This is a genomic window from Flavobacterium sp., assembly GCF_031537875.1.
In the GTDB taxonomy this organism is placed as follows: Bacteria; Bacteroidota; Bacteroidia; order Flavobacteriales; family Flavobacteriaceae; genus Flavobacterium.
On sequence record NZ_JAVKNB010000009.1, the window covers coordinates 115,343 to 173,013 of the forward strand.

Below are 57,671 nucleotides of genomic sequence, written 5' to 3' on the forward strand. Positions count from 1 at the left end.
TGCTTCGGGAACGGTAGTTTTGATGATTTGGCGCACACGCTCTAAAGCGATTTGTTGTTCCATTGGTAAGTTTGCAATGTATTGGTTGACTCCTTCGATGTCGTTGGGTTTTGTTTTTGCCATAACAGAATTATTGAATATCAAAAATAATAAAAGTTTTGAGTTGGACTAAAACAAAGTTTGATTTTCGGTATTTCAATTTGTACTTTTGAATCCAATTCAATCAGCACAGTAAACCTCATTTATCATGAAAATAGTGATTTCCCCAGCTAAGTCGTTGAACTTTGACAAAGAATTGCCAACGGCTCAATTCACTCAGCCTGCTTTATTAAAAGAGTCCAAAAAAGTGCAAGTGGTTTTAAAACAGCAATCACCTGCTGAATTATCGCAATTAATGTCGATTTCGGATAAATTGGCCGACTTGAATTGGCAACGCAATAAAGCATGGAAAACGCCTTTTAATAGCTCTAATGCGCGCCCTGCGGTGTATGCTTTTGATGGTGATGTGTACACGGGTTTAGATGCCTATTCAATTCCGATGGAAAAGTTGGATGTATTGCAAGAGCGTTTGCGCATTTTATCAGGTTTGTATGGTGTTTTAAAACCTTTGGATTTGATGCAAGCCTACCGATTGGAAATGGGAACTAAATTGCCTATTGGCGAAAGCAAAAACCTCTATGATTTTTGGAAAACTACAGTAACCAATTCTTTAAACAAAGAACTAAAAAAAGGGGAGTTGTTTGTGAACTTGGCAAGCAATGAATATTTTTCGGCTGTCGATACTAAAGCGCTAAAAGTGCCTGTCATAACGCCCGACTTTAAAGACTACAAAGACGGCAAATTGAAGATGATAAGTTTCTTTGCTAAAAAGGCTAGGGGTATGATGGTGCGTTACATTATTGATACCAATGCTGAAACTATCGACGACCTAAAAGGTTTCAATTATGAAGGCTATCAGTTTGACGCTAATTTATCGAAAGGAAATAATCTGGTATTTACGAGATAAGTTCTAAGATTTATGAAGCAGAGTGACGACTTTTGATTTACTATCTAAAATCAAAAGTCGTCACTCTGAAATCAAAAATTTTAATGCATCGCTTCGGCAGGATCGATTTTATTTTTCCCTTTTTTGATTAATAAAATAATCGGGATGCAGCAAAGGAACAGGATTCCGAGATACATAAAAACATCCATATACGCCATAACGGTACTTTGTTTCATAACTGAATAGTCGAGTATTTGATAGGCTTTTTTCAAGGCTTCATTGCTACTATATCCTTTCGACATAAATCCTCTTTGAAGCATAGCAATACGTTGTTGCACATTAGTTTTTGTTGGGTCGATATTCGCCAATAAACTCACTCGGTGTTCTTGACTGAATCGGGTGATGTAAGTCGTAATAATCGCAATACCAAAAGATCCTCCCAACTGGCGCATCATCCCTGTAAATGCCGCTCCTTCGCCAATGCTTCTTCCTTTCAAAGTAGAAAGCGATAGGGTAGTAATGGGTACAAATAGTAATCCTAAACCAATTCCTCTCAAGATTAAAGGCCAGAACAAATGTTCTACTCCCGTATCAGGCGTCATGCGACTATACATCATGAAGGTGAAGAAAAAGAATATTAAGAAACCAACGCCTACCATATAGCCTTGTGGCACTCCTTTTTGAATCATTTTACCAATCATAGGCATCATAATTGCAGTGGTAATTGATCCAGGAATCAGAAGTAAACCGGCATCGGTAGCTGTCCAACCTAAAATGGCTTGGGTGTAAATAGGAATAATTAGGGTCGAACCGTACAAACCAAATCCGAGGATGAAACACATCACAACTCCTATTCGGAGATTTCCATCTTTCAAAACACTTAAGTTGACAATGGGGTGTTCGTAAGTGAGTTCTCGCCACACAAAGGATAACAATCCCACAACGGATACAATACTCAAAACTAAAATAGTAGTATCGTTAAACCAGTCGTCTTGTTGGCCGTGTTCCAAAACGTATTGTAGCGAACCAATGAAACTCATAAGGAATAAAATTCCCCACCAGTCCACTTGATGTGCTTTTAATTTTTCACCGTATTTTGGACTTCTCACGAAAGTGAAGGCTAAAATAGCAGCCACAATTCCAATGGGAATATTGATGTAAAAAATATAAGGCCAAGAAAAATTATCAACGATATAACCTCCTAATGGTGGTCCCAAGGTAGGGCCAACAATAACTCCCATTCCGTAGATGGCTTGTGCCATACCGCGTTTAGCAGCAGGATAACTTTCGGTAATAATCGTTTGAGCAGTTACCAATAGCGCACCACCTCCTAAACCTTGAATGAATCGGTAAATGATCAATTCCCATATATTACTTGCGTTCCCACATAAAAAAGAAGCAGTAGTAAAAATGACAATGGATACCACAAAATAATTTCGTCTTCCGAATTGTTGCGAAAGCCAACTCGTCATCGGAATCACAATTACATTCGCAATGGCATAAGCAGTAATTACCCAGGCTACATCATTTAAGGTAGCACCAAGACTTCCTCTCATGTTGGTCAGCGCCACATTGACAATAGTGGTATCTACAATTTCAAGCAAAGCACAAAGTACCGCTGTAATTGTGATAATTACTCGTCTATAACCGTATTCTACTAAATCGTCAGCTTGCACCATTTTATTTTAAATGTACGTCAACATCCGCATTCATTCCCGGACGTAATAATTTTATTTTTTTAGAATCATTAGTTTCGTCTAAACTAATTTTCACAGGCAAACGTTGGATGGTTTTTACAAAGTTTCCAGTCGCATTATCTGGAGGAAGCAATGAAAAACGCGCTCCTGTTGCAGGAGAAAAAGAAGTAATCGTTCCTTGAAATTCATAGTCAGGATATGCATCTACTTTGATAGTTACTTTTTGTCCTTCGACCATTTTGTTCAATTGTGTTTCTTTGAAATTAGCAATTACCCAGGCCGAAGCGTTATTGATAATTTGGAACAACGATTGTCCTGCTTGTACCAATTGCCCTGGTTGAATATCAACTTTAGAAACTTGTCCGTCAATAGCTGCAGTGATTACAGTATACGACAAATTTAATTTAGCTGCTTCAAGTTGTGCTTGCGCTCTTTTGATGTTAGCCGCAGCAACTTCAGTTTGTTTGTTAGATACTTTTGATTTGGCCTCAATCACTGATTTTTGGAAACTACTTGCTTTTTGTTGCTGTTGCAAGATACGTACTTGCGTTTCTGCTTCTTGTTTAGCAGCCAAAGCTTGTTCGTATTGTTGTTTAGTAATCGAATGATTTTTGTACAAATTGTTGTATCTATTGTAATCACTAGTTAGACGACCTAAACGAATTTTTGCCGCTTCGATATTGCCACTTGCTGATTGTACGTTAGCATCAGAAACTGCAATACTTGCTACTGCACCACTAATATCGGCTTTGGATACTTCAAAACTACCTTCGGCAGCTACTAAAGCAGCATTAGCTTCTTCAATTTTGATTTTAAAATCTCGTTGATCAATAGTAAATAGCGTATCTCCTTTTTTTACAAAGTCGTTGTCTTTTACATATACTTTATCCACATATCCAGAAACTCTTGGGATAATTGGATTCATTTTTTTCTCAATTTGCGCATCATCTGTTAGCTCGTGAGATTGTGCATGCATGTATTTGTATGTTCCGTAAGAACCACCTACAATGATTAATGCTAAAAATATAGTGATGAACTTTTTATTGGTATTTTTCTTTTCCATGTCAGGTGTCGATTATAGTTTTGAAATAGTGAAAGTATTGGTTAATTGGCCAGTTACGTTAAGTAAGGCATAGTATTTTTGGATGATATTGGCTTTAGCTAATGTTTTATTGATATTGGCGCTTAGTTGTTCCACATCGGCCTCTAATAAATCATTGGTATCGGCTAAGCCATTATCGTATTTATCTTTGATGATTCGGTAGTTTTCTGAAGATTGTGCCACAGCTTGTCCATACACTTCGTTTTGTTGGATCGCTAAGTGGTATTCTTCGATTGCTTTTTGAACTTCAATTTTGATGTAATCCGTTAGCATGGCTTCTGAGTTTTGAATTTCAGTGGCTTTACTTTCGGCCAATTTCACAGCAGTACCATTTTTAAAAATAGAACTCAAATCATAGGATACTCCCAAACCATAATTCATTGCATTTTGAACGGTCACTACATTTTTTAAATCCAATGCAATATATCCACCGATGAGGTTGATAGAAGGATAGTAGGCTGCTTTTGCCATTTTAATATTCGATTTGCTTGCTTTTCCTTGCAATTGAATGGCTTGTAAATCCTTTCTGTTTTCCAAAGCAGGTTGCTCATTGGTTGGAATATTATCCATTTTAAAATTAGCAAAATCACTTTCACGAATTTCTAGTTGGGTTCCCACAGGGAGTTTCAATAAAGTAATTAATTGAAAGTTGATGATGTTTTCATTATTGGTAGCTTCATCAATAGACAATTTGATTTTAGATACTTGCAATTGTGCTTTCAATAAATCATTTCGAGCTATGATTTCATTTTTTTCTAGTTCACCAAAATCATACGCGCGTTGTTCTGCTCGTTTTTGATTTTCTTTCAAAAGTGCAACCGTTTTTTGTGCTTTGTATAAACTAGCATAATAATTAATCACTTTCATAGCTACTTCTTCTTTGGTATGAGAGGCGGTAGCAGTTTCGGCTTCATACAGGTTTTCATGCATTTGAATATTATTTTGCATTTTAAAACCTGCAAAAACAGGAAGTGTTGCATTAGCTTGACCAATCATTAATTGATCTACTACTGGAAGAGCAGCAGCAGAAGAATTATTTTGATTTGATTTTAAATTGATAGAAGCATTAGCCAATCGTTGGTACTGCCCCGAAATTTTAAAATCAGGATATTGATTGTTCTTTACGGATTGTAACTCGTATTTTTTAGAGCTTACTTTGGCATTCGCCAATCCCACTTCATTGCTTTTGTCCCAAGCTAAATGAACGGCTTCGTCGAGTGTTAAACTTCTTTTTTCTTGTGCGTCTATTGCAGTTATCCCTAATACGGATAGTCCAAAGAGCAGGAATCGATTAATTTTCATATATGAGTAACGCTTTTATGGTTTGTTGAATGTGTTGTGTTAAATGTGTTTTAATGTAATTTTCATAGGCCTCCTCTGTGTTCAATTGTACTATTTCTTTAAAAAATGATTTATTCATTTGAAAATGAAAAAAAGTACCCAGAATGGTAGGAGTGAGCAAGGGAACAATTACGTCTTTTCTAAATATTCCTTTTTGCTGTCCTTCTTGAACAATAGTTTCCAGGGTTTTTAAATTTTCTTTTTTAAGTTCTGAAAAAGCGGCTAAACTTTTTTCTCTTTTTTCAGAAGAGAATTCAAAATGTAAAATGCGGTAAATCCCTTTGTTGTTATTAATTCTATTGATGTACAATTCAATTAACTTGTTGATTTTTTCAATTGGTTCCAATTCTTCGTGAATTAACTGGTCCAATTGCGATTTTAAATCCGAGGTGCTGTAAAGCAACAGCGATTCTAAAAGTCGTTCTTTGGAACCAAAATAGTACGAAATCATGGCAATGTTGATTTTGGCTACCTTCGAAATATCACGGATAGAGGTGCCATCAAAACCTTTTTCTGCAAATAAGGTTTCGGCAACTTTTAAAATCTGAATTTGTTTGTCGTTGAAATTGCTTTTCAAAGCCACTATTTTTTTACCGAAACAAAATTAAACAACTGTTTAATTAAACAACTGTTTAATTTGTATTTAACATCATTTTAACAAACGATTAAGTGTGTAAGTTTTTCAGCTTTTGGTGACTGGAAGATTAAAAAATGAATTATACGATTGTTTTGCCTAAACAAATACTAGTAGTCACATTTTCGTATTGATCGTAATTAGGGATAACGGAATAACCTGTCTTTTTGTATAATTGAATAGCATTGGGGTTGTTAGTTCCTGTTTCGAGAATACAATTGGTATATTGTAGTTCAGTTGCCCAACGTTCTAATTCGTTCAGTATTGCAGTTGCAATGCCTTGTCCTCGAAAATCAGGATGCACAAACATCCGTTTTATTTCAGCGGTAGTTGAATTGTAAGGCTTAAATGCGCCACAGCCAACAGCAAGATCACCATGGTAGCAAACGATACTATTTTTGATATGATCCAAAGTATCAAACTGGGCATAAAAAGCATGATCTTCACCATCTCTAATAGCTAAATCTTCGTCAAGTAAAGCTACTAAATGTATAAAATTACTATCGTCAGATGTCGTTCTTTGAAATGTCATTGGGTTATTTTATATTTTTTATTTTAAGTACACTTAAGTTTTTTATTTGTTTATCCTTATATGTTTTTAAAACGACATAATACCATTTTTCGGTAGGTACATTAACTTTAAAAATATCATTTTGATTATGATTTTTTATAGCTATTTCGAAATCAGGAACCATCATGCCTTCAGAAAACCATCCTAAATCTCCATCTTTACTGTTGTCCATTTTATATTTATTAGCTAATGTTACAAAAGGGACTCCTTTTCTATAATCTTGCAAAATTTTAGTTCTTATTTTTTCAATTTCTTTAATCGAAATTTTATTAGCATCAAGAAATATATAACTTACCCTAAAAGATTTAACTTTTGTTTCGAAAAGTATTTTATAAAAGTATTCGTTATCTGATAAAATGTCGCCAACTTTATATTCTGTAAAATTTCTAGCAAAAGAGGTTGAATCGATTTCAGGTTGTATTTCTATAAGCTCAGTTTCAAAATTAGGATTTTCTGTTGCAAATTTTTTAGCATCTTCTAACGTAATTATTTTAGATAACTGATCTGTTATTGTTTGTGTGTATGATTGGAATGATATAAGAACGATTATTAAGAATAATATATTTTTCATATTAAGAATATTTTTTAATGAATAAATATAAAAAAAAATCCTATTGAAATTCAATAGGATCTTTATAAAATTAATATGAATTTATTAGCGTATCGCTTTCACAAACTCTTCAATTTTTCCTGTGCCATTTTCCGTTAAATGTGTAATAAATGCACTACCGATAATGGCACCTTTGGCAAATTGAGTCGCTTGATTAAAAGTTTCGGCATTGTTGATTCCAAATCCAATGATTTGAGGGTTTTTCAAATTCATTTCGGCAATACGCTTGAAATAACTTTCTTGTGTGTTTCCAAAACCCGATTGTGATCCCGTTACACTAGCTGAACTTACCATGTAAATAAATCCATCAGATACGCTATCAATAAAACGGATGCGTTCGTCAGACGTTTGTGGTGTAATTAAAAACACGTTAATGAGTCCGTATTTTTCAAAAGTGGCTTTGTATTGCTCTGCATAGACATCTACAGGTAAGTCAGGAATAATTAAACCATCGATACCAATTTCGGCACATTTCTTACAGAATTCTTCCACACCATATTGTAACATTGGGTTAAAATATCCCATAATCACTAAAGGAATGGACACCGTTTTACGAATGTCTTTCAATTGGTCAAACAACACTTGAGTTGTCATTCCATTATGTAAGGCTTGTGTAGAACTCGCTTGAATGGTTGGACCGTCTGCCAAAGGATCGCTAAATGGCAAACCAATTTCGATCATATCCACACCACTTTTTTCTAAATCCTGAATGATTTGTACCGTATCATTCAAGCTAGGATATCCCGCTGAAAAATAAATCGATAGTATTTTTTTAGTTTCTTGTAATTTTTGATTGATTCTGTTCATTGTATTTACGATTTACGATATACGATTTACGATTGTTCGTATAGTATATTTTGTTATTTTGAATTATTAATTCTAGCTGTTTTTAATGATGATACAACGATAGCTGTAATTTCATTGGCTTCTTTTAAAAGGAATTCAATTTCCGAATTCAATCCAATTTGTTCTTTCATTGTAATATCTTGAATGAGTTCAAGAAAAAAATGACTTTCATCAGCTTCTTCTTCAACAATTTTTAATTTATTTATAAAATCTGGGGCAGATTTAGCTCTTTGTACTGCTCTATAATTGGCACCAACTGAACTTGAACAATGAATAAGTTGGTTTACGTAAGCATTGTATTCTCTAGTTTTAGGTAATTTACTACAAAGAATCCAACAATCAATAGCAAACTTTTTAGTTCGTCTTAGCATTATTACTTTCATAAGATTTGGGGGCTTTAAATGTCAAATTAAGGAGTTATATTTTATATCATATATTCAATATCGTACTTCGTATATCGTACCTCGTATATCGTAAATTCTTACAATTTAAAATAATCAATATAAGTATTCAAATCTTTGTCGCCACGTCCCGAAAGATTAATCACAACCACATCATTAGGTTTGAATTTCATTTCGTCTAAAACGGCAAAAGCATGCGCGCTTTCAATAGCAGGAATAATACCTTCTAATTTTGATAATTCCAATCCCCAATTCATAGCTTGCTCGTCAGTGATAGAAATGAATTGTGCTCTTCCTGATGCAAACAAATGCGCGTGCATTGGCCCCACACCCGGATAATCCAATCCTGCAGAAATAGAGTAGGGTTCAGTAATTTGCCCGTCAGGAGTTTGCATCAACAAGGTTTTGCTTCCGTGAATTACGCCAATTTTCCCTAAAGCAGAGGTAGCAGCACTTTCACCTGAATGCACTCCTAAACCAGCCGCTTCCACAGCGATAATATTCACGTTTTTTTCGTCTAAAAAGTGGTAATAGGCTCCAGCAGCATTACTTCCACCGCCTACGCAGGCAATTACATAATCTGGATTTTCTTTACCTTCTTTTTCTAATAATTGGCTTTTAATTTCTTTCGAAATTACCGACTGGAAACGCGCTACCATATCAGGATAAGGATGGGGTCCTACCACAGATCCAATGATGTAATACGTATCAACTGGATTGTTAATCCAATCGCGAATCGCTTCGTTGGTAGCATCTTTTAGTGTTCTTGAGCCTGACAATGCAGGACGCACTTCGGCTCCCAACATTTTCATACGAGCTACATTTGGTGCCTGACGTTTGATGTCAATTTCGCCCATGTAGACAATACATTCCAGTCCCATTAAAGCACAAACAGTTGCTGTGGCTACTCCGTGTTGACCGGCACCTGTTTCGGCAATGATTCTCTTTTTACCCAATCGTTTGGCTAATAAAATTTGCCCAATAGTATTATTGACTTTGTGTGCTCCAGTATGGCATAAATCTTCTCTTTTGAGGTAGATTTTAGTATTGTATTTTTCAGACAAACGAGCCGCAAAGTAAAGAGGTGTTGGTCGTCCTACATAATCCCGCAACAAAGCGTCAAACTCAGCTTGAAACTCCGGTTCAGCTGTTATTTTTAAATAATTTTGGCGCAATTCTTCTACATTAGGGTATAACATTTCCGGAATGTATGCTCCTCCGAATTCTCCGTAATAGCCTTTTTCGTTGACGTTGTAGCTCATTGTATGTACTTTTTAAAAGTTTATTTTTTGTTTAAAACTACTAAGTAGTTTTGTGTTTTTTAATCCAGGTTCGATTTCAAATTTACTATTTAGATCAACAGCAAATAGGGGTAAATCGGTTTTTAGTATTTCGTTGACCAAATCGATTTCGTCTACTCCAATGCCTCCACTCAAAAAGAAGGGCTTTTTTGACGAATAGTTTTCGAGTACTTTCCAATCGAAAGTTGTTCCGTTGCCTCCTGGCAATTTCCCTTTGGTGTCAAAAAGGAAATAATCACAAACCGTTTCAAAAGGTTTTAGTTGGTCAAAATCAAATGCTGAATCTACTGAAAATACTTTGATGATTTCAATTGCATTTCCGAAATATTCTTTTAACTCTTTGCAAAAAGCCACCGATTCTTGTCCGTGTAATTGAACTGCTTGTAAATCGTATTGGGTTACTTTTGATCCAATTTCTTCTTGACTTGCGTTGACAAATACCCCAGTTTTTTTGATGCTTTGAGGTAAAGTAGGCATTGTTCCGTCAAAATAGCGCGCCGACTTTTTCCAGAATATAAAGCCCATATAATCGGGTAGGAGTGATCCTACTTCGAGTATATTGTCAGGGTATTTCATGCCGCAGATTTTTAGCCTCACCCCAGCCCTCTCCAAAGGAGAGGGAGTTGATAATGAATTTGTATTTGAGGTGTTCTGTAACATTTTTGATTTTATAGCATTATTAAATTAAAAAATCTATGTAATCTGTGTTCATTTATTTTAATTGAGATATAAATTCTTTAGCCGCTTGCCCGGCATTATTCGTTTTCATAAAGTTTTCTCCAATTAAAAACCCTTGGTAACCAAAAGGTTTTAATTCGGTTATCGCTTCAATAGACGAAATACCGCTTTCGGATACTTTTACAAATTCGTTCGGAATTTGAGCAGCCAATTCTTTACTGAAATCCAAACTCACTTCAAAGGTTTTTAAATTTCGGTTATTCACTCCTATCATATCCAAACTTGGCATAATCGATTTTTCTAATTCTTCTTGATTGTGGACTTCCAAAAGGACTTCCAATCCTAAACGATGTGCAAATTCAGACAAACTTTTGATTTCTTCCCGGCTCAACACCGCAGCAATTAGCAGAATTAAATCAGCTCCGTGGGCTTTAGCTTCTAGAATTTGGTATTCGTCAACAATGAATTCTTTTCGCAATAACGGGATGTTTACTGAAGCTCTCGCCAATAACAAATCGTCCAAAGAACCACCAAAATATTTCCCGTCAGTTAAAACAGAAATACCACAAGCCCCCGCAGTTTCATAGCCTTTGACCACTTCTTCCACCGTAAAGCCGTAATTAATTTCGGCTTTGGATGGCGAACGACGTTTGTGTTCGGCAATGATTCCCGAGTTACTATTGCGTAAATTATGGCTCAACGAAATAGTTTGTTTGTCAAAAAATACTGACGCCTCCAATTGTGAAACTGGAATAATCGATTTTTTGAGTACTACTTCTCTTCGTTTGTCTAGTATGATTTTATCGAGTATGTTCATTGTTTTTTGCCGCTAAGGCGCAAAGGCGCAAAGTTTAAAAATTATGTTTACTTTATATTTTGTTCTGTGTCAATTGGTGCAATCTGTGTTTATTTACTCAGTTCTTGTAAAACCTGTAACGATTGTAATCCTTTTCCAGAGAATAAACTCTCTTTCGCTAATTCAAATCCTTCTAACGGACTGCATTGTGTTACCGTAGCAATAGCCATCGCTGCATTGGCACAGACCACATTATTTTGAGCTTCGGTTCCTTTTCCTGAAATGATATCAGTAAATAATTGTGCCGATTCTTCAATGGTTTTACCCCCTTCAATTTCGGTTTGAGACAAAAGGCGAACACCAAAATCGTCTGGAGTCAGCATCACCTCTTTCGTATTGGTAATGCATTTCGTTGGACAGGTTAAGGATACTTCATCATAGCCGTCAAGCGAATGTAAAATCGTGAAATTTCTATCGGTGTTTTGATACAAATACGCATACATTCGAGCCAATTCCAAATTAAAAACGCCCACTAATTGATTTTGAGGAAAGGCTGGATTTACCATAGGACCCAACATATTGAAGAAGGTTTTCACGCCCAATTCTTTTCGAATTGGCCCCACATTTTTCATAGCAGGGTGGAATAGCGGTGCATGCAAAATACAGATACCTGCTTTTTCCATACATTTTTCTAAGAAATCGGAATCATTACTGAATTTAATTCCCATTTTTTCCATCACATTACTCGATCCCGAAATAGACGAAACGCCATAATTTCCGTGTTTGGCCACTTTGATTCCCGCTCCAGCAGCTACAAAAGAAGCTAAAGTCGAAATGTTAAACGTGTCTTTTCCATCGCCACCCGTTCCACACAAATCGATGGTATTATAGCCTGATAAATCGACACGAATACACAAATCCAATAAAGCCTCACGGAAACCCGCTAATTCTTCGATGCTAATACTTCGCATCATATATACGGTCAAAAAAGAGGCAATTTGGCTCGTATTGTATTCACCATTCGAGATGTTTACCAAGACGTTTTTTGCCTCTTCTTTCGAGAGCATTTCGTGATTGATTAATCTATTGAGTATGTTTTTCATTTTTATTTATTTTCTTCTGCCGCTAGGGCGCTAAGGCACAAAGATTTTTCTTTGTTCTATTCAATTCCAATTTTAATCATTAAGGTTGAAACCGTTAGCTATGTTTGAGCAATTTGTTTAAACTAAAAATCTAATCGTCTAACGATCTAATTATCTAACTTTTCACCCAATTTTCTAACATTTTTTTTCCGTTAGGCGTTAAGACGCTTTCTGGATGAAATTGAACTCCTCGAACATCGTAAGTCTTGTGTCTTAGCGACATCACTTGGCCGTTTTTGTCAAAAGAAGTCGCTTCCAAACTATCCGGTAAGTTCGCATCTACCACCCAAGAGTGGTAACGTCCCACTTCAAATTCGTTCTCCAATCCTTCAAATAACAATTCGTCATTGACTGCTTTGGTAACGTTCGTAGCTACACCATGATAGACTTTATCTAAATTCGAAAGCGTTCCGCCGTATACTTCGCCAATAGCTTGTTGTCCCAAGCATACGCCAAAAATACTTTTAGTAGGTCCGTATTGCTGAATTACTTGTTTTAACAAACCCGCTTCATCAGGAATCCCAGGTCCTGGTGATAATAAAATTTTGTCAAAATGAGCAATTTCATCCAGTTCAAATTCATCGTTTCTATAGACGGTTACATCGCAATCTAGGTCTTCTAAATAGTGCACTAGATTATAAGTAAAACTATCGTAATTGTCTATGACTAGTATCTTTTTCATTCTGTTTGTATTAAATTGTTTCTGCCAAATCCAAAGCCGTATTCAAGGCTCTTAATTTGTTGTACACTTCTTGCATTTCGCTTTCTTCATCTGAATCGGCTACGATTCCAGCACCAGCTTGACAATGCAATTGGTGGTTTTTACTTAAGAAAGTACGAATCATAATCGCGTGATTGAAATTGCCTTTGAAATCCATAAATCCAATAGCACCACCATAAAAGTTACGATTGGTTTTTTCGTAATCTTCAATCAGTTGCATGGCGCGATGTTTTGGCGCACCACTCAAGGTTCCCGCAGGAAAAGTATCGGCTACTACTTGCATCGTCGAAGCTGTATCATGAAGATGCCCCGTAACTTTGGACACTAAGTGAATCACATGCGAGAAGAATTGTACTTCTCGGTATTTTTCTACGTTGACATCGTGACCGTTTCGGCTTAAATCATTTCGAGCCAAATCGACTAACATCACGTGTTCGCTATTTTCTTTTTTGTCTTCGGATAATTGTTTGGCTAAAACCGCATCTTTTTCATCATCACCTGTTCTTTTGAAGGTTCCCGCAATCGGATGAATCTCTGCTTTTCGGTCTTTTACAATTATTTGGGCTTCGGGTGAAGAACCAAATATTTTAAAGTCGCCATAGTCAAAGAAAAAGAGGTATGGAGAAGGGTTGATGCTTCGCAACGCACGATACACATTGAATTCGTCTCCTTTGAATCCTTGTGTAAAACGTCTAGATAAAACCAATTGGAACACGTCACCTCGGTAACAATGTTTTTTAGCCAAAGCTACATTGTGCTTGAATTCATCGTCGGTTAAATTAGAAAAACCTTCGCCGTCTTTCGAAAATGAATACGAAGCAATATTTCTGGATTGTAGTAATTGTTCGATTTCGGCAATGTTATTTTTTCCATCCAAACTATGGCAGAAAATGTAGGCCTCGTTTTTGAAATGGTTGATGGCAATGATGTTTTGGTAGACCGCATAATACACATCAGGAATGGTGTTGCTGTTTTCTTTTTTAGCAATGCTTACTTTTTCAAAGTAACGCACCGCATCATACGAAATGTAACCAAATAAGCCATTATTAATGAATTTGAAATCATTCTTTTCCGATTCAAATTGTCCTGAAAACTCCTGAATTACCGCAGGAATATTGGTTGACGAATCGATAGCGATTTTCTCAGTACTTCCGTCAGGATAACTTTTGAAAATAGTTTCGTTTTCAATTTTGATAGACGCAATTGGATTGCAACAGATGTACGAAAAACTATTGTCGTTTCCGTGGTAATCACTACTTTCCAAAAGCAAGCTATTCGGGAATTTATCGCGTATTTTCAAATAAACACTTACCGGCGTAATCGTGTCGGCTAGGATTTGTTTGTATTGGGTATTTAAAATAAAAGATTTCAAACTATTCATTTTTAAAATGTTATCAAAAGCATAAAGCAGATATGAAAAAAGGCTTGTCGTCATGACAAGCCTTTTATATTGATAGTTATACTATAGGAGCTTTGTTCACGACGACTGACGTAAATTGTTCCACCACCAAGTATTGTTTGTATTCGTTTTCATATTCTGTTTATGTGTTGACAAATATATAAAGGTTATTCCATTATCCCAATATAAAAAAGCGAAAAAAAATTTATTTTTCTCGCTTTTTTGTTAAATTAAGTTTGGGCTGCTGACTTGTTTGAACTAATAATTAAAAACGTCACTTCGAGTGTTTTTTGTGTAATGAAATGGAACAAAAAATGTATCGAGAATCGTTTTTAATCAAATTTCACTTGTTCTCGATACAATTTTCTTCCCGATCCCGACGTTTCGGGACGGGAGAAAATCACTCGAACTGACGTAAAATTTCTAACCTAAATGGATTATATTTTTAATTAAGAAACCAATTCTCCTTGATTTCTAAAGACTAATTGTCCGTCAAAGGCATCCAAAAGAATAATACTTTCAGTCTTGATAGATCCAGCTAAAATTTCTTTAGACAATTGGTTCAATACTTCTCTTTGAATGACACGCTTCACGGGTCTAGCTCCGAATTGCGGATCGTAGCCTTTTTGCGATAAATAGTCAATTGCCTCGGGAGTAGCGTCCATGGTGATGCCTTGTTGCGCCAACATTTTGGTAACCGATTTTAATTGCAACCCTACAATTTGCGCAATATTAGCATGGGTCAATGGCGTAAACATTACGATTTCGTCAATACGGTTGATGAATTCCGGACGTACGGTTTGTTTCAATAAGCCCAACACTTCCACTTTAGCAGATTCTGTAGCCGCTTCAACACTTCCTTTCAAGTTGTCAAAAGTATCTTGAATAATTTGACTACCCATATTCGACGTCATGATGATAATCGTGTTTTTGAAGTCGGCGAGACGACCTTTATTATCCGTTAAACGCCCTTCGTCCAACACTTGTAACAAGATGTTAAACGTATCCGGATGTGCTTTTTCAATTTCGTCTAACAAGATTACAGAGTAGGGTTTTCTTCGCACGGCTTCGGTCAATTGTCCGCCTTCGTCATAGCCTACATAACCCGGAGGCGCACCCACCAAACGGCTAACAGAGTGGCGCTCTTGGTATTCGCTCATATCGATACGGGTCATGGCGTTTTCGTCATCAAACAAATATTCGGCTAGGGCTTTCGCCAATTCTGTTTTTCCCACCCCCGTTGTTCCTAAGAATAGGAAGGTCCCAACAGGCTTCTTCATATCTTGCAAACCCGCGCGACTTCTACGCACAGCATCACTTACCGCTTCAATGGCTTCTTCTTGACCTACCACACGTTTGTGTAATTCATCTTCTAGTCGCAAGAGTTTTTCTCTTTCGCCTTGAAGCATTTTCATTACCGGAATTCCAGTCCATTTAGCTACTACTTCGGCAATATCTTCACGGGTAACGACTTCTTTGATTAGGGAAGTTCCCGATTGATTTTCTTGTAATTGTTTCACCAAAGCATCCAAACGTTCTTGGGCTTCTTTGATTTTTCCATAACGAATTTCGGCTACTTTTCCGTAATCGCCATCACGCTCAGCGCGTTCTGCTTCGTATTTAAAATCTTCAATTTCTGTTTTTACAGCCTGAATGTTGTCGACCACATCTTTTTCCGATTTCCATTTGGCATATATCTCGTTGCGGTCTTCTTTCAAGTTGGCCAAATCCATGCCTAAAACCTTTAACTTACTTTCGTCTTTCTCGCGTTTGATGGCTTCAATTTCGATTTCCAATTGCATAATTTTTCGATCCAAAACGTCTAATTCTTCTGGTTTTGAGTTGATTTCCATACGCAATTTAGAAGCGGCTTCGTCCATTAAATCAATGGCTTTGTCTGGTAAAAAACGGTTGGTAATATAGCGTTGGGATAATTCCACTGCCGCAATAATCGCCTCGTCTTTGATTTGTACTTTGTGGTGAGTTTCATATTTTTCTTTGATACCACGCAAGATAGAAATGGCACTTTCCGTATCGGGTTCTTCTACCATCACTTTTTGGAAACGTCTTTCGAGCGCTTTGTCTTTTTCAAAATATTTTTGGTATTCGTCCAAAGTGGTGGCTCCAATCGCACGCAATTCGCCACGTGCCAAAGCAGGTTTCAAAATATTAGCTGCATCCATGGCACCTTCGCCACCACCAGCCCCCACTAAAGTGTGGATTTCGTCAATGAAAAGTACGATATCACCTTCGGCAGAAGTGACTTCTTTTACCACTGATTTCAAACGTTCTTCAAATTCTCCTTTGTATTTGGCACCCGCAATCAAGGCTCCCATATCGAGTGAAAAGATAATTTTATCTTTCAAATTTTCAGGTACATCGCCGTCTACAATTCGATGCGCTAAACCTTCCGCAATGGCGGTTTTACCCACACCAGGTTCGCCCACAAGCATCGGGTTGTTTTTGGTACGTCGGGTTAAGATTTGTAGTACACGACGAATTTCTTCGTCACGACCAATTACTGGATCGAGTTTGCCACTTCGGGCTAAATCGTTCAGGTTTTTGGCGTATTTGTTTAAAGCATTATAGGTTTCTTCGGCAGAGGCAGAGGTTACTTTTTCTCCTTTTCTCATTTCGTCAATGGCGGATTTTAGCCCTTTTTCGGTTACGCCTTGGTCTTTTAGAATTTGGGCAATTTTACTTTTGGAACTAAAAATAGCGAGTACCAAATGTTCTACCGAAACGAATTCGTCATTCATTTTTCCGGCTAAAATTTCGGCTTCGTTCAAAGTGGTATTAGCCGTTCTGGAGAGCATAATATCGCCCCCCGACACTTTTGGGAAACTCTGAAGGGTACTTTCCACTATTTGTTTGAAAAGCGACACATTCACGTTTAGTTTTTTCAATAAAAAAGGCGTCACATTTTCATCGACTTCTAAAAGTGCTTTGAATAGGTGTTCATTTTCGATTTGTTGTTGACCCAATCCTTGCGCGATTTGTTGCGAAAGTTGAATGGCCTCTTGTGATTTGGTGGTAAATTTATTGATGTTCATTTTTGTCTTTTTTTAAATTATTATTTAGGGTTAAATAACTAACTTCGCATAAAAATCGTCAATTGTTATTCCACTCTTAAATATACGACAATTTGACGTATATCAAGGGGTTACGGACGACAAAATGACTTAAAAAACGACAAAATGACTTTATTCAACTCTATTTTTGGAGATTCAGAAAATAAAAACACCAACACTTCCAAAATCAACTGGATTGCATTGACTGATTTGGGTCAGTTGAACGAAATAATGGATCTTTCTCATGAACAACCGGTTGCGATTTTTAAACACAGCACGCGTTGTAGTATTAGCCGCATGGCGTTAAAACAATTTGAGAATGAATTTGATTTGGAAGGCAGTGTCACTCCGTATTTTTTAGACTTACTAAATCACAGAGATATTTCAAATGAGATTGCGACTCGTTTTGAGGTGTACCACCAATCACCACAATTGCTTTTGATTAAAGAAGGCAAATCAATCTATGATGCTTCGCATAGCGATATTGATGCGGAGGAGTTGAAGGGGAGGGTGTAGTTTGTTTTCTAAATTAGTATAAAATAGTTACGATGTTGACCACGCGAAAGGATTAGCTTCGCTGAATTTCATTTCGCGCGGTAGCGGGGGTTTTATTTGACATCACGAGCGAGACGCTCGCGCTAGCGGGGAGATTAGCACGGTAGTAGGGACTTATTTGACATTTACTGTTATAATTTTATCTTCAGGTTCTTTAAATGATTTAACAAAGTTAATTTTAATTTGTTCTTTTCTGTTTTTGTTTATTGAAGTACTGAAAGTTTCTATATTTCCTGAACTACTCATTGCAAATGATTTTCCTTTCTCATCTACAAAGAAATAGGAAAGAGCATTTCTGTCAGGGAATTTTTCTTTGAGGTTAAAACAGAAGCGATACTTTCCAGTTCTGCTAAATTTACTAAAAAACAGATACGAATGTTCCAGTTTTGTTTGTTCTTCAATCCAACATTTATTAAATTCAATCTTTAAGCCATATTTTTCAATTTTATTGGGTGTACAACTTAATTCTTTTATAAAAGCTCCTTTTGATTTTGATTCAGTTATGGATTTCGAAACCCAGTTCGTAGAATAATATTCCAATATCGAATTCTCTAAATTTACATAAAAAAGATAGAAAGTAGATAACACTACGCAAACAATTGATAGTATAACAATTTTCTTTTTTGACAGTCTAATTTTAGCCATATATTACTGAATTCTACAATTTTTTCGCGCATTACCACTAACTTGTATATATGCGACACAAACCTTCGCATATACACCCATTATCGGGTAGATAGGCGAAGGTGTATATCGCTTTATTGATTTCAAATATATTGATTTTTACCTTACAATTTGTAAAATAGACCTTGCGAAAGAAGATTTACTTTTTAGTATCCTTCACAAACATATTAAAAAGTAAGCCACCCATCACGGCTCCGTACAGTGTGGCGTTGAGTGGTTTTGAAGTAATGGCGCAAGTGCCAGAAGCACAGCCCACAAAGTAATAATACCCATAACCGGCAAGTGCGCCAATAGCTATTCCGATACCGGTTAGGAGTATAGCTTTTTTAGTCATTAGTTGCTTTTTTCTACAATGATTTTGATGATATCTTCTTTAGACATCACCCCTGATTGACGCCACAATGGTTTGCCGTTTTGGAATAAAATCATCGTTGGCACGCCACGCACTTGGTATTGTGCAGCAACGGCTTGGTTTTTATCTACATCAATTTTAATAATGGAAACGCGTTCGCCTAGATTGGCTTTCACTTCTTTTAAAATGGGCGCTAACATTTGGCAAGGTCCGCACCAAGTAGCAAAAAAGTCTACTAAAACGGGTTGATCTGATTGTATAATGTCATTAAAAGAGCTCATAATTTCTATTTTTTTGAATAGGGTACTGCGCAACCATTGGCACCACAACCCATATTGAAAATTACTTGAATCAAGAAGAAAGCACCAAAGGCAACAAATGCCCATTCTCTCAAAATATAGGCTTGACTGAAAAGGAAAATGGCAAAAGCGAGGCGTACCCAACGCATTAAATGCCAATTGGTTAAAAGTAAATTTTTCATAAAGAGTGAATTAATAATTGGCTTTAATGATTTTATATTTTTCGTCAAAGGAAACCGTGTCTTGCAATTTTTGTAAGGCAACTTCTTTTTCGCTTGCAATCACCACTTCTGTAAAATCAGTGTTCATGTTGACATTCATTACTGTATCTATTTCGGCTAATTTTTCAGAAACAGTAGCTTTACATCCACTACAAGTAATGCCTTCAAAGGCGTACAAATGAACTTCGGCGGCTGAATTTTTTTCTAATTCAATAAACAATTCGGAATTGGCTCTTGGTGCCACCGAATTAGGACAAACTTCCATTTTTTGAATAGTAAAAGCTCCTGAAAACAGATTGATGTATTCTACTTTATTGCCGCCAAAAGGAGGACCTTCTTCAAAATCGCGATTGAAAAGTAGTCCGACAATTTTTCCTTTAGGCGCTAATAATTGGTGCATTTTCCAAACGTATTTGGGACGCATCGTTGGCGGAAGCGCACAGAAAAAAGTTTGTTCAATAATCCAGTCGTACTGTCCTTGATGCTCAAAAAAGTCGCCTAAGATAATTTTTACAGCAGGGTGATTGACAAATTTTTGTTGTAACACTTCCACTAAAGTAGGCGCAATATCAATCACGGTAATATTCGTAAATCCTTGTTGTAACAGGTATTCTGCCTCATAGGAGTTGCCTCCGCCAGGAATTAAAATAGCGCTATTTTTTTCTTGGATGGTGTCAATAAATTCTTGGATAGGAGGGGAAACGGTTCCTAAATCCCAACCCGTAGCCTTAGCCTTGTATTGGGCATCCCAATAGGCTTGGTCTAAGGGTTTTTCGCAAGAAGTAACACAACATTTTAAATCGTCCATGGTGTTTTATTTTAAAACTTTACTTTGGCATACAAAATCAGTTCTCGGAACCTTGGTTTTTGCGATAGCATTAAATCCACCTTCTACTTCGCTAAAGTTTCTAAAACCGCGTGCTTCCAAAATAGAAGCGGCAATCATAGAACGGTAACCGCCTGCACAATGCAAAAAGAAATGTTCTTCTGGATTGATGTCTTTTACCCATTCATTGATGTACGCCAAAGGTTTGCTGTACGCGTCTTCAATATGTTCGGCTTCGTATTCACTTTTTTTACGAATGTCTATGATTTTGCTTTCGCCAATGCTTACTTGTTTTTCAAACTCTTCTGCTGAAATTCGGTTTACAGTATCTTTTTCGTGACCGGCGTTTTGCCAAGCCTCAAAGCCACCTTCTAAATGTCCGATGAGATTGTCAAAACCTACACGGCTCAAACGAGTTACGGTTTCTTCTTCGCGACCTTTTGGGGTAACCAAAATAATAGGTTGGTTCACGTCGGCAATTAAAGCGCCTACCCAAGGAGCAAAATCGCCATCGATTCCAATATTGATGGATTGCGGGATGAATCCTTTGCTGAAATCGGCATTGTTACGAGTATCTAGAAGTAACGCTTTGGTTTCTTCCATCATTAACTCCAATTGAGTTACAGGAATAGCACGCATTCCATGGTTTAAAACCGTTTCAAAACTTTCGTATCCTTTTTTGTTCATGGCTACATTCATTCCAAAGTAGGCAGGAGGAGGCAATAAACCATCCGTAACTTCTTTGATGAATTCGGCTTCAGTCATATTGGCTCTCAAGGCATAATTCGTCGCTTTTTGGTTACCAATAGTAGAAACCGTTTCCTTGCTCATGTTCTTTCCACAAGCACTTCCGGCACCATGAGCGGGATACACAATCACATCATCAGCCAGCGTCATGATTTTATTGCGAAGCGAATGAAACAAAGTAGCTGCTAATTCTTCTTGGGTCATCGAAGCGGCTTTTTGAGCCAAGTCAGGACGACCCACATCGCCAATAAACAGAGTATCTCCAGAGAAAATCGCGTGGTCTTTTCCGTTTTCGTCAATCAATAAAAAAGTAGTACTTTCCATAGTATGCCCAGGAGTATGCAATACTTTTATTTTGATATTTCCTACTTCAAAAACTTGGTTGTCTTGGGCAACAATGGCTTCAAATTCGGGTTTAGCCGTTGGACCGTACACAATTTTCGCTTTCGTAGCTTTACTCAAATCCACGTGTCCCGAAACAAAGTCGGCATGGAAGTGGGTTTCAAATATGTATTTTAATTTGACTTTGTCGCGTTCTAAACGATTCAAATACGGTTGGACTTCGCGCAAAGGGTCAATAATAGCCGCTTCTCCGTTAGAAGTGATATAATACGCGCCTTGAGCTAGACATCCGGTATAAATTTGTTCTATTTGCATGATGGTAAAATTCCTGTTTTTTTCAATTACAAAGGTAATTCAGATTGTAGATTTTTATAGTGACTTTAGTTACTTACGAATTTATTTTAAGAAAATTTCTTTGGTAATAATATAGAGACCCATAATAAGGATAAACCAACCAAAAATAGGTTTGAGTTGGCTACCGTCAATTCGTTTTGAAATTTGGGTTCCAATCAACATTCCCACAAAAGCAATACTTGAAATAATCAATAAAAACGAATAATCAATGGGTGTTCCAATGTACAAATCACCTGCAAACCCAATGCTGGAGTTAATGAAAATGATGAGTAATGAAGTGCCTACGGCTTGTTTCATGGGTAACCTTGCAAAAAACAACAAGGCTGGAATAATTAAAAAACCGCCACCCGCACCTAGAAATCCAGTGATAATTCCGATAAAAAAACCAATGATGGCGAGTTGAGCATAATTGGTTTTACTGCCTTGTATTGTAATTGTTTTTTTGCGAATCATGGAAATGGAAGCAATTATCATCAATACCGAAAAGACGACCATAATCAAGAAGCTTTTAGACACTTTATACGATGCGATTGAAAAAAGTGTTTCGGCTATTTGAGGAAAAATAACTTCACGAATAATTAAAATGGAAAAGATAGAAGGGATAGCAAAATACAAAGCGGATTTGATTTGTAGATTTCCCATTCTGTAGTGACTCACACAGCCAGAAGCGGCAGTAATCCCAACAATAAATAAGGAATAACTAGTGGCTAGTTCCGGGTCGATTTTGAACAAATAAACTAATATAGGAATGGTTAAAATAGAACCACCACCTCCAACTAAGCCTAGTGAAAGTCCAATAATAATCGAAGCAAAATAGCCTAAATATTCCATCTGTTATTTTTATTGCAAATGTTGGACTTTAGAATTGGAATGATTGTAACATTTGTCACAATTGTACTTTTATTTTAGCAATTCGATGTGATTTCGATGTAATTTTAATAGGTTGCGTTGCTCCATTTTTTTTAGTAATCTCGAAATTACTTCTCTAGAAGTATTCAATTCTGAGGCAATTTCTTGGTGTGAAAGTTTTAAGTCTTTGCACCCACAGGCGTCAGCATGACGTTTTAAATAAAATTCCAATCGCTCGTCCATCGCTCTAAAGGCAATACTGTCAATGACTTCTAATACTTCTTCAAAACGACTGCGATAGGTACCAATAACAAATTCGTACCAACTTCTGTGTTTCATCATCCATTGATCCATCAGGGATAGCGGCACCATTATCAGTTCTACATCTTCTACGACTTTAGCCATGATTTGACTTTTTTCTGATTTGGTTGCACATACCATAGAAATGGCGCAGGCTTGACCCGGCTGTAAATAATACATAAAAAACTCGCCGCCGTCTTCGCCCTCACGATAGACTTTGATTTTGCCTTTGGTCACTAGTACCGTATTTTTTATGTATTGTCCCGTTCTCATAATAATCGTGCCTGTTTTGAAGCTTTGAATAGAATCATTGGCTTCAATATCAGCGATTAAGTCGTTTGAAAAACTAGGAAAGGTCTTTTTTATTACATCGTCCATTATTGGGATTGATTGTTTTTATTGAATAGGTAAAAATACAGCATTTTTTTGATTAAAATAATCTATTTTTGTCATCTATGCGTCTGAATTACGCATATTAATTGAAGATTAAATAATTTTTAAATCTACTTTAATTTATCCATTTTTCTTGATTTTTTTCGATAAAATCAGAATTTGAGGGATAGAATGATTATTCGCAAACGTTTTCTTGAAAATACTATTTAATTCACAATGTGTTGATTTATTGTTTGATAAAAACGTCGTATTTTTACCAAAAAATATTTTGCTATGAATTTAACACAAGAAGATTGGATTGCTCAATACGAGTCAGACGAAAATGCTGTGATACTCGATGTGAGAACCGAAATGGAATTCAACGAAGGTTTTATCGCAAACGCAATTAATTATGATTTTCATCAAGGTCCAGCTTTTGTAGCTGATTTAGAAACTTTGGATAAATCTAAAAATTATTATGTGTACTGTCGTTCAGGAGCAAGAAGCGCTAATGCATGTGCAATTATGAACGAACTTGGTTTTGAAAACACCTACAACTTATTAGGTGGTATTATAGAATGGGACGGCGATATTGTTGAGCCTTAATTCTGTACAAAAATCACCCTAATTTACTATAACAACACAACAACATACTATGAGTACAATTCCTCAAGAATTTCAAATTACCTCACCTTTAACACAAGATACCTATTTAGTTAATGGTGAATTAAAAAAATGGACTGGAGTAACTACACCGGTTTATTCCACTATTTCTTCTACGGCAGAATATGCGCCTACTTTGTTAGGAACAATTCCGGCTATGGGAGAAAAAGAAGCTTTGGAAGTAGTTGAAGCGGCTGATTTAGCCTTCAACAACGGTCAAGGTTTGTGGCCTACTATGAAGGTAGTGGATCGTATTAAGTGCATGGAAGATTTTGTTACTAAAATGAAAGAAACTCGTGCCGAAGTAGTAAAATTATTAATGTGGGAGATTGGAAAAACCCTTGGTGATTCTGAAAAAGAATTTGATAGAACGGTAGAGTACATTTATGACACGATTGATAGTTTGAAAGAATTAAACAGTCGAAGCGCGCATTTCAGTAAAGTGCAAGGCATTCATGCTATGGTTCGAAGAGGACCTTTGGGAGTTGTTTTGTGTCTTGGGCCGTACAACTATCCTTTAAATGAAACGTTCTCGTTATTGATTCCTGCTTTAATCATGGGGAATCCTGTGGTTTTTAAACCGGCGAAACACGGAGTTTTATTATTGTCACCACTATTAGAAGCATTTAGAAGTAGTTTTCCAAAAGGAGCTATCAATATTATTTACGGTAGAGGTAGAGAAGTGGCTTCGCCAATAATGAAATCAGGTAAAGTAGGCGTTTTAGCATTGATTGGAAACAGTACATCAGCGATTGCTTTACAAGACCAACACCCCAATAAAAATAGATTGCGTTTGATTTTAGGATTAGAAGCGAAGAATCCAGCTATTATTTTACCAGACGCCGATTTGGATTTGGCTATCCAAGAATGTATTACTGGTTCGTTGTCATTCAATGGTCAACGTTGTACGGCTTTGAAAGTGTTGTACGTTCACGAATCGATTGCACAAGAGTTCAATACTCGTTTTGCTGCTAAAGTGGATGCGCTGGCTTTTGGTAATCCATGGGAAAAAGGTGTTCTATTGACACCACTTCCTGAAAAAGAAAAACCAGCTTACATTCAGGAATTAATTGACGATGCAAAATCGAATGGTGCTCAAATTTTGAATGCAAAAGGAGGGGAGCATAGCGACAATTTTATATTTCCAGCAGTTTTGTATCCTGTTAACAAAAATATGCGAGTGTATCATGAGGAGCAATTTGGTCCAGTAGTGCCGGTAATTTCGTTCAAAGATATTCAAGAACCATTGAATGATATGGCGGAGTCCAATTACGGACAACAAGTGAGTTTGTTTGGAAAAGACATTAAAACCATTGCACCACTGATTGATACTTTAGTTAATCTAGTATGTAGAGTAAACTTGAACAGTTCTTGTCAAAGAGGGCCTGACGTATTCCCATTTACAGGTCGTAAAGATTCTGCAGTAGGAACCTTGAGTATTCATGATGCGTTGCGTTCGTTCTCTATTAGAACGTTTGTTGCTTCCAAAGACAACGACTATAACAATGCCATTTTACAAGAATTATTGAATAGTAAAGAGTCTAATTTTATCAATACAGATTATATTTTATAGTCTGATTTTTTCAAAATTAAAGCGTCTTATTTGTAAAAATAAGGCGCTTTTTTTGTTTAGAGTTATTAACAAAAAAATGTTAAAAACTTTAATTTATACGTACTATTTTTTTAATCAGTGGTAAAAAATAAGGTACTACCATCCATAAAAAGTAATTTAGTTGAATTATAGTGTTTGTTGGCTAAATTTGAAGTTAAGATAGTTCTTTAAAGGGACTTTTTTCAACTCAAATTAAGTGACTAAACACATAAAAATTATAAGAAGAAAATTTGTTATAGCATAATCTTCTTTACAATTAAATTATGAAAAATAGTATGAAAAATCCCCACATGTTTCAATCTGTTCTAATCGCTCTATGCCTATTAGTTAGCGTTCCTTCTTTTTCAAAGGAATTAGAATTAAAATCAAACCCAATACATACACGCACACTAGTTCCAACAATTACGTCGTTTTCTCCTGTTGATGGATATGCGGGTACGACAGTGACAATTACTGGAACTAATTTTACTAGTGGTTCGATTGTTAAAATTGGAACAACAACTTTGTCTAGTGCTGCTATTCAATTTGTTTCCTCTACCGAATTGCAAGTTATAATTCCTTGTGGAATTTCTTCAGGAGTGATTGATGTTGATGGGGTATTATCTGTGGATACATTTAACTATAAGCCAGCACTAATTTCAAGTGTATTGCCTAATGTGTCGTATTGTGTGGGTTCAACAGTTCCGGCGGTAAATGTAGTAGGTACTCCTTCAGGTGTAGTTTTTTCATGGACGAATTCAAATGCTGCCATTGGATTAGCTACAAGTGGGACAGGAACTATTTCAACTTTTACAGCAATAAATACTACCAATCAACCTATTTCTAGTACTATACAAGTTACACCATCCATTAATGGTTGTTCAGGGATAACTAAAGAATATGTTATTACTATTAATCCAAAACCAATATTGAATACAATTCCCTCACAACAAGTTTGTAAAGGAACAACAATTAGTACTATTGATTTAACAGCCAGTTCTCCTTTAAATGGTTCAGGTACATCGTATACTTGGAGTGCAACAAATGCAAATTTGATTGGATTGTCAACTCCTAGTGATACTACATCACCAATACCTTCTTTTGTGACTACAAATGTTTCAAATAGTACGATAATTTCACTGTTTACTATCACCCCAAGTTACGAAGGTTGTGTTGGAGATTCAAAAAATTTCACTATATCTGTTGAGCCTTCAAGTGTAGCAGGAACAATATCAGGACCTTCTGCTGTCTGTTATGGAGTTGCCCCTGGAACATTGACTTTAAATGGGAATGTTGGTTCGGTAGTGAAATGGCAATCTTCTTCGGATAATTCCACTTGGACAGATATTAATTCCACTTCCTTGACATTAAATCCAGGGATTTTGATTACTCCAACTTACTACAGAGCGATTGTGAAAAGTGGTGGATGTTCAGAAGTTACTACTGCTCCTTATTTAATAGCTATCAACGCTTTGCCTACAGTTAATGCAGGAATTGATCAAACAGTTTGTTCGGGTAATTCGGTTACATTGTCTGGAAGTGGAGCTACAAGTTATTCCTGGAATAATGGAGTTGTTAATGGCACTTCATTTGTACCGTCTTCTACAGGAACTTATACTGTAACTGGAATTGGAACAAATGGATGTTCTAATTCCGATCAAGTCTTAGTGACTGTGAATGCATTGCCAACTGCACCTTCAGCAATTGCACAAACTTTTTTAGCTTCACAAAATAAAACAGTTGGAGATTTATTGATTACGAGTTCAGGAACTCCAATTTGGTATAATTCATTTTCTGGAGGTTCACTTTATGCGAGTTCAGCACCCTTAACTACAGGTACGTATTATGCTGCTCAAAAGGTTAATAGTTGTGAAAGTGTATCAAGAACAGCGGTTTCCGTTTCTGTTTTCGCTGATTCGGTAGGAGGAAGCATTTCGGGAACCACAACCGTTTGCTCAGGAGTAAATTCAACAACTCTAACTGCTGCGGGGTATACAGGAACTATTTTAAAATGGCAATCTTCTACGGTTAGTGATTTTTCAACTAATGTGACTGATTTCAATGTACAAAATGCAACGTTTACTGCTACCAATGTAACCGCATCCCTATATTACAGAGCTGTGGTTCAAAGTGGAAGCTCTACTTCTTATTCAACACCAGCGTATATAGCAGTATCGACTCCTTCTAATGGAGGGACTTTAACAGCAATTAATTCAAGTATCTGTAAAAATGTAATTGGAGGGGCATTGAATCTTACTGGCAAATTAGGAGACGTGGTGCAATGGCAACAATCAACAAACAACGGTGTAACTTGGTCTGATATTGCTTCAACGGCTACAACTTTTACGGCACCAGCATTGGTTCAAACAACACAGTTCAGAGTTGAAGTTAAGAATGGGGTTTGTCCTTCTTCATTTTCTAATGCAATTACTATTCAAGTAAAAGACACACCTGTAGTTACCGATTTTCCTAATCAAGAAATTTGTATTGGAAGTACTAGAACCTTTGGAGATGCTTTTGTAGCTGGTCAAGCCTATTCGTTGACATCTAATTTAGGATACTCAAGTACTACTAATTTGTCTTCTGTTTTATTTAATAGTGTAGGAACTCAGGTCTTTACTTACACGGTAACGAATACGGCTTCAGGTTGTTCTACTCAAGATCAATTTGAGGTAACAACAAATCCACTTCCTGCTGCAACTGTGATTTCTAACAGAACCATTTGTGAAGGAGATGTAGTGAATCTTGGAGCTAGTGCTGTAACTGGAAATACGTATTCTTGGTCAAGCAATCCATCGGGTTTTACCTCTACTGTTGCTAATCCATCAGTAACTCCGACAGCAAATACCACTTATACTCTAGCAGAGACCAATTCAGTAACTGGGTGTTCTAAAACAAATAGTGTTCAAATAACAGTTCAGCCTTTGCCTATAATTAGTATTACTGGCGCACCTCAAATCAGTATTTGTGAAACAGCAACTAATCAAACCATTATTGCTTCAATTGCTAATTTATATGCTTCTTATAATTGGGAAGTAATACCAGCTAATGGCGGTAGTTTGGCGAATGCAAGTAGTTTGAATCCGATGTTTACGCCGAGTTCTATTGGTATTGCCAATGGGTTTGTTATTATACGTTTAAATGTTACAGGACAAAATCCTTGTAATACAATTGTTAGCAAAGATTTAAAAATTACCATTGATAAAACAACGGTTAATTTAGGGGCAGATCAAATAGTTTGTGAGGGACCGATTAATATTTCGTCGAATATTCAAAACGCAGGAACGATTTCTTGGTCTCACAATGGTAGAGGAAGTATTGTAAACTCAACGATTACTACTGCAACTCCTATATATATACCATCTACATTAGATAGAGATCAGAATGTGACTTTTACCGTTACCGTTACTCCAAGTAATGGTTGTGGTCCTAATGTTACGGATAGTGTTATTTACAAAATTAATGGAGCACCAACCGTTAGTTCAGGGTCAAGTGTTACTATTTGTGAGACACAACAATCGTATGTATTAAATGGTTCTTCAACCTTTACAGATTCTGTAGTTTGGTCACATACTGGATCTGGAACTCTTGATAATCCTAACGCATTAGCCCCAACATATACTTTTAGTCCAACAGATATTGCAACAGGGTCTGTTACATTTACTTTAAGAGGTAAAAAACTAAATTGTACTGATGCAGTAAGTATGATGACAGTTACAATAAGAAAAAATCCCGTTGCCAATGCAGGAACAGCTCAAACCATATGCCAAGGACAAACCGTGTATCTTACCGGTTTAGCTCCAAATAATGGTTCAGTAAGTTGGTCAAAAAGTTCAGGTAGTGGTGTATTTAACAATACAACCACTTTGACACCCAACTATGTTTCTTCAGCATCAGATACAGGAACGATTACTTTTACATTAACAGCGCAACCACAATCTCCATGTGCTGTACCTTCAGTTGCTACAACTACAGTTACGATAATTCCAAAACCAACTGCAAGTATTAGTGCAATTAATCCACAAATTTGTGAGGGAAGCACTTATACAGTAAACTCCGCCAGTGCGACTAATTATGAAAGTTTAGAGTGGACAGCTTCAAATACAGGAGGAAGTTTTACAGGAGGTAATACGTTATCTCCAACCTATACACCGGGAGCGAATGATATCAATAATGGTTCGGTAAAATTAACCCTAACTGCGAAAAGAAATTCACCATGTACTTTAGATGCTATTGCAGAGGTGACTTTGATAATTAATAAAATTCCTAGAATCACCGTAGTTAATTCAACACAAGATATTTGTTCTGATGCTGGAGTTGCAGTACCTATTTCGGGCATTGGTTCTTATTCGGGTATAGTGGCAACTAATTATGATTCTTTAGTTTGGACAACATCAGGCAGTGGAACTTTTACAACCCCATCGCCATTAAATACGAGTTCAGCGAATTCCTATATTCCATCTGCAGCGGATATTTCTAGTGGCTCTGTTACGTTAACCTTGACAGCATCTAGAACTCCATCTAATTGTAATTCATCTACGACTAATACGATTATTTTAAACTTCATCAAAAAGCCAGTATCCAATGCAGGACCAGATGCTACTATTTGTGAAAATGCAACCTATATTTCTACTACAGCTACGGCAGCTAATTATGCCAATGTGGTTTGGTCATCTAACGTAAGTGCAGGAACAATTGCGAATCCGACTTCTTTAAACGGAATGGTATATACACCATCTTCAGTAGATTTAGCAAGTGGTTCAGTTACTTTGACCTTAACAGTCAATGGAAATTCTTGTCAAGCACCAGTTACCAATGATGTTATCATAAGTTTTCAAAAATTACCTGTAATCACAACAGTATCTAGTGCTTCTATTTGTAAGAGTGCCAATCAATATGCTATTAGTGGCACCACTATAATGAATAGTTTTTTGGCGGGATCAATACGTTGGACATCAAGTGGAACAGGGTCATTTACCACTACTTCAGACCCTAAAAATCCGATTTATATACCATCAAATATTGATAAGACGAATGGTTCTGTTACATTGACCATGTATGTAATGCCTGTTAGTCCTTGTGCTACAGAACAATCCAAATCATTTGTTTTAAGTTTTATAACCGAGCCAGTGGCTAGTGCCGGACCTAGTCTAACACAATGTGATTTGCCATTTACAATTACGACTGCTACAGCTACTATGAATACTATTAGTAGTTTGAGATGGACTACATCAGGAACGGGAACTTTTAACGTAGATAATACTATTAATCCAACGTATACACCAACAGCTTTGGATGTCCAAAATTCACCAATTACATTAACACTGACAGCTTATCCAATTGCACCTTGTGCAGTTCCTTTGGTTACAACAACTGTAGTTAGTTTGGTTAAATCTCCAATTGTAAATATAGTATCTCCTCAAGCTACAATTTGTCAAGATGCTACTAATATATTGGTTTCAGGAACTACAGTTGCTAATGCTTTGTCTTTTGTTTGGACTTCAACGACTGGAACTACTATTTCTAATGCGACTTCATTAACGCCTTTGGTGACACCAAGTGCAACGGATATCTCAAATGGTTATATCGATGTTACAATCACTGCAACGCCTAATGCACCTTGCAGTACTAATGTTGTAAAGACAGTTCGTATTCCAGTGCAACGTCAACCAATTGTGAATGCAGGTGCTTCTCAAACCATTTGTCAAGGAAGTATACTAACGACTTCTGACGCCATAACCACTAACGTGACCAATATCAATTGGAGTAATAATGGAGGAGATGGCCAATTTACCACCTCAAGAACAACTAGAGTAGTTGAATATACTCCAGGTCCAAATGAAATTGCTAGCGGAAGGGTTTTATTGACCTTAACTGCTGATGCCATTACTCCTTGCGTAGGAACAGTTACATCTACTATTGAACATTTAATTATTAAAAATCCAGTAATTACAGTTAATCCAACTGAAGTTACCATTTGTGAAACTGCTACTTATCAAGTACCATTGAGTCAGATTAATGTAATTAATCCAACGTCAATTGCTTCGGTACAATGGACAACAACTGATCCAAGCTCTCTTTCAGGTGTTTCGACTTTTACACCTGTGTATAGACCATCGGGAGCTGATATTGCTGCAGGTTATGCTATTTTAACATTGACGGTAACTCCAATAAATCCTTGTGCTACGCCAATTGTTAAGACTATACGAGTAAATATTACCAAAAAAGCTACAATTGATACTACTCAAGCTAATTATACTTTTTGTGAGAATACTCCAAAACAATTGAATGCAGTTTTTGCTAATCATGACTCTGCAACTATTAGTTGGAGAATTGTTTCTGGTTCAGGAACACTATCTGGAATTAATACAGCTACTCCTATATACACTCCTGATGTATCTAGTACTACTGTGATTATTGAGGCTAGTGTAGCAAGCAATTCACCATGTACTGAAATTACTACGTCTCAATTCACATTGAATGTGATGAAAAAACCTTTAGTGACTTTTGGAAAATTAGTAGATACAATTTGTAATACACAAACTTCATATTCGCTAAATGGGAATTCTGTTGCCAATACAACAGCTAGTACCACTTATTTATGGACAACAACTGGTACAGGTACTTTTGCAGATAATACTGCATTAGTAACAACTTATAATTTTTCAGCTGCTGATTTGGCCTTAAATACTCCTGTCAAATTGAGGTTGTTAGCTCAATCAGATGCATTGTGTGCATTAACTGACTATAAAGAAATAACCATAACGATTAAGCCAGCACCGACTGTTTCAACAGCGCCAACTGCTACTTTATGCCAAGGCGATGTATTTACAGCAACTGCAATAGCTACAAATCAAACTTCGGTGCTTTGGACTACTGTTGGAACGTCTAATGGGACTTTTATAAATGCAAATACAACAAACACTTTATATACTCCAGGTACTAATGATACGGTTAATTTTACATTACGATTTACAGCTGTAGGAGATCCAGTTTGTTCTTCTGCAACCACTACTAAAACGGTTACAATACAGCTTAAACCTGTTCTTGATGCGGGAACTGAGTCTAGACATAATTGTTCTGGAGAAGCGTTTGCAATAACGGGTGTGACTGGTCAAAATTTAGGAACAATTACTTGGAGTTCTAGTTCTAGTTCAGGTATTAATAGAGGGACATTTAGTAATCCTTCAATTTTAAATCCAAGCTATACACCAAGTGCTGCTGAGGTAGCAGCAGGAACTCCTATTACATTGACGGTTACAGCAACTGCTCTTGCTCCTTGTTCGAGTTCAGTAACTGATTTTATAATATTGAATTTGGATCCGAAACAAGTTGTAAATGCTGGTCTTGACCAAACGATTTGCGAAGGAAGTACAGTAGCTATTACAGGTACCTCAACCCATGCTTCAAGTGTATTTTGGACAAGTAGTTCTTCAGGTACATTTGCTAATGCAAATTCGGCAGCAACAACCTATCAGCCAAGCGCAGCTGATATTTTAAATGGTTCAGTTACTTTAACTTTTCATGGAATAAGTGATTCCAATTGTCCTGAAGTAATCGATACAATGGTAGTTTCCATTTTAAAGAAACCAACGGCTAGTGCAGGATCAGCAGTTTCTATATGTGAGGGAGTACCTTACACTGTAGTGAATGGTGAAGCATTAGCTACAAACTATTCGGCTATAACATGGTCTGCAACAGGGCCTGGTACTTTAGATTCTAGTACTATTCATAGTTTGAATCCAACATACAATCCAACTCCTGGTCAAACAGGTGATGTAACATTGACTCTTACTGCTACAGGTTACAGTCAATGTGGAATCAATGCTGTTGCCTCTAAAACGATTTCAATTATACCAAAACCGGTAGTTACAAGTCCTTCTTCTAGAACTATTTGTCAAGGCCAAACACTTGCTTTAACTGCTACAGAAGTAACAGCATCCGATTATAGTGCATTAACTTGGACTTCGTCAAACGGAATTGGTAGTTTTGCTCCAAATTCGACTCCTGCAACGATATATACGCCTACTCTAACTCAGTCAGGTAATGTAACTTTACGACTAACAGCTACGGCTTTAAATTCGGTTTGTACCAATGTTTTTTCAGAGGTAGCAGTTACTATTATTCCTAGTCCGATAGTCAATGCTGGTTTAGATGCTAGTATTTGTCAATCTTCTATTCATACTATTTCTGGCGCGAGTGTTCCATCGGGAACAAGCTTTGATTGGGTAATTAGTGGACCTGCAACAATTCGTTCAGGAACAGAAACTACTTTAACTCCAGTTATAGTTCCAAATCCAGGAGCTTCGGGTACAGTTACTTTAACTTTAACAGTTCAAGGTGGTTCACAATGTCCAACGCCAGTCTCTGATACGGTAACAATTACAATTTTTCCAATGCCTATTGTAGATGCAGGGGTGAATCAAACGGCATGTGAAGGAGTTGCTTTTGTTGGTCTATCAGGAACTGCTTCTAATGGAACTAATTATACCTGGTCGACAGATGGAGCAGGAAATATTCAAACTACTACCAATCCACTACAAGCAAAATACATCCCAAATCCAGCAGATTATTCAAATCTTTCGGGAGTAAATACTGTTACCCTATTTTTAACCGCTGCAGGAACTAATGGATGTTCTCAAGTAGTTGATTCTATGACCTTGACTTTGTATTCTAAACCTCAAGTTTTTGCAGGTTTAGACCAAACGGCTTGTCAATCAAGTACGGTGAGTTTATCTGGCGCAACTGCAACTAATTATAGTACAGTTACATGGACAACGTCAGGAAATGGAACCTTTAATTATGCTAATTCAAACGGAGGAATCCGACCTACTTATACCTTAGGGTCTAATGATTTGTCAACAGTGACTTTAACAATGTCTGCAATGCCAAATGCCAATTGTTCTCAAGTGGCAGTCACAGATCAAATGGTAATTACCGTAAATCAAAATCCTAGTATTCAAGCTTCGTCAACTGAAGTCACAATGTGTGGAGAAACATTTACATTACCCGATCTAATTACGGTCAATAATTCGGCATCAATCAGTTGGTCAGATACAACAGGTTTAAGTGCTTTAGGCACAATAACTAATGGAACTACCGAAACGCCAACTTTTACTCCAACAACTGCTGAAATAGCTAACGGATTTGTTAATCTTACCGTTACAGCTCAACCACTTAGCGGTTGTTCAACAACAGCTTCGCAGGTAATCAAAGTAAATTTGAAACCTAAAGTAAATGCTAATGCGGGAACCGATATTGTAGTATGTCAAGGTAATTCGATAATTGTAAATAATGGAGCCTCTACCACAGCAACTTCATATTACTGGACAGAAAATGGTACTGGGACAATAAAGGCTTCAACCATAAATACATTATTCCCTGAATACTTACCTGGTACTAATGAAACAGGAGTTATCACATTGACCTTGCATGCGACTAATCCTAGTCCTTGTTTAGGGGAAGTAGTAGATACTATGACGGTAACTATTTCTCCTCAGCCTACAGTTAATGCTGGGGCAGATGCAACAATTTGTGAAACATCATCCTACAGTTTAGTTAATGCAACAGCTGCTAATTACGACAATTTGTCGTCTAATTTGGTTTGGGTAGCTTATAGAGATGCTAATGGTGTAAATTCAGCTACTGGTACTTTTTCAAATAATCATTCAGTTAATCCTACATATACCCCAAGTCCTGCAGATATTGCTTTAGGAAAAGTGTATCTTACATTGAAAGTGGCGAGTACTTCTTGTGGTAGTTTAGTAGCTGATACTATGGAATTAACTATTGCTCCAGGAACTGGAGTTAATGCTGGAGTTAATGCTTCTATTTGTGAAGGAAGTTCATTTGTATTATCACAAGCTACTGCCGATAATGTTGCCACTTTAAGTTGGATTAGTGCGCAAAACAGTACAGGTACTTCGAGTGTTTCATACCAAGCAGGATCATTTTCAGATGCAACATCTTTGAATCCAACATATATTCCGAGTTCGGATGATGTTAATTTAGGTTATGTCTATTTAAAATTGACAGGAGCAAGTAACTCTACTTGTCCATCTAATACAAGTGTTATACGATTAGATATTGTTAAAAAACCAACTGTATCAGCAAGTGATATTCAAATGTGTATTAATACACCACAAATAACATTGGCGGGTACAGCTTCAAACTATCAATCTGTGAATTGGAGTGTACAAAGTGGACCAGGTAGCATAATTGCTAACTCTGGTTCGCCTTTAACTCCGGTATATATCAGGATTATCTACAACTGAAACAACTAGTAAAACGGCAGTGGTTCGTTTGTATGTTAGTCCAAAGTTAGGATGTCCATCTACTACCGCAGTATATGAAGATATAACTGTTAATATTCAGGCTTTACCTGTTGTTGAAGCAGGTGTAAGTGGTACAACTTGTTATATAGCAGGCCAACCAATTGATGCTTTTTCTATAACAGGTACTATTGTTGCTAATGGAGGCACTCAGAATTGGACTACTTCTGGTTCGGGTACATTTACATTAGGAAATCCGGTTTTATATAATTCATTTAGTAACAATTGTACTTCTGAGGTTTTAACTTTGACTGTAAATGGAGTAGGAGCATGTAGTACAAGTACTAATTCAGACTCAGTTACTCTTACGGTTAATTGTTCTATTCCTAATTTAGGACCTGTAACTTCAAGTGCTGGAAATAGCATCTGTCAAAGTTCAAGTTCAACAATTACTTATACCGTTCCAGTTAATTCAAGTGTGGTAAGTTATAATTGGTCAGTTCCATCAGGAGCAACCATAGTATCAGGTCAAAATACCAATACTATTACAGTACGATATGGAATAGGTTCTGTTTCAGGAAATGTATCTGTTTTTGGATCGAATGGTTGTGGTAATGGTTCTATATCAACATTTGCAGTTACTGTAAATGCACTTCCTACAGCTACTACTATTAGTGGACAACAATTGGTTTGTGAAGGGACTATAGGTGTAGAATATACTGCTTTGGCATTACCAGGAGCTACTAGTTATTCATGGACACTTCCAAACGGAAGTACGGTCTTGACAGGAACAAATACAATTACAGTTAATTATCAATCCAATGATACCTCAGGAAACTTAAGTGTTATAGCTAATAATGCGTGCGGTGCAGGTCCTGTTTCATCGAATTACCCAATTACAATGGTTGCCAAACCTAGTTTGTCTAGTGCATTGACTCCTGCTGCAATTTGTAGTGATTCAATGTTTACCTATGTTCCAACATCGGCAACCACTGGCACTTCTTTTGCATGGACAAGAGCTATTCAAAGTGGAATAACTAATCCAGTTGCTTCTGGTAATGGTAATATTAATGAGACGTTGGTTAATACTACTTCAAATCCTATTAATGTAATTTATCAATATGCTATCACTGGTCCTAATCCAACAGCTTGTTCTAATGTAGCAACTGTAACAGTTGCGGTTAAACCAATACCAAGTTTAACTTCTTCAGCAAATCCAGTAGCCATTTGTTCAGGAACTACGTTTAATTATACTCCTACTACAACTACATCAGGAGTGATAAACTGGACACGTGCATCTGTTGTTGGAATAAGTGAGTCAGCTAGTTCTGGAACTAGTTCAATTAGTGAAGTGTTAACTAATACAACATCATCTAGCAAGACAGTGATTTATAAGATTATCCTACCTACTAATAGTTCTGGTTGTTCTAAAACCATTGATTTGTCTGTAGTAGTCAATCCTTTACCAACAGCCTCAATTTCAGGAACAGTTTCGGTATGTAAAAATGATACTAATCCGTTAGTTGTTTTAACTGGTGCTAATGGTACAGCTCCTTACACTTTCACCTATACTATTAATGGAGGAGTCAATCAAACCATTGTTAGTAGTATTGGAAATACAGTCTCACTAACTACTTCGACTGCTGCATCAGGAACTAAAGTGTATAATTTGATCAGTGTACAAGATTCAAGCACTACTACTTGTTCTCAATTACAAACAGGTACAGCAACTGTTATTGTTAATTCAATCCCCGTATTAGTAGTTAATCAGCCTGCAGCAGTTTGTGAACCAAATACAGTAGATATTACAGCAACAACTACTGGTTCAGATTCGGGATTAATTTATACCTATTGGAAAGATGCTTTAGCAACACTCCCATATACAACTCCTACCACATCTGGCTCAGGTACCTATTATATTAAAGCTACTAATACTTTCGGTTGTTATGACATAAAATCGGTTACGGTAGTTGTTAATCCGTTACCATCTGCAACAATAAGTGGAACAACTACAATTTGTAGTAATAGTGCTAGTCCATTAATTACCTTTACGGGTAGTGGAGGAACAGCTCCTTACACATTTAGATATGCTGTTAATGGAGGGACACCTCAAATTATAACTACTTCATCAGGAAATAGTGTAACATTACAGGCTTCAACTGTAACATCAGGTGTATTCAATTATAATTTATTGAGTGTTCAAGATTCAAGTTCATCGGCTTGTATGCAAAACCAAACAGGTTCTGCCGTAATTACAGTGAATCCATCTCCACAAGCAACTATTTCTGGTACTCGATCAGTTTGTACTTCTAGTGCAAATCCTACAATTACTTTTTCTGGATCTAATGGAACAGCTCCGTACACATTTACTTATACAATCAATGGAGGGGCAAATCAAACTATTACATCAGTTGGTTCAATAGCTACAATTACAGTACCAACCAATACAGTTGGGATTTATACTTATAATTTAGTTAGTGTCAGCGATAGCAGCACTACCACTTGTTCACAAATGCAAACAGGAAGTGCAGTAGTTACTGTAAATCCATTACCTACATTAATAGTTACTAATCCAGCTGAAGTTTGTGTTCCTAATACAGTTAATATTACAAATACTACTTCAGGTTCAAGTGTAGGATTAACTTACGGATATTGGAATGATAATGCTACAACCATAGGAATTGTTGATCCATCTGCAATAGCTACTTCTGGGACATATTTTATTAAAGGAACTGATGCTAATGGTTGTTCAAATATTAAACCGGTAGTCGTTAAAATTAATCCTTTACCTTCGGCCACAATTTCAGGATTGACTAATTATACGGTTTGTCAAAATGATACTCAACCTATTATTACATTCACAGGATCTAATGCGACTCCTCCTTATGTATTCCAATACAGAATTAATTCGGGAGCAGTTCAAACTGTGTCAACAACAGCATCTAGTAGTACAGTTTCAGTAGCCATTCCTACAACAACTGTGGGTAATTATACGATTACTCTTTTAAGTGTTAGAGATTCGAGTCCGTCAACTTGTTTGAATACATCCATTACTTTACCTAGTGAAGCATATGTCAACGTACAACAAGGGGGTACGATTGTTCCTCAGAGCGGCATGATTGTTAGTCAAACACTTTGTCAAGATAGTGCGATGAATCCAGCAGTTTTTACAATTGGAGGATCGGCATCAAGTGCTTATGTTACTAATTTACCAACAGGAGTTAATGGGGTGTTTAATTCAATATCTCATACCCTTACTATTTCTGGAAGTCCAACAGCTACAGGGGTGTTTAATTATGTAATTCATACAGCGGGTTCAGTAAATGGTTGCGATAGTACTCTTGGAGGTACATTAACTATTAATGCTAATGATACAATTACGGTGTTGACTCCAACAACTGTAAATCAGAAAGTATGTGCTTGTTCAGCTATTAAACCTATAACATATAGTCTTGGAGGAGGAGCTACCGGAGGTGATGTTACTTTCTCTCCACATGCACCTACAGGACTTATTTGGTCTATCGCGTCCAATGTTCTGACAATTTCAGGAACATCTTGTGATGTTGGCAATTTTACTTATACCATTCAATCATATGGAATTTGTGATCAAACTACCTATTCTGGAAATATTGAAATTAATCAAAATGCAACAGTTAGTTTGGTTTCAGGGAATCCAAATCCTACATTATGCGTAGGAACTACTTTGTCTACACCAATTAAATATGCGATATCACCTTCTTCAGAAGTGTTACGTTTAACAGGAACTTTACCAACGGGGCTTTCATTTAATTCGGCAACAGGAATTATTTCAGGAACTCCAACACAAAGTGGTTCATTTCCTTATACCATTACATCTTCTACAAGTTGTGGCAATAGTATCGTAGGAGTGATAAAAGTGAATCCAGTGCAATCTATAAGTTTATTGTCTGGTAATACTAATCAAACAGCTTGTATTAATAATGCAATTGATCCTGTAGTGTTCACAATTGCTTCAGGAATTACTAGTGTAACTGTTAATCCTGTATTGCCTAATGGAGTTACAGCTAGTGTAGATACCACTAATGGTATAGTTACAATATCAGGAACTCCAACAGTAGCTACAAGTTTACCTCAGAATTATGTAATTACTACGCAAGGTGGATGTAGTGCTTCGGCAAGTACTAGTATTAGTTTGGATATAAAACCTGCTGCTATAATTACTTTCTTAAGCGCAACAACAACGTTGAATCAAGCGGTATGTTTGAATGGACCAATTGTGCCAATACGATTTAGTGTTGGAGGGGGTGCGACAGGAATTATTGCGCCAATTTTACCTACGGGAGTAACCATTTCGCGTGATGTTCTTACAGGTGTATATACTATTCAAGGAAATCCAACAGTTAACGGAACATTTACAATTCCGATTACTACATCAGGATGCTCTAAAACGGAAAACATTACTATTTCTAATGTGAACTCAGCGGTTTCAATTGATTTGACATCGGCTACTGGTACTGATTTGCAAACACTTTGTCAGACTAATTTTAACTCTCCAATCAATCCTATAAAATACACGATAGTTGGAGCCACAGGGGCTACTGTTGCGGGATTGCCAGCAGGAGTTGCAGCTACATTTACACCTGCTACAGGAGAGCTTGTGATTAGTGGGACACCTACTCAAGCAGGAGTTTTTAATTATACCATCACTTCATTACCATGCAGTGTGGTGAAAACCGGTGTATTAAAAGTGTCTATTCCAATGTTTATAACGAATGAAATAGTTACTAATGTTTCTTGTAGTACTTCAAGTAATGGAGGTATTTCAGTTACAATCATTGGTGGAGTTTCTTCGAATGGGTCGTATGCCGTTCATTGGGCCGGTCCAAATGGATTCCAACAAAATCTAACAAGTATTACAGGTTTGGTAGCGGGTGATTATACACTTACAGGAACTGATGCAGTAGGTTGCCCATTACCAACGAAAACCTATACGGTATTACCAGCACAACCAATAAACATTGCTTTAGTATCGACAACAAATGTAAGTTGTAATGGGGCTCTAGGATGCGCTAATTTTAATTATTCAGGTGGAAGTGGTATTTATACTCGATTTATGTTACAATATCTGGATCCTTCATCACAAGTATTAAATACGGTGGTGCCTCCAAATAATAATTATTATAATATTTGTAATCTAAAAGCAGGATTGTATTATCTATCAGTAACAGATAGTAATAATTGCACTACTGAACCTTATTTATTCACAATTCAAGATTTTAGCACATTACATATTGATTCGGTAAGTTTAGACGAGAATTTGTGTGCTAATACTTCTGGAAAAGTTAGGATTACCGTGTCTAGCTTAGATACCAATCTTACATTCTATTATAATAACGTAATAGTTTCTCATTTGAGTTTAGGAAATAATGCTTATGAATTATCTATTTCAAATCCAACCACTCCAACAGGAATTATCAAAGTAATGAATAGTCAAAATTGTTGGGATACAGCAACTATTAATACGAATATTGTAAATCCTCAATTAAATTATACCTCTCATAATTTAACTACTTATGGAGCTGTGTCAGTTAATGAAAGTGTACAATTTACCAATGGATTATCGGCATCAAATATTCCTGTCGAATACGATCATATTGTTTGGGATTTTGGAGATAATAGTCCTTATAAAGTATTCTACAATCCAAAAGATATCAATCCAAATAGCTCAGGAGAAAGTATCACTACAGTATTCCATACCTATGCTATTGACGGATTGTATCCAGTAACCTTAACAGTGTATAATAAATTTGGTTGTTCACGTTCTATTACTGAAATTCTAACTGTAGGTCAAGGCGCAGGTATTATGTTACCAACTGCTTTCTCACCAAATAATGATGGAATCAATGATTTGTTTAGACCTTCATTGTTAGGATTAAAAGAAGTGAGTATGTATATCTATGATAATTGGGGTAACTTGATTTATGAAGTTAGTTCTGATACCGCTTCGCTTCCTACGGATTGGGGATGGAACGGAATTGAAAAAGTAAATTCAGAACCAAAGAATGGTAATTACCGTTATTACATTATGGCTAAAACCATCAATGATAAAATAATTGAGAAAGAAGGTCAATTCATGCTTATTAAATAAAATGATTATGAGAATTAAATATATATATGTACTATTTGCACTTGTTGTTGTTCAAATTACTTCTGCTCAAGACTTTACTATGAAAAATCAGAATAAAGTAATGGGGACCATCAATCCAAGTTTCTATGGTTTTGGGGATTCCTCTAAAGCAGGTGTTATTTATAGTACTGAGGGGTATAACGAGGGGAGTAAGATTGAAAATCGATTTGGTTTTGCCAATCATTATTTTGCAGATAATGATTTTTCATTGGCTTTAGATGTTAATTCGACCAAGATTAGTCAATTGGGATATTCTGTAACAGAGGCCAATTTGCATTATATCTATAAAGCGCAATTATCGTATGAATGGACTTTTAATCCCTCAATATCGGTAGGGTATGGAAATAGTAGACTAGATTATTCTTCATTAGTTTTTGAAGATCAAATCAATGTATTGACAGGTTATATTGCAGGGGTTTCTAGAGATCCAGTTAATATTGATAACAAGATTAATTATTTGGATATCGGTGCTGGAGCAGTAGTTCATAATAATCGGAATATGTTTTTTGGATTTAATTTGAAACACATTAATAGTCCAGAGACTTCTTTTAATAGTAATGCTAGTAATAAAAAAGACATGTTCATGTCCTTTCAATCTGGTTATGAAAAAGACTTAAATCCTTATGGGCAAAGTACTTTTTTGCCTGAGAATTCGTACTTGTATTTGTTTAATTCATTTTCTAAACAAGGAGCAAAAACGCGATTTGATTTGTACCAAGAAGCTATACTAGGAAATATATCTTTTGGAATTAATGAGCATTTTAATAAATACGATGGATTTTCAGTTTCACAAATGGGAACTTCATTGAGTGTTTTTATTGAAGAAATTGAAGTAGGGGCTAATTATTCCTTTGATATTGGAAGTAAAAAAGTAGGGGGGACTACGTATAATACTTTTGAGTTATATGTGACTTTTGATTTCAATCCATTTAAGAAAAACAGAAGAGGTAATAATAGCCGTTTTTACGATATGCAATAAGTGTTCTCCAGATATAAGAAAGGCTACCAAATTGGTAGCCTTTTTAATTTATAGTTAGCATTAAAATTAATATAAATCTGGAAATTGAGCAGGATTCATCTCATTCATCATTGCGTATATTTTTTCAAAAATATCATCTGCAGAAGGTTTGGAGAAATAATCACCATCCGTACCATAAGCAGGTCGGTGCGCTTTTGATGTAAGGGTGAGCGGTTTACTATCCAAATAAGAATAGGCATCTTGCTCTTCTAAAATTTGTTGCAGTATATAAGCCGAAGCTCCTCCAGGAACATCTTCGTCTATTACTAATAAACGATTGGTTTTTGCAATACTTTTTACAATGTCCTTATTGATGTCAAATGGTAATAAAGATTGAATATCGATGACTTCACAATCAATGCCAATTTCAGCTAATTCATTAGCCGCTTGTTCTACTAATCGCAAGGTAGAACCATAAGAAACTAAAGTTATGTCTTTTCCCTCTCTTAAAGTTTCAACAATTCCGATGGGTGTCTTGAATTCACCATAATTCAAAGGAGCTTTTTCTTTTAATCGGTATCCATTTAAACATTCTACAACCAAAGCTGGTTCATCCGACTCTAAGAGCGTATTGTAGAATCCAGCCGCTTGTGTCATGTTTCTAGGTACCAAAACGTGAATTCCTCGGATGGCATTAATAATCATTCCCATTGGAGAGCCAGAGTGCCAAATACCTTCTAGTCGATGACCTCGAGTACGAATAATTAAGGGCGCTTTTTGTCGTCCAAAAGTTCTGTATTGTAAAGTAGCTAAGTCATCACTTAAAATTTGAATAGCATACAATAAATAATCTAAGTATTGTATTTCAGCAATTGGACGAAGCCCTCTTAAAGCCAATCCTATACCTTGACCTATAATCGTTGCCTCTCTTATGCCAGCATCAGTAACACGTAATTCTCCGTATTTTTCCTGCATGCCTTCTAGGCCTTGGTTCACATCGCCAATATTTCCTGCATCTTCGCCAAAAACTAAAGCTTCAGGGTATTTGGTAAACAAAGCATCGAAGTTGTCTCTTAAGATCATTCGACCATCCGTATCAGCTATAGTATTCTCGTTGTATTTAGGTGCTATTGGTTCTACAGAGTAAATGTTAGCATTGGATTCGGAATGCAAATGACTACTGAATTTTTTCTGAGTTACTTCAGTGTAATTTTGAATCCATTTTGCTACTTCGTTCTTTCCATTTTCGTTAATCAACAAGCGCAAAGCTTTACGAGCTGTACTTACTATTTCCTTCTTTAAAGGATCTTTAATATTCTTTAAAACGGAAACGTGTTGAAGTATTTTGGTTTTATTTTGACTCGTTTCAGCTACTCTTTCAAGTAGTGATAATAGTTCTTTTTGTTCGTTTAGGATGGGCTCAATAAATTCTTTCCAAGCTTCTTTCTTCCCTTCGAGAACTTCTTTTTTAGCGGTAGCATCGATTTCGTCAAGTTCTTCTGGCGATGCGATATTAATAGCAATCATCCACAATCGCATTTGACGAATACAATCATAGTCTTTTTCCCAAGCTAATCTATCAGCACTTTTATATCGCTCATGAGAACCTGAACTTGAATGACCTTGCGGTTGAGTTAGTTGAGATACATGAATTAAAACAGGAACGTGTTGTTCTCGAGCTAAATCAGCTGCTTTTTCATAAGTAGCAATTAAGTCGGCATAATCCCAACCTTTTACTTTTAAGATTTCAAATCCATTAGTACCTTCTTCTCTTTGATATCCTTTTAAAATTTCAGAGATAGATTCTTTTGTGGTTTGATGTTTTGCATGAACAGAGATACCATATTCGTCATCCCAAACACTCATTACCATGGGTACCTGTAATACACCAGCTGCATTTATAGTTTCGAAGAAAACTCCCTCAGAGGTACTGGCATTGCCAATAGTACCCCATGCAATTTCATTTCCTTCGTTAGAAAAATTACCAGCGTTAGTGATGCCTGGGACTTGTCTGTATATTTTTGAAGCGTAGGCTAATCCTAAAAGGCGTGGCATTTGTGCCGCCGTAGGGGAGATGTCTGAGCTTGAGTTTTTTTGTTCAGTTAAATTCTTCCAAGAGCCATCTTCATTTAAACTATGGGTTACAAAATGACCACCCATTTGTCTTCCTGCAGACATGGGCTCATAATCCAAATCCGTATGACCGTATAAACCTGCAAAAAACTGTTTTATGGTTAATTTTCCAATGGCCATCATGAACGTTTGATCACGATAATAACCAGAACGGAAATCACCATCTTTGAAAGATTTAGCCATTGCTAATTGGGGAACTTCTTTACCGTCTCCAAAAATCCCAAATTTTGCCTTTCCAGTTAGTACCTCTTTACGTCCTAATAAACTACATTCCCTGCTAGTAATAGCAATTTTGTAGTCATTTAAAACTTCAGTCTTGAAGTCTTCAAACGTTAACGTTGTATTCGTTTTTTCTTTTATCATAATTGAAAAGGATGACATAATGTACAAATCTAATTAAAAACTACTTATTTTCATAATTAGTCTAATAATTAAATTTTGTTTTTTCTAATCATTTTAACGAATTATAGTTTTTTGTTGAATTATTGTTTGTAAAAATGTAATTTGTTAAATAAAATGTAATTTAAGTCGGATAAATCGAAAATTATTAAAACCACTTTCTGTTAAATAAATTGATAAGTGTACTAGGCGAGAAGGTGATTACAAATCGAACCTTTTCATTATAATTTTTTTGATTGAATTCGAATCCGTTAGAAGAGTAAACAGGAAAATACAATTCGAAATAGTCCGTAACTAAATTAAGCCGAACACCGCTATCGTATACGAATTGAGGAGATTGATACTTATTTTTAATAAGTCCCATATCTCCGTACAACTCAATCCAATTCCAGATATTGAAACTCCCATTTAAAGTTGTCATCCATTGATTAGCATACGTAGTGCTTAATTTTGATTTAAAACCACCTTCTGCTTCAATGTATTGCTGACTAAAGAATCCCTTACTTTCAGATCTTCCGTAATAGTTGTAGTCAAAAAGATAATCACTTGGGTGATCCAATGAAAAACTAAAGTAATCAGAATGAGTGGTGTTATACAGAAAGAAACCAGCATACAAACGTAAATTGATTTGATGATTATTCTCAAATAATTTTCGGTACCCCATCTCGGTGATTGCTTTTCCAAAATTTTTAGAAAATTGAAAGTCCGAATTGAAATTGAAATGCTGAGTTAATTCGGTTTTAGTGTTGTAGTATCGAGCATTAAATACCGAATAATTTTCGAGTGAAGCATCACTTCCGTCCAATAGATTACTTTTTTCTTTATTTACAATTACTTGTCTAAAGAGGAAAGCTTGTTTTCGATTGTCTCTAAAATCGCTTTCGCGAATACGGAACTCCACACTAGGTGTTATTTTTGAATAACTAGCATCGGGAGCATAATGAAAATAAGAACCTGTTACTGTATACCTAACGTTGTAAAGATTACTATTTCTGTAATTTTGATTGATTACGAATGCTCCACCTCCAGTAAAAGTGTTGGACTTTGTAGAATAAGAAGGACCAAGATCAAACAAAAAAGGTTTGTCTAAAATGGTTCGATTGTGTAGTCGTAACCCAGGAGAAAGACCATCATAGAAATTATAGTTCAAAGAGGGAACATATAAAATCTGGTTATAATAAGGGTCTTCTAAATCCTTCATGAACACGAATTTTATTGGACGATTATTGGGAAAAAAACCATCTAGTTTTTTCCAATTATTCCGTAAATTGTATTCAGGGACTTCGTTTTTGTAGTTTAAAATAATTCGATCAGCTCCTTTTTTTTCTATGGTAAAGGTGCTATCGCATTCTTTGATATCAAGCCATTTTTTGAAAACAATAGTATCGTTTCTAAGTCCGTAAATCGGAATAGGTATAGGGATTTCAGTTTTGTTTTTTATAGAAAATGTTATGTTGTCTTTTGTTTTGGAAACTTTAGAAAATTTATAATCTATCAATTCACGAGAATTTACAATAGTAGAAAAAAACCAATTGATGTTTTTGTCAGTATTTGATTTTAGAATAGATTCAAAATCGGTATTGGTGACTTGTTGTTTCTTGTTTTTTTCGTAAAACTGATGAATACTATTACTTACAATATTATTTTCTAAATAACTATCTAAGAATGAAATACTCAATCCAGCGCGGTATTTACTAGCAATTTGCTCATTAAATTTGATCAAATTGGTTTTAGGAATTCCTAGGGCTTGATCTAAATTTTTTCTAGCCATTAGCATATAAAAATAACTGTATTGCTTGTTGAAATCCAGATTCGTTATATTATAACTTTTTAGCAATTTGAATCGAGAAGCACTACCCAACATCTTACTTTCAGGATGGTATTGTTCAATATATTTCATCATAGCATCCATTTGTAAGGCGTCGTAAATCCAATTGTCTTTCCGAGGGTCTAGATGCAAACTGTTTTTTAGATAGGTGTCTAAATAGGTTTTTAAAAACTTGATTTCAAACAAGAAATCTTCTTCAAATGGGTTCAAAAAGGAAGGTAACTGATTCAATCCGTAAAAAGGATTTCGATCGTAATTAGTTTGAGAAACTACAATTTTTGGGTGGGGATAAACTCCAATGAAATCATTAGTAAAATTAGCTATTCTATTAATGATAATGATTTTTTGAATAGCATCTAATTGAGTACTGCTGATGTTGGTAATAACCTCATTCAATTCATTACGATAACTATTAAAACTCGATTTTGATTCAATATACACACTAAAATCGGTTCTGTTTTCTCCTTTTAATAAGAAATCAGAATGTGATTTATCCTCTGTTTGTTCCTCCACATTCAAATCTGTGGTTAAAGAAAGCCCTTTTGGAATTTTAAAATGGATAGTATAGTCACAAATTCCATTAGCAATATCGTCTAAATTACTATTGCTATATTTAACAAAGGCTTTGTTCTCATATCGTGCGGGACTTAAAAACCAATTTTTAAGATTCAGATCTCCGTTGGGAGCATAGCCGTATTTAGTAAATTTGTTACTTGGTATTTTTGAAAAGTAAGTGAGGTATAATGTTACTTTTTGATTGGGAGCCAATTTTTCTCTTAGATCAACCGTTATGTAATCCGGGTTGATTTTTGTTCTGTGCCAAGACAAAAATAATTTTTCCTCATTCAAAATGGTTAGATTTGAAGTTCTACCACGCTCTACTTCATTCGCTAAGTGAAAACCTCTGTAAAATTCGTCAGAAAAACGCTTCCCTAAAGGCGTATTTTTATCAGAATAGGCATTGTTCCAATCGTTTAATACAATTGAACTGATGCTGTCATTGGACTGATTAAAAAAAGTAATTTCCTGTTGAATACTAAGCGTTTTAGTGTCAGGATTTAACTCCACATTCATATTAGAACGATGTTGAGCCACTAGCTTATTTGAAGCTAATACTATCAGTAGAAAAAATACTATTTTTAGAAATGATTTCAATCGTCAAATTTTAAGTAAAGGATACAAGTGATGAACTGATTCCAAATCAAATACTATAGCACTCGGTTTTAAAAATTAGGGCTTAGGTCGTATTTTTTATAGAATGCGTCTAAAACCGCTACCACTTCTTCTTCGGTGTCTACAATTTTAAATAAATCCAAATCGCTGGCACTAACTGTTTTTTCGCGCTCTATTAAAACCGTTTTTATCCATTCGATTAAACCCGACCAAAACGATGTACCGACCAAAATAATTGGGAAACGTGCAATCTTTTTAGTTTGAATTAATGTTATAGCTTCAAATAATTCGTCCATGGTGCCAAAGCCTCCTGGCATTACCACAAAACCTTGCGAGTATTTCACAAACATCACTTTTCGAACAAAGAAATAATCAAAATTCAAATTTTTATCTCGGTCGATATACGGGTTGTAATGTTGTTCAAAAGGCAATTCAATATTCAATCCTACAGAGGTACCTCCACCTAAATGCGCCCCTTTATTTCCTGCTTCCATAATCCCTGGACCACCACCAGTAATCACACCATAACCCGCTTTACTGATTTTATAAGCAATTTTTTCAGCTAGTAGATAGTACGGATCTTCCGGTTGAATTCGGGCAGAGCCAAAAATGGTCACACAAGGACCTATACGCCCCATAGTTTCGTATCCATTCACAAATTCCGACATGATTTTAAAAATCGCCCAACTATCATTGGTACGAATCTCATTCCATGTTTTTTGTTTCAGTTTGTCCTGAATTACTTTATCTTCATCATTATCAAAGTCTTGTAGTCTCATTTTTTGTATTTTTTGGAGCTTAATCCTGCTATCCGCTGTATCTTTTTAAAGTAGCCTTCGAGTGCCTCAGTCTACTTTAAAAAGGATGCCGCTGCTATCAGGGCTAGATTTATCAATTACTAAACTAATTCTTTTTTCAGAAATTGTGCAGTATAACTATTTTTATTTTTTATGATTTCTTCAGGAGTTCCTTTGGCAACTAATTGTCCGCCGCCTTTTCCGCCTTCAGGACCTATATCAATGATGTAATCCGCCAGTTTAATCACGTCCATATTGTGTTCGATAATCAAAATCGTATTGCCTTTATCGACTAATTTATTGATAACATCCATTAGCACTCGAATGTCTTCAAAATGCAATCCAGTAGTAGGTTCGTCTAAAATATAAAAGGTATTTCCGGTGTCTTTTTTAGACAATTCTCCAGCTAATTTGATTCGTTGTGCTTCGCCACCTGAAAGTGTTGTACTTTGCTGACCCAGAGTAATATATCCCAATCCTACTTCTTGAATGGTTTTGACTTTTCTGTAAATTTTAGGAATATTTTCAAAGAAAGGAACCGCTTCGTCTACCGTCATGTTCAACACATCTGAAATGGATTTTCCTTTGTAACGAATTTCCAAAGTTTCTCTGTTAAAACGTTTACCCTGACAGGTTTCACATTCTACGTACACATCGGGTAGAAAGTTCATTTCAATAGTTCGCACTCCTGATCCCTCACAGGTTTCGCAACGACCACCTTTGACATTAAAACTAAAACGACCTGCTTTGTAACCACGAATCATACTTTCGGAAGTCATCGTAAATAGATTTCGAATCTCCGAAAATACTTCGGTATAGGTAGCCGGATTAGACCTTGGCGTACGCCCAATAGGACTTTGATCAATGTCAATGACTTTGTCAATATGTTCTAAACCTTCAATTTTTTTGTAAGGTTGTGGTTTTTTTACTCCGTTGAAATAATAGGCGTTCAAAATAGGGTAGAGGGTCTCGTTAATCAAAGTCGATTTTCCACTTCCTGAGACACCCGTCACGCATATCATTTTACCTAAAGGCAGCTCGATAGACACATTCTTCAAATTATTTCCTGTTGCTCCTGTTAGTTTCAAGAATTTTCCGTTGCCTTCCCGACGCTTTTTAGGAACTTCGATTTTCATATCGCCATTCATAAATTGCGCAGTAATCGTATTGCTTTTTAAAATGGCAGCAGGTGTTCCTTGGCTGATGATTTCGCCACCAAATTTCCCTGCTTTCGGGCCAATGTCAATCACATAATCAGCACGTTCAATCATGTCTTTGTCGTGTTCAACCACTAAAACGGAATTGCCAATATCACGCAATTGTTCCAAAGAATGAATTAATTTTTCGTTGTCTCTTTGGTGCAAACCAATACTCGGTTCATCCAAAATATACAATACACCGACCAACTGTGAACCAATTTGTGTCGCCAGTCGGATGCGTTGGGCTTCACCACCCGAAAGGGATTTGGAGCTTCGGCTCAACGCCAAATAATTTAAGCCAACATTCATTAAGAAATCCAATCGGTCTTTGATTTCTTTAATCACTTCAGACGCAATTGTTTTTTGTTTGTCAGACAAATGACTTTCCAATTCTTGAAACCAAGTTGTCAAATCTGAAATATCCAAATCGCTTAATTCGGCAATATTTTTATCGTTTACTTTAAAGAAAAGCGCTTCTTTTTTTAATCGCGAACCTTCACATTCCGGACATTTTACTTCGTCCATGAATTCTTTCGCCCAACGCTTAATCGTTGTTGAGCCGCTTTCGTCATGTTGGTTTTTGATGAAATGAGCAATTCCTTCAAAATCAATTTTGTATTCTCGTGCAACTCCTAAATCTTTTGAATTGATGGTGAATTTTTCTTTGCCACCGTTCAAAATCATTTCCATGGCTTCTTCCGAAATGGTTTCCACCGCATCGGTTAATTTGAAACCGTATTTTTCACCAATGATTTCTAATTGCTTGAAAATCCAAGACGATTTGTATTCGCCCAAAGGAGCAAATCCGCCATTTTTGATGGATAATTTCGGGTTAGGAATTATCTTTTTACGATTAATTTCGTTTACAGTACCCAGTCCATTACAATGCGCACAAGCACCTTTTGGAGAGTTGAAAGAGAATAAGTTGGGTTCTGGATTTTGATAGGAAATACCCGTTGTAGGACACATTAAATTCCTACTAAAATAACGTACTTCGTTAGAATCTTGATCTAAAACCATCAATACATTTTCGCCATGATGCATGGCGGTATTGATACTTTCGGCTAGTCGTTTTTGGTTGTCTTCGGTATTTTCAATAACCATTCGATCAACTACAATTTCGATGTCGTGGGTTTTATAACGATCCAATTTCATTCCGCTAACTAGATCCTGAATTTCTCCATTCACACGCACTTTCAAAAAACCTTGTTTGGTGATTTGTTGGAAGAGCTCAGCATAATGTCCTTTTCTAGCACGGATAATAGGAGCTAAAATATTGATTCGTTTTCCTGTAAAATCCTGAATAATCAAGTCTTTGATTTGATCATCGGAATAGGAAACCATTTTCTCACCCGTATTATAACTGTAGGCATCAGCCCCACGAGCGTATAACAAACGCAAAAAGTCATAGATTTCAGTAATAGTTCCTACTGTTGAGCGCGGACTTTTACTAGTTGTTTTTTGTTCAATAGCAATTACTGGCGAAAGTCCGTCAATTTTATCCACATCAGGACGTTCTAGTCCGCCTAAAAATTGTCTAGCATAAGCAGAGAATGTTTCAATATATCTGCGTTGACCTTCGGCATAAATGGTATCAAAAGCCAAAGACGATTTCCCAGAACCCGAAAGTCCAGTGATGACCACTAACTGTTCTCGTGGAATTGAAATATCGATATTTTTAAGGTTGTGAACGCGCGCGCCTTGAACTTCAATAGTATTGTCTTTATCTAACATAATTTTTGCAAAAAGCAAAGTTACTATTTTGATTTATTCTTTTGGTACAACACAAGCGAAGTTTATGTTAAATAGATGCTGTAATAGTAAGTTAAAATCTAATGGACCAGATCGTTATTCTATAGTCATGGATTTTAGTTTGGTACGATACGCTTCTAAGGCTAATGATTTTGAGATAAAGCCATAGTATTTATTGTTTTTGAGTACCGGCAAAAAGGCGACTTTGGTTTGCTCAAATTGATTCATCACTACTTCCATACTATCTTCAGGAGTAAGAATTGCTTTAGGAGCAGTCATAATTTCTTTAATTTGAGTGTATTTGACACGATAGGTATTAAAGATAATCTCTTTGATGTCATTGAAATAGACTATACCTACTAATTCATTTTCTGAATTGACAACGGCAAAAACAACTTGAGTAGAATTAGAAATTAGATCAACCAATTTGTCAAGGTTTTCATTTGGTGAAACCGTCAAATAATCCGTTTGAATAATGGAATTTGTATCTAAGGTTGAAAGTACATTCGCATCTTTATTGCTAGTAAAAGCATGTCCTTTTTTGGCTAAATTTTTCACATCCATTGAATGTTTTTCGAAGCGTTTTGAAATAGCAAAACTAATCGATGATACAATCATTAATGGTATCATTAAGTTATATCCACCAGTAATTTCAGCAATCAAGAAAATGGCGGTTAATGGCGCGTGAAACAAACCACTTAATATACCTGCCATTCCAACTAAAGTGAAATTACTCACGGGCAATTTGGCTAATCCAATTAGGTTAATCAACTTCGAAAAGAAAAAACCAACATAAGATCCTAAAAACAGCGAAGGAGCAAAATTACCTCCATTTCCACCACTACCAATGGTTAAACCTGTAGCAAAAGCTTTAAGCATCATGGTACAACCTACAAAGAGTAAAAGTACCCAACTGTTATTTCTAAATCCACTAAATAAAGTATCTTCTAATAATTGTCCCGGATCATTTTCGGATAAAATTCGGATGCTTTCATATCCTTCGCCAAAAAGAGTTGGGAACACATAAATTAAAACAGCTAGAAGGGTAGAACCAAAAAGCGCTTTTTTATAAGGACCTAATTTTAACCGACTGAAGAAATGTTCTACTCGTTGAAAATTCCGAGAATAATAAATGGAAATTAAACCTGTGAAAACGCCTAAAAACGTATAAAATGGAATGTTATGATAATTAAAATCTTCTTGTTGCTTGAACGAAAGTAAAATGGTCTCATCCAATACAATTACCGAAACCAAAGTTCCAGTTGCCGCAGCAATCATAATTGGGGTAAAGGCAGATATACTCACATCAACGAGTAAGACTTCGATAGCAAATAACACTCCCGCGATTGGAGCATTAAACGCGGCAGCAATACCAGCGGCAACTCCACAGCCAATAAGTAAAGTACGGTCTTTGTAGCTTAATTTGTATTTCTGTGCATAATTAGAACCAAAGGCTGCTCCTGTGATTACAATGGGACTTTCTAATCCTGCAGAACCACCCATACCCACGGTTAAAGAGCTGGTAATGATTTGCGCATACATTTGTTTTCTTGGGATAATACTTGCCTTTTTTGCGACCGCATATAAAATTTGCGAAGTGCCTTTTTGAATGGTTCCGCTCAAGAATTTTTTGATTACAAAAACCGTTAATAGAATCCCGATAATAGGTAAAATACTATTGAAAAAACCTAATTTTAGAATCCGACTTACATAAGTAGAAAAAGTGAATACCCAGTGCGCAAAAGCTTTAAGTACAATTACCGCAAACGCAGCTGAGATTCCAACCAAAACCGCTGATAAGAAGATGAATTGCTTATCGCCTAATTTTGATCTGGACCAAGCAATAGTTTGTTCTAATCGATGTAAAGCATTTTTTAACATAGGTGGGGTTTTCAGCCGGCTAAATTACAATTAAATATTTTTTAATGCTTCTTTTTTGCTTAAAGGCTTTAAGTTGGATTGTAATACAAATTCCCGAACTGCTTCTGGGTCAGTCTTAGCATATTCTCGAAGCGCCCAACCAATTGCTTTTCGAATAAAAAATTCGTTTGAATGACTGTGTTGAATACAAAGTGATTGCAATAATTTAAAATCGGTTTTTGATTTATAGCCTAGTTGGAATAGAATCACACTGCGATTCAGCCACATGTTTTCAGCGGTTGAAAATCGTTTTATAACGGTTGGGATTTCATTCAGGAACTGTTGTAAATAATCACCTAAAATAAATTTAGAAATCGTATCCACGCTATCCCACCAAGAATTGGTCGTAAGCAATTGCTCAATCCAAATAATGTCTTCAACTTGGTAGTTGTTCTTTAAATTTTTCAGTAGTATTTCGATTCCACAATACTGAAGTTCGCGTTCCTTTTTTAAAAACAATTCCCATCCTATGGCTCTAACATTGCTATTAATTTCAGTTTGGTGTTTTTTGCATAACGATTTAAAAATCGCCCTTCTTTCATCGGTTTTGATTCCGAAGAAAGGGAACAAGTTTTTCATGTATTTTGCCATGGGCAAAGCATTTTCTGCTTTGGCATTCGCAGCAAATGTATTTTCTAATTCGGTTATAAAGTTCATTAGTATTGTTTAAAATCCAACAGCGGTATCGTCTCCTCTAAAATCAGCTCCTCCTTCGAGTTTGCCGTTTGGTAAAACCAAAATAGCATCCACTTTACCAATAACAGGTGTTGTTTTTTCGTTGATTAAATAGGATTTAGCTTTTAATACATCTAAAGTCTTTGTATCAAAAGCTTTGGGTTCAAATGTAATTAAATCGGGTAACCATTGATGATGAAAACGAGGCGAATTGACTGCTTCTTGCATGCTTAAATGATATTCGGACACATTCAAAATCGTTTGTAATACAGAAGTAATAATAGTAGAACCTCCAGGAGAACCCACTACCATAAATAGTTTTCCGTCTCTTTCAACAATAGTAGGCGTCATAGAACTCAACATTCTTTTTTGAGGGGCAATACTATTAGCTTCATTACCTACTAATCCAAATAGATTAGGTTCGCCGGGTTTGGCACTAAAATCATCCATTTCGTTATTCAAGAAAAAGCCTAATTCGTCACAATAGTATTTGGATCCAAAACCATCATTAATAGTTGTGGTAGCTGCAACGGCATTTCCAAACGAATCTACAATGGAATAATGCGTAGTTTCGGTACTTTCGGCATAATTGACTTTACCTTCTTTAATATCAGAGGATAAAGTGGCTTTATCTACATTGAAAGTTGACATTCTCTCTTTCAAATAATTGCTATCCATTAACTCTTTCAGCGGAATTCGAACAAAATCAGGATCGCCTAAATAGAAACTTCGGTCAGCATAGGCTCTTCGTTCGGCTTCTACTATCACTTGAATGGCTTCAGGAGAATTATGACCCATTTTTGCCAAATCAAATGGTTCAATCATCTTCATGATTTGAGCCAAACAAATCCCGCCACTACTTGGAGGCGCCATTGCTATGATTTTTAAATTTTTGTATCCAAATTCTAATGGATTGCGCCATCTAGCTTCGTATTGCGCTAAGTCCTTTTTACTGATAATTGCTCCAATTTTCTTGAAATAACGAACCAGTTTTCGAGCCGTTTTTCCATTGTAAAATTCTTCTTTTCCGTTTGTAGCAATGCGTTTCAGTGTTTCGGCTAAAGCAGGATATTTAATAGTGTCATTCTGTTTGAAAATAGCAGCAAATTTTGTGTTTTCTCCATTCGCTTTTATAATGGAAGTCCGGTAATCGTTCAAACTTTTCTCCTGTTTTTGAGTAACAATAACTCCTTTTTCTGCCAATTCAATTACAGGTTTCATAATTTCTGCCATTGGCAATGAGCCTAATTTTTCATGAACAGCAAATACACCTGCAATAGTTCCAGGAACACCTATAGCTAATGGAGAAGCAGTACTTTTTCCTTTAATTAGATTTCCATTTTTATCCAAAAACATATTTTTAGAAGCATTCAAAGGTGCTTTTTCTCGATAGTCTAACGTTCCAGTTTCGCCATTTGCTTTTCGATACACCATAAATCCACCACCACCTATATTTCCAGCATAGGGGTAGGCTACCGCCAAAGCTAATTCTGTAGCGACCATGGCATCAAAGGCATTGCCGCCTTTTTTCATGATGGCAACACCAATTTTCGAAGCTTCTTCTCGAGCTGAAACCACCATGGCTTTATCTGCCACTAATCCTGTTTGCGCCGATGCAAAATGGGTAAGTAGTACAAGTGCCAAAAGACTGAAATAGCTTCGTTTTAGTATCATAATTGAGTTAATTTTTGTTTTGCAAATAACTGTAATTCTTCGTAAAAAAAGGTGAATTCTTCTTCAAAAATAGCATAGTGTGCAACGAGTTCTTCTCCTGCAAACCGCATTTGAGATTGGTTTTTCGTCCGGTGATCCATTTGACTCAAAATTCGCTCTAATCCAGGTACCGATTGGTAACTTACTAGCCAATTGTGTTCCATCATATACGGAAGTAAGTGCTGCGTTTTGGTAGTCAAAATAGCGTGATTGTCGAGCAATGATTGGTAAAAACGGGCAGCATAATTTTCTAATCCTTCATCAGAATGAGTGGGCCAATTTTTAGCTAAAAAATGGTCGTAATATAGATCAACAATAACTCCAGCATAATGGTGGTATCGCGAATGCAATCTTTTAGTGCTTTGTCGGAATATTGGATGTGCATCAGTAAAGGTATCGATAGCTCGGTGGAGCAAAATTCCTTTTTGAATTTCAGGAGCAAAATTTTCATATTGCTTGCCACGAACTCCATCGGCCATAAAATTGCCGATTTTGATGAATTCATTTTCGCCAGAAAGATGGATGTGAGCAAGGAAATTCATAGTGTTTTTGGATTGTTGCTTTTCAAATATACAAAGTTCAATTCATAAAAGAATTTCATTTTTAAGAAAAAAGGTAGTAATAATGTCGTTTTGCTAAATACGAACTTTTATATTTGTATTTCTAAACAAAATTTAATTCATATTTAGATGACTTTAATAAAATCAATATCAGGAATTCGAGGAACAATCGGAGGTAAAGTAGGAGATAATCTGACGCCAGTTGACGCTGTTAAATTTGCGTCGGCCTATGGGACTTGGTTAAAGAACTATTCTGGAAAAGAAAAATTATCAGTGGTAATTGGTCGCGATGCCCGAATTTCAGGCCCGATGATTCATAATTTGGTTGTGAATACATTAATTGGACTTGGAATTGATGTGATAGATTTGGGACTGTCCACTACACCAACGGTTGAAGTAGCGGTGCCTTTAGAAAAAGCAGACGGGGGTATTATTTTGACAGCTTCTCATAATCCAAAGCAATGGAATGCCTTGAAGTTATTGAATGAAAAAGGCGAGTTTTTGAATGGAGTAGAAGGCGAGAAAATTTTAGAAATTGCCGAAGCGGAAGCTTTTGATTTTTCTGACGTTGATTCATTAGGAACGATTTTAGAAAACGATGCCTATATGGATATTCATATTGACGAGGTGTTGAATTTACCTTTGGTGGATGTCGATGCTGTAAAAGCAGCTCAATT

The 57,671-nt window shown here is 36.2% G+C and carries 40 protein-coding genes (2 of these 40 running past the window's edge); 8 read left to right on the forward strand and 32 right to left on the reverse strand.

Annotated elements, in window-relative coordinates:
- On the reverse strand, positions 1-123 hold the start of the coding sequence (locus tag RMR09_RS04360; RefSeq protein WP_310594588.1) for a DUF1801 domain-containing protein. It extends 252 nt beyond the left edge of the window; only the first 123 of its 375 coding nucleotides appear in the window; its start codon is at positions 121-123; the stop codon falls past the left edge of the window.
- Positions 124-247: 124 nt separating this feature from the next.
- Here RMR09_RS04360 and yaaA point away from each other — a divergent pair, with 124 nt between their 5' ends.
- Positions 248-1,006 carry a peroxide stress protein YaaA gene (gene yaaA / locus RMR09_RS04365; RefSeq protein WP_310594589.1) on the forward strand — a complete coding sequence of 253 codons (759 nt, stop codon included), beginning with the start codon at positions 248-250 and terminating at the stop codon, positions 1,004-1,006.
- 80 nt (positions 1,007-1,086) lie between these two features.
- Here the strand turns inward: yaaA and RMR09_RS04370 are convergent, their stop codons facing one another.
- The 15 genes from RMR09_RS04370 to clpB form a co-directional block, all read right to left on the reverse strand.
- Positions 1,087-2,664, reverse strand: a complete 1,578-nt coding sequence (locus tag RMR09_RS04370) for a DHA2 family efflux MFS transporter permease subunit (RefSeq protein WP_310594590.1) — start codon at positions 2,662-2,664, stop codon at positions 1,087-1,089.
- Position 2,665: 1 nt separating this feature from the next.
- The gene (locus tag RMR09_RS04375) at positions 2,666-3,745 is read right to left on the reverse strand and encodes an HlyD family secretion protein (RefSeq protein ID WP_310594591.1); all 1,080 of its coding nucleotides are present in this window, start codon (positions 3,743-3,745) and stop codon (positions 2,666-2,668) included.
- 12 nt (positions 3,746-3,757) lie between these two features.
- Complete coding sequence (locus RMR09_RS04380; protein WP_310594592.1) at positions 3,758-5,086, reverse strand: TolC family protein; 1,329 nt, start codon at positions 5,084-5,086, stop codon at positions 3,758-3,760.
- The gene (locus RMR09_RS04385; RefSeq protein WP_409070956.1) at positions 5,076-5,702 is read right to left on the reverse strand and encodes a TetR/AcrR family transcriptional regulator; all 627 of its coding nucleotides are present in this window, start codon (positions 5,700-5,702) and stop codon (positions 5,076-5,078) included. The genes RMR09_RS04380 and RMR09_RS04385 overlap by 11 nt, the downstream gene beginning before the upstream one ends.
- Positions 5,703-5,841: 139 nt before the next feature.
- Positions 5,842-6,291, reverse strand: coding sequence for a GNAT family N-acetyltransferase (locus tag RMR09_RS04390; RefSeq protein ID WP_310594594.1), 450 nt, complete (start codon positions 6,289-6,291; stop codon positions 5,842-5,844).
- A 4-nt stretch (positions 6,292-6,295) separates the two neighbouring features.
- Positions 6,296-6,901: a peptidylprolyl isomerase gene (locus RMR09_RS04395; protein ID WP_310594595.1), complete on the reverse strand. Its 606-nt coding sequence runs from the start codon at positions 6,899-6,901 to the stop codon at positions 6,296-6,298.
- A gap of 84 nt (positions 6,902-6,985) precedes the next feature.
- Positions 6,986-7,747: a tryptophan synthase subunit alpha gene (trpA, locus tag RMR09_RS04400; RefSeq protein ID WP_310594596.1), complete on the reverse strand. Its 762-nt coding sequence runs from the start codon at positions 7,745-7,747 to the stop codon at positions 6,986-6,988.
- A 53-nt stretch (positions 7,748-7,800) separates the two neighbouring features.
- Positions 7,801-8,169, reverse strand: coding sequence for a four helix bundle protein (locus tag RMR09_RS04405; protein WP_310594597.1), 369 nt, complete (start codon positions 8,167-8,169; stop codon positions 7,801-7,803).
- 98 nt (positions 8,170-8,267) lie between these two features.
- Positions 8,268-9,449: a tryptophan synthase subunit beta gene (trpB, locus tag RMR09_RS04410; RefSeq protein ID WP_310594598.1), complete on the reverse strand. Its 1,182-nt coding sequence runs from the start codon at positions 9,447-9,449 to the stop codon at positions 8,268-8,270.
- A gap of 12 nt (positions 9,450-9,461) precedes the next feature.
- Positions 9,462-10,064, reverse strand: coding sequence for a phosphoribosylanthranilate isomerase (locus tag RMR09_RS04415; protein WP_310594599.1), 603 nt, complete (start codon positions 10,062-10,064; stop codon positions 9,462-9,464).
- A 136-nt stretch (positions 10,065-10,200) separates the two neighbouring features.
- Positions 10,201-10,983 carry an indole-3-glycerol phosphate synthase TrpC gene (gene trpC, locus RMR09_RS04420; RefSeq protein WP_310594600.1) on the reverse strand — a complete coding sequence of 261 codons (783 nt, stop codon included), beginning with the start codon at positions 10,981-10,983 and terminating at the stop codon, positions 10,201-10,203.
- An 89-nt stretch (positions 10,984-11,072) separates the two neighbouring features.
- The gene (gene trpD / locus RMR09_RS04425; protein WP_310594601.1) at positions 11,073-12,065 is read right to left on the reverse strand and encodes an anthranilate phosphoribosyltransferase; all 993 of its coding nucleotides are present in this window, start codon (positions 12,063-12,065) and stop codon (positions 11,073-11,075) included.
- 154 nt (positions 12,066-12,219) lie between these two features.
- Entirely contained in the window at positions 12,220-12,786 is a 567-nt protein-coding gene (locus tag RMR09_RS04430; RefSeq protein WP_310594602.1) for an aminodeoxychorismate/anthranilate synthase component II, read from the reverse strand.
- A 10-nt stretch (positions 12,787-12,796) separates the two neighbouring features.
- A complete protein-coding gene (locus tag RMR09_RS04435) occupies positions 12,797-14,197 on the reverse strand; it encodes an anthranilate synthase component I family protein (protein WP_310594603.1) in 1,401 nt (466 codons plus the stop codon).
- A 476-nt stretch (positions 14,198-14,673) separates the two neighbouring features.
- Positions 14,674-17,277 (reverse strand): ATP-dependent chaperone ClpB, encoded by a 2,604-nt coding sequence (clpB, locus tag RMR09_RS04440; RefSeq protein WP_310594604.1) that lies wholly within the window; start codon positions 17,275-17,277, stop codon positions 14,674-14,676.
- A gap of 144 nt (positions 17,278-17,421) precedes the next feature.
- Here clpB and ytxJ point away from each other — a divergent pair, with 144 nt between their 5' ends.
- Entirely contained in the window at positions 17,422-17,811 is a 390-nt protein-coding gene (ytxJ, locus tag RMR09_RS04445; protein WP_310594605.1) for a bacillithiol system redox-active protein YtxJ, read from the forward strand.
- A 153-nt stretch (positions 17,812-17,964) separates the two neighbouring features.
- On the opposite strand, the gene RMR09_RS04450 is transcribed toward ytxJ, so the two are convergent.
- The 8 genes from RMR09_RS04450 to RMR09_RS04485 form a co-directional block, all read right to left on the reverse strand.
- Positions 17,965-18,390 (reverse strand): hypothetical protein, encoded by a 426-nt coding sequence (locus RMR09_RS04450; RefSeq protein WP_310594606.1) that lies wholly within the window; start codon positions 18,388-18,390, stop codon positions 17,965-17,967.
- 283 nt (positions 18,391-18,673) lie between these two features.
- Positions 18,674-18,868: a DUF6132 family protein gene (locus RMR09_RS04455; RefSeq protein ID WP_310594607.1), complete on the reverse strand. Its 195-nt coding sequence runs from the start codon at positions 18,866-18,868 to the stop codon at positions 18,674-18,676.
- Positions 18,868-19,167, reverse strand: a complete 300-nt coding sequence (gene trxA, locus RMR09_RS04460) for a thioredoxin (RefSeq protein ID WP_409070957.1) — start codon at positions 19,165-19,167, stop codon at positions 18,868-18,870. Before trxA ends, RMR09_RS04455 begins: the two co-directional genes overlap by 1 nt.
- A 5-nt stretch (positions 19,168-19,172) precedes the next feature.
- Positions 19,173-19,367, reverse strand: a complete 195-nt coding sequence (locus RMR09_RS04465; RefSeq protein WP_310594608.1) for a hypothetical protein — start codon at positions 19,365-19,367, stop codon at positions 19,173-19,175.
- 10 nt (positions 19,368-19,377) lie between these two features.
- Positions 19,378-20,214, reverse strand: a complete 837-nt coding sequence (locus RMR09_RS04470) for a methyltransferase domain-containing protein (protein ID WP_310594609.1) — start codon at positions 20,212-20,214, stop codon at positions 19,378-19,380.
- Positions 20,215-20,220: 6 nt separating this feature from the next.
- Positions 20,221-21,636, reverse strand: a complete 1,416-nt coding sequence (locus tag RMR09_RS04475) for an MBL fold metallo-hydrolase (protein WP_310594610.1) — start codon at positions 21,634-21,636, stop codon at positions 20,221-20,223.
- 81 nt (positions 21,637-21,717) lie between these two features.
- A complete protein-coding gene (locus tag RMR09_RS04480) occupies positions 21,718-22,506 on the reverse strand; it encodes a sulfite exporter TauE/SafE family protein (RefSeq protein ID WP_310594611.1) in 789 nt (262 codons plus the stop codon).
- 69 nt (positions 22,507-22,575) lie between these two features.
- Entirely contained in the window at positions 22,576-23,202 is a 627-nt protein-coding gene (locus RMR09_RS04485; RefSeq protein ID WP_310594612.1) for a Crp/Fnr family transcriptional regulator, read from the reverse strand.
- 288 nt (positions 23,203-23,490) lie between these two features.
- On the opposite strand from RMR09_RS04485, the gene RMR09_RS04490 reads away from it, so the two are divergent.
- The 5 genes from RMR09_RS04490 to RMR09_RS04510 all read left to right on the forward strand — a co-directional run bounded on the left by RMR09_RS04490 (position 23,491) and on the right by RMR09_RS04510 (position 42,866).
- Positions 23,491-23,802: a rhodanese-like domain-containing protein gene (locus tag RMR09_RS04490; protein WP_310594613.1), complete on the forward strand. Its 312-nt coding sequence runs from the start codon at positions 23,491-23,493 to the stop codon at positions 23,800-23,802.
- 49 nt (positions 23,803-23,851) lie between these two features.
- Complete coding sequence (locus tag RMR09_RS04495) at positions 23,852-25,432, forward strand: NADP-dependent glyceraldehyde-3-phosphate dehydrogenase (protein WP_310594614.1); 1,581 nt, start codon at positions 23,852-23,854, stop codon at positions 25,430-25,432.
- Positions 25,433-25,746: 314 nt separating this feature from the next.
- Positions 25,747-35,724, forward strand: a complete 9,978-nt coding sequence (locus tag RMR09_RS04500; protein WP_310594615.1) for a PKD-like domain-containing protein — start codon at positions 25,747-25,749, stop codon at positions 35,722-35,724.
- Positions 35,725-35,752: 28 nt separating this feature from the next.
- Positions 35,753-41,848, forward strand: a complete 6,096-nt coding sequence (locus tag RMR09_RS04505) for a gliding motility-associated C-terminal domain-containing protein (protein ID WP_310594616.1) — start codon at positions 35,753-35,755, stop codon at positions 41,846-41,848.
- A 7-nt stretch (positions 41,849-41,855) separates the two neighbouring features.
- A complete protein-coding gene (locus RMR09_RS04510) occupies positions 41,856-42,866 on the forward strand; it encodes a type IX secretion system membrane protein PorP/SprF (RefSeq protein ID WP_310594617.1) in 1,011 nt (336 codons plus the stop codon).
- A gap of 66 nt (positions 42,867-42,932) precedes the next feature.
- Here the strand turns inward: RMR09_RS04510 and RMR09_RS04515 are convergent, their stop codons facing one another.
- The 8 genes from RMR09_RS04515 to RMR09_RS04550 all read right to left on the reverse strand — a co-directional run bounded on the left by RMR09_RS04515 (position 42,933) and on the right by RMR09_RS04550 (position 56,976).
- The gene (locus RMR09_RS04515; RefSeq protein ID WP_310594618.1) at positions 42,933-45,341 is read right to left on the reverse strand and encodes a thiamine pyrophosphate-dependent enzyme; all 2,409 of its coding nucleotides are present in this window, start codon (positions 45,339-45,341) and stop codon (positions 42,933-42,935) included.
- A gap of 184 nt (positions 45,342-45,525) precedes the next feature.
- Positions 45,526-48,279 (reverse strand): aminopeptidase, encoded by a 2,754-nt coding sequence (locus RMR09_RS04520; RefSeq protein ID WP_409070958.1) that lies wholly within the window; start codon positions 48,277-48,279, stop codon positions 45,526-45,528.
- Positions 48,280-48,428: 149 nt separating this feature from the next.
- Positions 48,429-49,157 carry a TIGR00730 family Rossman fold protein gene (locus RMR09_RS04525; protein WP_310594620.1) on the reverse strand — a complete coding sequence of 243 codons (729 nt, stop codon included), beginning with the start codon at positions 49,155-49,157 and terminating at the stop codon, positions 48,429-48,431.
- A gap of 119 nt (positions 49,158-49,276) precedes the next feature.
- On the reverse strand, positions 49,277-52,108 hold the full coding sequence (uvrA, locus tag RMR09_RS04530) for an excinuclease ABC subunit UvrA (protein WP_310594621.1): 2,832 nt from the start codon (positions 52,106-52,108) through the stop codon (positions 49,277-49,279).
- 114 nt (positions 52,109-52,222) lie between these two features.
- Positions 52,223-54,007 carry a chloride channel protein gene (locus tag RMR09_RS04535; RefSeq protein ID WP_310594622.1) on the reverse strand — a complete coding sequence of 595 codons (1,785 nt, stop codon included), beginning with the start codon at positions 54,005-54,007 and terminating at the stop codon, positions 52,223-52,225.
- 30 nt (positions 54,008-54,037) lie between these two features.
- A complete protein-coding gene (locus RMR09_RS04540; RefSeq protein WP_310594623.1) occupies positions 54,038-54,703 on the reverse strand; it encodes a DNA alkylation repair protein in 666 nt (221 codons plus the stop codon).
- Positions 54,704-54,712: 9 nt separating this feature from the next.
- A complete protein-coding gene (gene ggt, locus RMR09_RS04545) occupies positions 54,713-56,395 on the reverse strand; it encodes a gamma-glutamyltransferase (protein WP_310594624.1) in 1,683 nt (560 codons plus the stop codon).
- Positions 56,392-56,976, reverse strand: coding sequence for an ACP phosphodiesterase (locus RMR09_RS04550; protein ID WP_310594625.1), 585 nt, complete (start codon positions 56,974-56,976; stop codon positions 56,392-56,394). Before RMR09_RS04550 ends, ggt begins: the two co-directional genes overlap by 4 nt.
- A 147-nt stretch (positions 56,977-57,123) precedes the next feature.
- Here RMR09_RS04550 and glmM point away from each other — a divergent pair, with 147 nt between their 5' ends.
- Positions 57,124-57,671: the 5' portion of a phosphoglucosamine mutase gene (glmM, locus tag RMR09_RS04555; RefSeq protein ID WP_310594626.1), read on the forward strand. Its footprint extends 841 nt past the window's final position; the window shows 548 of its 1,389 coding nt (coding positions 1-548); the start codon lies at positions 57,124-57,126; the stop codon falls past the right edge of the window.

Coding starts and splice junctions, on each gene's coding strand:
- yaaA (WP_310594589.1), top strand. CDS start 248: ATGAAAATAGTGATTTCCCCAGCTAAGTCGTTGAACTTTGACAAAGAA.
- RMR09_RS04370 (WP_310594590.1), bottom strand. CDS start 2,664: ATGGTGCAAGCTGACGATTTAGTAGAATACGGTTATAGACGAGTAATT.
- RMR09_RS04375 (WP_310594591.1), bottom strand. CDS start 3,745: ATGGAAAAGAAAAATACCAATAAAAAGTTCATCACTATATTTTTAGCA.
- RMR09_RS04380 (WP_310594592.1), bottom strand. CDS start 5,086: ATGAAAATTAATCGATTCCTGCTCTTTGGACTATCCGTATTAGGGATA.
- RMR09_RS04390 (WP_310594594.1), bottom strand. CDS start 6,291: ATGACATTTCAAAGAACGACATCTGACGATAGTAATTTTATACATTTA.
- RMR09_RS04395 (WP_310594595.1), bottom strand. CDS start 6,901: ATGAAAAATATATTATTCTTAATAATCGTTCTTATATCATTCCAATCA.
- trpA (WP_310594596.1), bottom strand. CDS start 7,747: ATGAACAGAATCAATCAAAAATTACAAGAAACTAAAAAAATACTATCG.
- RMR09_RS04405 (WP_310594597.1), bottom strand. CDS start 8,169: ATGAAAGTAATAATGCTAAGACGAACTAAAAAGTTTGCTATTGATTGT.
- trpB (WP_310594598.1), bottom strand. CDS start 9,449: ATGAGCTACAACGTCAACGAAAAAGGCTATTACGGAGAATTCGGAGGA.
- RMR09_RS04415 (WP_310594599.1), bottom strand. CDS start 10,064: ATGAAATACCCTGACAATATACTCGAAGTAGGATCACTCCTACCCGAT.
- trpC (WP_310594600.1), bottom strand. CDS start 10,983: ATGAACATACTCGATAAAATCATACTAGACAAACGAAGAGAAGTAGTA.
- trpD (WP_310594601.1), bottom strand. CDS start 12,065: ATGAAAAACATACTCAATAGATTAATCAATCACGAAATGCTCTCGAAA.
- RMR09_RS04430 (WP_310594602.1), bottom strand. CDS start 12,786: ATGAAAAAGATACTAGTCATAGACAATTACGATAGTTTTACTTATAAT.
- clpB (WP_310594604.1), bottom strand. CDS start 17,277: ATGAACATCAATAAATTTACCACCAAATCACAAGAGGCCATTCAACTT.
- ytxJ (WP_310594605.1), top strand. CDS start 17,422: ATGACTTTATTCAACTCTATTTTTGGAGATTCAGAAAATAAAAACACC.
- RMR09_RS04455 (WP_310594607.1), bottom strand. CDS start 18,868: ATGACTAAAAAAGCTATACTCCTAACCGGTATCGGAATAGCTATTGGC.
- trxA (WP_409070957.1), bottom strand. CDS start 19,167: ATGAGCTCTTTTAATGACATTATACAATCAGATCAACCCGTTTTAGTA.
- RMR09_RS04465 (WP_310594608.1), bottom strand. CDS start 19,367: ATGAAAAATTTACTTTTAACCAATTGGCATTTAATGCGTTGGGTACGC.
- RMR09_RS04470 (WP_310594609.1), bottom strand. CDS start 20,214: ATGGACGATTTAAAATGTTGTGTTACTTCTTGCGAAAAACCCTTAGAC.
- RMR09_RS04475 (WP_310594610.1), bottom strand. CDS start 21,636: ATGCAAATAGAACAAATTTATACCGGATGTCTAGCTCAAGGCGCGTAT.
- RMR09_RS04480 (WP_310594611.1), bottom strand. CDS start 22,506: ATGGAATATTTAGGCTATTTTGCTTCGATTATTATTGGACTTTCACTA.
- RMR09_RS04485 (WP_310594612.1), bottom strand. CDS start 23,202: ATGGACGATGTAATAAAAAAGACCTTTCCTAGTTTTTCAAACGACTTA.
- RMR09_RS04490 (WP_310594613.1), top strand. CDS start 23,491: ATGAATTTAACACAAGAAGATTGGATTGCTCAATACGAGTCAGACGAA.
- RMR09_RS04495 (WP_310594614.1), top strand. CDS start 23,852: ATGAGTACAATTCCTCAAGAATTTCAAATTACCTCACCTTTAACACAA.
- RMR09_RS04500 (WP_310594615.1), top strand. CDS start 25,747: ATGAAAAATCCCCACATGTTTCAATCTGTTCTAATCGCTCTATGCCTA.
- RMR09_RS04510 (WP_310594617.1), top strand. CDS start 41,856: ATGAGAATTAAATATATATATGTACTATTTGCACTTGTTGTTGTTCAA.
- RMR09_RS04515 (WP_310594618.1), bottom strand. CDS start 45,341: ATGATAAAAGAAAAAACGAATACAACGTTAACGTTTGAAGACTTCAAG.
- RMR09_RS04520 (WP_409070958.1), bottom strand. CDS start 48,279: ATGAATGTGGAGTTAAATCCTGACACTAAAACGCTTAGTATTCAACAG.
- RMR09_RS04525 (WP_310594620.1), bottom strand. CDS start 49,157: ATGAGACTACAAGACTTTGATAATGATGAAGATAAAGTAATTCAGGAC.
- uvrA (WP_310594621.1), bottom strand. CDS start 52,108: ATGTTAGATAAAGACAATACTATTGAAGTTCAAGGCGCGCGCGTTCAC.
- RMR09_RS04535 (WP_310594622.1), bottom strand. CDS start 54,007: ATGTTAAAAAATGCTTTACATCGATTAGAACAAACTATTGCTTGGTCC.
- RMR09_RS04540 (WP_310594623.1), bottom strand. CDS start 54,703: ATGAACTTTATAACCGAATTAGAAAATACATTTGCTGCGAATGCCAAA.
- ggt (WP_310594624.1), bottom strand. CDS start 56,395: ATGATACTAAAACGAAGCTATTTCAGTCTTTTGGCACTTGTACTACTT.
- RMR09_RS04550 (WP_310594625.1), bottom strand. CDS start 56,976: ATGAATTTCCTTGCTCACATCCATCTTTCTGGCGAAAATGAATTCATC.